This window comes from Neorhizobium fuzhouense (genome assembly GCF_042611105.1).
Lineage (GTDB): Bacteria > Pseudomonadota > Alphaproteobacteria > Rhizobiales > Rhizobiaceae > Neorhizobium > Neorhizobium galegae_A.
Genome location: NZ_JBHFFP010000004.1, coordinates 189,112 through 246,020 on the forward strand (window position 1 = coordinate 189,112; position 56,909 = coordinate 246,020).

51 protein-coding genes and 2 pseudogenes (1 of these 53 running past the window's edge) are annotated in these 56,909 nt (G+C 61.7%); 14 read left to right on the forward strand and 39 right to left on the reverse strand.

Translation table 11 applies throughout. The features are described from left to right. On the forward strand, positions 1-221 hold a 221-nt coding region (locus ACEXP3_RS09595; RefSeq protein WP_377297053.1), incomplete at its 5' end, for a hypothetical protein. Between the two features lie 206 nt (positions 222-427). Here the strand turns inward: ACEXP3_RS09595 and ACEXP3_RS09600 are convergent. From ACEXP3_RS09600 to ACEXP3_RS09610, 3 genes are read right to left on the reverse strand one after another with little or no spacing between them, the layout of a single operon-like run. Further along, positions 428-3,514 (reverse strand): efflux RND transporter permease subunit, encoded by a 3,087-nt coding sequence (locus ACEXP3_RS09600; protein ID WP_377297054.1) that lies wholly within the window; start codon positions 3,512-3,514, stop codon positions 428-430. Between the two features lie 10 nt (positions 3,515-3,524). Further along, complete coding sequence (locus ACEXP3_RS09605; protein ID WP_377297055.1) at positions 3,525-4,649, reverse strand: efflux RND transporter periplasmic adaptor subunit; 1,125 nt, start codon at positions 4,647-4,649, stop codon at positions 3,525-3,527. Positions 4,650-4,688: 39 nt separating this feature from the next. After that, the gene (locus tag ACEXP3_RS09610; RefSeq protein ID WP_377297056.1) at positions 4,689-6,242 is read right to left on the reverse strand and encodes an efflux transporter outer membrane subunit; all 1,554 of its coding nucleotides are present in this window, start codon (positions 6,240-6,242) and stop codon (positions 4,689-4,691) included. Positions 6,243-6,356: 114 nt separating this feature from the next. On the opposite strand from ACEXP3_RS09610, the gene ACEXP3_RS09615 reads away from it, so the two are divergent. Both ACEXP3_RS09615 and ACEXP3_RS09620 read left to right on the forward strand, forming a co-directional pair. Continuing rightward, positions 6,357-7,046 (forward strand): TetR/AcrR family transcriptional regulator, encoded by a 690-nt coding sequence (locus ACEXP3_RS09615; protein ID WP_377297057.1) that lies wholly within the window; start codon positions 6,357-6,359, stop codon positions 7,044-7,046. 146 nt (positions 7,047-7,192) lie between these two features. Beyond that, positions 7,193-7,459: a WGR domain-containing protein gene (locus tag ACEXP3_RS09620; protein WP_377297058.1), complete on the forward strand. Its 267-nt coding sequence runs from the start codon at positions 7,193-7,195 to the stop codon at positions 7,457-7,459. A gap of 14 nt (positions 7,460-7,473) precedes the next feature. Here the strand turns inward: ACEXP3_RS09620 and ACEXP3_RS09625 are convergent, their stop codons facing one another. From ACEXP3_RS09625 to ACEXP3_RS09695, 15 genes are all read right to left on the reverse strand, one after another. Next, entirely contained in the window at positions 7,474-8,451 is a 978-nt protein-coding gene (locus ACEXP3_RS09625) for a sugar kinase (RefSeq protein WP_377297059.1), read from the reverse strand. 2 nt (positions 8,452-8,453) lie between these two features. Next, complete coding sequence (locus tag ACEXP3_RS09630) at positions 8,454-9,515, reverse strand: ABC transporter ATP-binding protein (RefSeq protein WP_377297060.1); 1,062 nt, start codon at positions 9,513-9,515, stop codon at positions 8,454-8,456. Positions 9,516-9,552: 37 nt separating this feature from the next. After that, positions 9,553-10,374 carry a carbohydrate ABC transporter permease gene (locus tag ACEXP3_RS09635; protein WP_377297061.1) on the reverse strand — a complete coding sequence of 274 codons (822 nt, stop codon included), beginning with the start codon at positions 10,372-10,374 and terminating at the stop codon, positions 9,553-9,555. Continuing rightward, positions 10,374-11,312: a carbohydrate ABC transporter permease gene (locus ACEXP3_RS09640; RefSeq protein WP_377297062.1), complete on the reverse strand. Its 939-nt coding sequence runs from the start codon at positions 11,310-11,312 to the stop codon at positions 10,374-10,376. Before ACEXP3_RS09640 ends, ACEXP3_RS09635 begins: the two co-directional genes overlap by 1 nt. Beyond that, a complete protein-coding gene (locus ACEXP3_RS09645) occupies positions 11,312-12,643 on the reverse strand; it encodes an ABC transporter substrate-binding protein (protein WP_377297063.1) in 1,332 nt (443 codons plus the stop codon). Before ACEXP3_RS09645 ends, ACEXP3_RS09640 begins: the two co-directional genes overlap by 1 nt. Before the next feature lie 47 nt (positions 12,644-12,690). Then, positions 12,691-13,350 (reverse strand): GntR family transcriptional regulator, encoded by a 660-nt coding sequence (locus tag ACEXP3_RS09650; RefSeq protein WP_210106583.1) that lies wholly within the window; start codon positions 13,348-13,350, stop codon positions 12,691-12,693. A 22-nt stretch (positions 13,351-13,372) separates the two neighbouring features. Continuing rightward, on the reverse strand, positions 13,373-14,257 hold the full coding sequence (locus ACEXP3_RS09655) for a dihydrodipicolinate synthase family protein (protein WP_377297065.1): 885 nt from the start codon (positions 14,255-14,257) through the stop codon (positions 13,373-13,375). Positions 14,258-14,437: 180 nt separating this feature from the next. After that, complete coding sequence (locus tag ACEXP3_RS09660; RefSeq protein ID WP_245366821.1) at positions 14,438-15,220, reverse strand: ABC transporter permease; 783 nt, start codon at positions 15,218-15,220, stop codon at positions 14,438-14,440. Next, positions 15,220-16,077: an ABC transporter permease gene (locus ACEXP3_RS09665; RefSeq protein WP_210106586.1), complete on the reverse strand. Its 858-nt coding sequence runs from the start codon at positions 16,075-16,077 to the stop codon at positions 15,220-15,222. The genes ACEXP3_RS09660 and ACEXP3_RS09665 overlap by 1 nt, the downstream gene beginning before the upstream one ends. Beyond that, positions 16,074-17,132 (reverse strand): ABC transporter ATP-binding protein, encoded by a 1,059-nt coding sequence (locus ACEXP3_RS09670; protein WP_377297066.1) that lies wholly within the window; start codon positions 17,130-17,132, stop codon positions 16,074-16,076. The genes ACEXP3_RS09665 and ACEXP3_RS09670 overlap by 4 nt, the downstream gene beginning before the upstream one ends. A gap of 107 nt (positions 17,133-17,239) precedes the next feature. Continuing rightward, complete coding sequence (locus tag ACEXP3_RS09675; RefSeq protein WP_377297067.1) at positions 17,240-18,277, reverse strand: ABC transporter substrate-binding protein; 1,038 nt, start codon at positions 18,275-18,277, stop codon at positions 17,240-17,242. Positions 18,278-18,348: 71 nt separating this feature from the next. After that, the gene (locus ACEXP3_RS09680; RefSeq protein WP_377297068.1) at positions 18,349-19,311 is read right to left on the reverse strand and encodes an isopenicillin N synthase family dioxygenase; all 963 of its coding nucleotides are present in this window, start codon (positions 19,309-19,311) and stop codon (positions 18,349-18,351) included. A 47-nt stretch (positions 19,312-19,358) separates the two neighbouring features. Continuing rightward, entirely contained in the window at positions 19,359-20,180 is an 822-nt protein-coding gene (locus ACEXP3_RS09685; RefSeq protein ID WP_377297069.1) for an enoyl-CoA hydratase/isomerase family protein, read from the reverse strand. After that, positions 20,177-23,689 (reverse strand): indolepyruvate ferredoxin oxidoreductase family protein, encoded by a 3,513-nt coding sequence (locus ACEXP3_RS09690; protein WP_377297070.1) that lies wholly within the window; start codon positions 23,687-23,689, stop codon positions 20,177-20,179. Before ACEXP3_RS09690 ends, ACEXP3_RS09685 begins: the two co-directional genes overlap by 4 nt. Next, positions 23,689-25,104: an FAD-binding oxidoreductase gene (locus ACEXP3_RS09695; RefSeq protein WP_377297072.1), complete on the reverse strand. Its 1,416-nt coding sequence runs from the start codon at positions 25,102-25,104 to the stop codon at positions 23,689-23,691. The genes ACEXP3_RS09690 and ACEXP3_RS09695 overlap by 1 nt, the downstream gene beginning before the upstream one ends. A gap of 199 nt (positions 25,105-25,303) precedes the next feature. On the opposite strand from ACEXP3_RS09695, the gene ACEXP3_RS09700 reads away from it, so the two are divergent. From ACEXP3_RS09700 to ACEXP3_RS09710, 3 genes are all read left to right on the forward strand, one after another. Continuing rightward, a complete protein-coding gene (locus ACEXP3_RS09700; RefSeq protein ID WP_210106593.1) occupies positions 25,304-26,047 on the forward strand; it encodes a FadR/GntR family transcriptional regulator in 744 nt (247 codons plus the stop codon). Between the two features lie 56 nt (positions 26,048-26,103). Continuing rightward, positions 26,104-27,099, forward strand: a complete 996-nt coding sequence (locus ACEXP3_RS09705) for an MDR family oxidoreductase (RefSeq protein ID WP_377297073.1) — start codon at positions 26,104-26,106, stop codon at positions 27,097-27,099. A gap of 864 nt (positions 27,100-27,963) precedes the next feature. Then, a complete protein-coding gene (locus ACEXP3_RS09710) occupies positions 27,964-28,731 on the forward strand; it encodes a GntR family transcriptional regulator (protein ID WP_377297074.1) in 768 nt (255 codons plus the stop codon). A gap of 101 nt (positions 28,732-28,832) precedes the next feature. Here the strand turns inward: ACEXP3_RS09710 and ACEXP3_RS09715 are convergent, their stop codons facing one another. The 15 genes and pseudogenes from ACEXP3_RS09715 to ACEXP3_RS09780 form a co-directional block, all read right to left on the reverse strand. Then, entirely contained in the window at positions 28,833-29,609 is a 777-nt protein-coding gene (locus ACEXP3_RS09715; protein ID WP_377297075.1) for an aspartate/glutamate racemase family protein, read from the reverse strand. Further along, positions 29,606-30,379 carry an aspartate/glutamate racemase family protein gene (locus tag ACEXP3_RS09720; protein WP_377297076.1) on the reverse strand — a complete coding sequence of 258 codons (774 nt, stop codon included), beginning with the start codon at positions 30,377-30,379 and terminating at the stop codon, positions 29,606-29,608. Before ACEXP3_RS09720 ends, ACEXP3_RS09715 begins: the two co-directional genes overlap by 4 nt. A gap of 47 nt (positions 30,380-30,426) precedes the next feature. Continuing rightward, entirely contained in the window at positions 30,427-31,830 is a 1,404-nt protein-coding gene (locus ACEXP3_RS09725; protein WP_377297077.1) for an FAD-dependent oxidoreductase, read from the reverse strand. A 46-nt stretch (positions 31,831-31,876) separates the two neighbouring features. Continuing rightward, positions 31,877-32,770, reverse strand: coding sequence for an isocitrate lyase/PEP mutase family protein (locus tag ACEXP3_RS09730; protein WP_281067751.1), 894 nt, complete (start codon positions 32,768-32,770; stop codon positions 31,877-31,879). Between the two features lie 61 nt (positions 32,771-32,831). Beyond that, on the reverse strand, positions 32,832-33,533 hold the full coding sequence (locus tag ACEXP3_RS09735) for an ABC transporter ATP-binding protein (RefSeq protein ID WP_377297079.1): 702 nt from the start codon (positions 33,531-33,533) through the stop codon (positions 32,832-32,834). Continuing rightward, positions 33,526-33,699, reverse strand: a pseudogene (locus ACEXP3_RS24710) (ABC transporter ATP-binding protein C-terminal domain-containing protein); the annotation flags it as partial. The gene ACEXP3_RS09735 and the pseudogene ACEXP3_RS24710, both read right to left, overlap by 8 nt. A 93-nt stretch (positions 33,700-33,792) precedes the next feature. Next, positions 33,793-34,365, reverse strand: a pseudogene (locus ACEXP3_RS24715) (ABC transporter ATP-binding protein); the annotation flags it as partial. Further along, the gene (locus tag ACEXP3_RS09745; protein WP_377297081.1) at positions 34,259-35,239 is read right to left on the reverse strand and encodes a branched-chain amino acid ABC transporter permease; all 981 of its coding nucleotides are present in this window, start codon (positions 35,237-35,239) and stop codon (positions 34,259-34,261) included. The pseudogene ACEXP3_RS24715 and the gene ACEXP3_RS09745, both read right to left, overlap by 107 nt. Then, on the reverse strand, positions 35,239-36,105 hold the full coding sequence (locus tag ACEXP3_RS09750; RefSeq protein WP_210106603.1) for a branched-chain amino acid ABC transporter permease: 867 nt from the start codon (positions 36,103-36,105) through the stop codon (positions 35,239-35,241). Before ACEXP3_RS09750 ends, ACEXP3_RS09745 begins: the two co-directional genes overlap by 1 nt. A gap of 65 nt (positions 36,106-36,170) precedes the next feature. Then, the gene (locus ACEXP3_RS09755; protein ID WP_377297082.1) at positions 36,171-37,388 is read right to left on the reverse strand and encodes an ABC transporter substrate-binding protein; all 1,218 of its coding nucleotides are present in this window, start codon (positions 37,386-37,388) and stop codon (positions 36,171-36,173) included. 56 nt (positions 37,389-37,444) lie between these two features. Next, the gene (gene leuD, locus ACEXP3_RS09760; protein WP_377297083.1) at positions 37,445-38,059 is read right to left on the reverse strand and encodes a 3-isopropylmalate dehydratase small subunit; all 615 of its coding nucleotides are present in this window, start codon (positions 38,057-38,059) and stop codon (positions 37,445-37,447) included. An 11-nt stretch (positions 38,060-38,070) separates the two neighbouring features. Next, positions 38,071-39,477: a 3-isopropylmalate dehydratase large subunit gene (gene leuC, locus ACEXP3_RS09765; RefSeq protein ID WP_377297084.1), complete on the reverse strand. Its 1,407-nt coding sequence runs from the start codon at positions 39,475-39,477 to the stop codon at positions 38,071-38,073. A 62-nt stretch (positions 39,478-39,539) separates the two neighbouring features. Continuing rightward, positions 39,540-40,472, reverse strand: coding sequence for a polysaccharide deacetylase family protein (locus tag ACEXP3_RS09770; protein ID WP_377297085.1), 933 nt, complete (start codon positions 40,470-40,472; stop codon positions 39,540-39,542). Beyond that, on the reverse strand, positions 40,472-41,413 hold the full coding sequence (locus ACEXP3_RS09775) for a polysaccharide deacetylase family protein (RefSeq protein WP_377297086.1): 942 nt from the start codon (positions 41,411-41,413) through the stop codon (positions 40,472-40,474). Before ACEXP3_RS09775 ends, ACEXP3_RS09770 begins: the two co-directional genes overlap by 1 nt. Before the next feature lies 1 nt (position 41,414). Beyond that, positions 41,415-42,092, reverse strand: coding sequence for an isochorismatase family protein (locus ACEXP3_RS09780; RefSeq protein WP_377297087.1), 678 nt, complete (start codon positions 42,090-42,092; stop codon positions 41,415-41,417). Between the two features lie 432 nt (positions 42,093-42,524). Here ACEXP3_RS09780 and ACEXP3_RS09785 point away from each other — a divergent pair, with 432 nt between their 5' ends. Next, positions 42,525-43,424 carry a LysR family transcriptional regulator gene (locus ACEXP3_RS09785; RefSeq protein ID WP_377297088.1) on the forward strand — a complete coding sequence of 300 codons (900 nt, stop codon included), beginning with the start codon at positions 42,525-42,527 and terminating at the stop codon, positions 43,422-43,424. 24 nt (positions 43,425-43,448) lie between these two features. Here ACEXP3_RS09785 and ACEXP3_RS09790 read toward each other — a convergent pair whose 3' ends face one another. The 4 genes from ACEXP3_RS09790 to ACEXP3_RS09805 all read right to left on the reverse strand — a co-directional run bounded on the left by ACEXP3_RS09790 (position 43,449) and on the right by ACEXP3_RS09805 (position 48,537). Then, complete coding sequence (locus ACEXP3_RS09790) at positions 43,449-44,786, reverse strand: amidase (protein ID WP_377297089.1); 1,338 nt, start codon at positions 44,784-44,786, stop codon at positions 43,449-43,451. Next, positions 44,783-46,330: an amidase gene (locus tag ACEXP3_RS09795; RefSeq protein WP_377297090.1), complete on the reverse strand. Its 1,548-nt coding sequence runs from the start codon at positions 46,328-46,330 to the stop codon at positions 44,783-44,785. Before ACEXP3_RS09795 ends, ACEXP3_RS09790 begins: the two co-directional genes overlap by 4 nt. Positions 46,331-46,340: 10 nt before the next feature. Next, entirely contained in the window at positions 46,341-47,423 is a 1,083-nt protein-coding gene (rutA, locus tag ACEXP3_RS09800) for a pyrimidine utilization protein A (RefSeq protein ID WP_377297091.1), read from the reverse strand. A gap of 349 nt (positions 47,424-47,772) precedes the next feature. After that, entirely contained in the window at positions 47,773-48,537 is a 765-nt protein-coding gene (locus tag ACEXP3_RS09805; protein ID WP_377297092.1) for a GntR family transcriptional regulator, read from the reverse strand. A gap of 180 nt (positions 48,538-48,717) precedes the next feature. Between ACEXP3_RS09805 and ACEXP3_RS09810 the strand changes: the two genes are divergently transcribed. The 7 genes from ACEXP3_RS09810 to ACEXP3_RS09840 all read left to right on the forward strand — a co-directional run bounded on the left by ACEXP3_RS09810 (position 48,718) and on the right by ACEXP3_RS09840 (position 54,872). Continuing rightward, positions 48,718-49,938, forward strand: coding sequence for an MFS transporter (locus ACEXP3_RS09810; RefSeq protein ID WP_377297093.1), 1,221 nt, complete (start codon positions 48,718-48,720; stop codon positions 49,936-49,938). 102 nt (positions 49,939-50,040) lie between these two features. Next, the gene (locus ACEXP3_RS09815; RefSeq protein ID WP_377297094.1) at positions 50,041-50,793 is read left to right on the forward strand and encodes a FadR/GntR family transcriptional regulator; all 753 of its coding nucleotides are present in this window, start codon (positions 50,041-50,043) and stop codon (positions 50,791-50,793) included. A gap of 69 nt (positions 50,794-50,862) precedes the next feature. Then, a complete protein-coding gene (locus ACEXP3_RS09820) occupies positions 50,863-51,207 on the forward strand; it encodes a cupin domain-containing protein (RefSeq protein WP_377297095.1) in 345 nt (114 codons plus the stop codon). 156 nt (positions 51,208-51,363) lie between these two features. Then, a complete protein-coding gene (locus ACEXP3_RS09825; protein WP_377297096.1) occupies positions 51,364-52,386 on the forward strand; it encodes an ABC transporter permease in 1,023 nt (340 codons plus the stop codon). Further along, entirely contained in the window at positions 52,386-53,270 is an 885-nt protein-coding gene (locus ACEXP3_RS09830) for an ABC transporter permease (protein WP_377297097.1), read from the forward strand. The genes ACEXP3_RS09825 and ACEXP3_RS09830 overlap by 1 nt, the downstream gene beginning before the upstream one ends. Positions 53,271-53,274: 4 nt before the next feature. Beyond that, the gene (locus tag ACEXP3_RS09835; RefSeq protein WP_377297098.1) at positions 53,275-54,111 is read left to right on the forward strand and encodes an ABC transporter ATP-binding protein; all 837 of its coding nucleotides are present in this window, start codon (positions 53,275-53,277) and stop codon (positions 54,109-54,111) included. Next, positions 54,111-54,872, forward strand: coding sequence for an ABC transporter ATP-binding protein (locus tag ACEXP3_RS09840; protein WP_377297099.1), 762 nt, complete (start codon positions 54,111-54,113; stop codon positions 54,870-54,872). The genes ACEXP3_RS09835 and ACEXP3_RS09840 overlap by 1 nt, the downstream gene beginning before the upstream one ends. A 27-nt stretch (positions 54,873-54,899) precedes the next feature. Here ACEXP3_RS09840 and ACEXP3_RS09845 read toward each other — a convergent pair whose 3' ends face one another. Beyond that, complete coding sequence (locus ACEXP3_RS09845) at positions 54,900-55,430, reverse strand: carboxymuconolactone decarboxylase family protein (protein ID WP_377297100.1); 531 nt, start codon at positions 55,428-55,430, stop codon at positions 54,900-54,902. 161 nt (positions 55,431-55,591) lie between these two features. After that, positions 55,592-56,909, reverse strand: the 3' portion of a protein-coding gene (locus ACEXP3_RS09850) for an ABC transporter substrate-binding protein (RefSeq protein ID WP_377297101.1). The gene runs 281 nt beyond the window's last position; only the last 1,318 of its 1,599 coding nucleotides appear in the window; its start codon lies beyond the right edge, outside the window — the gene reads right to left on this strand; it ends in the stop codon at positions 55,592-55,594.

Consider the following 56,909-nt stretch of genomic DNA (forward strand, 5'->3'; position numbering starts at 1 on the left):
CTCTCCTTTGGCAGGAAGCCTATATTAGCGTTCATGGACCCGATGCCCTGGATATAACGGTTTTGAGGCCTTTGTTGCCTCTTAAGCGTTATTATCTGCGATTCGGCAATTGGAACAAGGCGCTTACCGGCGATGGGGTGTTGATAGCGCCACAAGTTTTGCGCCGGCCCTCGGTGAATCAGCGTTTAAACGAACCTTACCAATGTGTTGACGGGATTTAGAAAATCGCGCCCTGGCGCGCTCTATCCACTGCCTGATTGAAGCAAGGGCGGCAAAATCGGCTGCGTCGAGGGAAATGAGGCTCCCAAATGCCCTCGTTTCCCCCGACTCACCCGTTGCCGATTCTGCGAAGAGCGGCATAGGCGCAACCTTAAGCGGTCGACGCGAATGGCCCCCGAACATTACTGTCCGGAGGCCATTGGCATCCTCAGGAATGCTCGGGCACGGCCGCGGGCATAGTCTCCGGTTCGGTGCTGGCGACACCGCCCTTGGCAATCAGCACATAGGCCGCCGGCACGACAAAGAGCGTAAATAGCGTGCCGATGGACAGGCCCGAAGCGATGACGAGGCCCATGTTGAAGCGCGACGCAGCACCGGCGCCGGACGCGGTGATCAGTGGAATGACACCAAGCACCATGGCAGCGGTGGTCATCAGGATCGGACGCAGGCGGATTTCAGCCGCTTCGACAATGGCCTGCCGCTTCGACTTGCCGGCGTTGCGATGCTCGTTGGCCACTTCCACCATCAGGATGCCGTGCTTGCTGACGAGCCCCATCAATGTGACCAGCCCCACCTGCGTGTAGATATTGATGCTGGCGCCACCGAGGCCAAGGCTGATGAAGATCAGCGCACCGGCAAGCGACATCGGCACTGAGACGAGGATCACGATCGGATCGCGGAAGCTGTTGAACAGGGCAGCCAGCGACAGGAAGATAATGATCAGCGCGAAGGCAAAGGTCGTGACGAAGCCGCCGCCTTCCTGCTCCAGCTGGCGCGACTGGCCGCCGTAATCCACCGAATAGCCGGGCGGCAGAGTGTCGGCCGCCAGCTGCTTCAGCGTCTGCAGCGCATCGCCCATGGCCACACCCGGCATGGCCACGCCGGAAATGGTGGCGGAGTTGACCTGCTGGAAGTGATTGTAGGACTGCGGCGAGACCTTGGTCTCGATATGGGCGATGGTGGAGAGCGGGATGCTGCTGCCGTCGCTTGCCTTGATGTAATAGTTCAGCACATCCTTGGCGTTGAGGCGGGACATCTGCTGAACCTGCGGGATCACCTTGTAGGACCGGCCGTCGAGGCTGAAATAACCCGTGTAGCCGCCGCCCAGCATGGTGGCGAGCGAGCTGCCGACATCCGACATGCTCAAACCAAGCTCGGATGCCTTCTCGCGGTCGAACACGACACGCGATTCCGGCTGGTCGAACTTCAGGTCATTGTCGAGGAAGATGAACTTGCCGGTCTTCAACGCTGCCGCGATGAAGGCGCCGGAGACATCATTCAGCTGCGGGAAATCGTTGGTGGTGGTCAGCACGAACTGGATCGGCAGACCGTTGCTGCCGGGAAGCGGCGAGGTCTGGAAGGCGACGGTGCGCACGCCGCTGATCTGGTTGAACTCCTGCTGCACCTGTGGCTGCAGCATCTTGGTGGTCTTTTCCCGCTGATCCCACGGCTTCAGCACCCAGCCGAGAATGGACTGGCCGGGGGCGTCGATCTGGAAGACCAGATTTGTTTCCGGTTTCGGCTTCAGCACGTCATAAACCTGCTGCGAGTAGAACTGCCTCTGCTTCAGCGTCGAGGTCGGGGATGCCGTGGTCAGGCCCAGAATAACGCCCTGGTCTTCTTCCGGCGCAAGCTCGCTGGTGGAGGAGGCATAGAGCCAATAGATGCTGCCGAGCACGATGAGCGCAAAGACGACCACCACCGACAGCGTGTTCAACGTGCCCTCCAGCGCCCGGCGATAACCGCGGCTCAACCTCTCCATGAAATGGTCGATGGCATGAACGATGCGCGCTTCCATCGTCGTGCCGTGCTTGGGAATAGGCTTCAGCAGGTTTGCGCAGGTCATCGGTGACAGCGTCAGCGCAATGACGGCCGAGACGGTGACGGCACCGGCGAGCGTAAAGGCAAATTCCGTAAAGAGAGCGCCGGTGAGCCCACCCTGGAAGCCGACCGGGACGTAAACAGCAATCAGCACCACCGTCATGGCGATGATCGGGCTTGCCAGATCCCGGGCCGCCTGGAGCGCCGCATTAAAGGGCGACATCCCTTCTTCCATATGCCGGTTGACCCCTTCGACGACGATGATCGCGTCATCGACCACCAGGCCGATGGCCAGAACCAGTGCCAGCAGCGTCAGAAGATTGATCGAAAAGCCCATCAGCAGCATCAGGCCGAACGTCCCGATGAGCGACAGCGGAATGGCAACGATGGGGATGAGAACCGACCGCCAGGATCCGAGGAAGGCAAAGACCACGATGGTGACGATCACGCCCGCTTCGAGAAGCGTGTGGATCACCTCGTCGATCGAGCTGTTGACGAAGGCGGTGGAGTCGTAAATCACCGTGCCCGTCAGGCCGGCCGGCAGCTGCGCCTGAATATCGGGCAGCACCGCTTTCACGCCATTGATCACATCGAGAAGGTTGGCGGTTGGTGCGACCTGGATGCCCACATAGATGGCCGACTGGCCGTTGAAACTCGTGACGCTGTCGTAATCGTCGCTTCCGAGAGTAACATTGGCAACATCCTTCAGGCGGATGATGGCACTGTTGGTCTGCTTGACGACGAGGTTCTTGTACTCGTCGAGCGAATGCAGGTTGGTCGAGGAGGAAAGATTGACCTGAACGAGCTCCCCCTTGGTCGTGCCAAGACCGGAGATGTAATCGTTGCTGGTCAGTGCCGTGGAGACTTCGGAAGCACTGAGCCCATAGGCGGCGAGTTTCACCGGATCGATCCAGGCCCGCAGCGCAAACTTCTTGGCACCGAGCAGTTCGGCCGTCTGGACGCCCTTCACCGATTGCAGCTTCGGCTGCACCACACGGGTCAGGTAGTCGGTCACCTGGTTGGGCGCCAGCACATCGCTCTTGAACCCGATATACATGGAATCGATGGTCTGCCCGACCGACAGCGTCAGCACCGGCTGCTGCGCATTGCTCGGCAGCTGGTTGATCACCGAATTGACCTTGGTGTTGATTTCCGTCAGCGCCTTGCCGGAATCATAGTTGAGGCGAAGGTTGACGGTAATCGTGCTCGTGCCGGTCTTGCTGGTCGACGTCATGTAGTCGATGCCGTTGGCCTGCGCGATGGCATTTTCCAGCGGTGTCGTGATGAAGCCAGCAATGATGTCGGCGTCGGCGCCCGAATAGGTGGTGGTCACCGTCACCGTGGCGTTCTGGGTGCGGGGATATTGCAGGATGGAAAGCGACGTCATCGACTTCAGGCCGAGGACGAGAATAAGCGCGCTCACCACCAGCGCCAGAACGGGCCGGCGCACGAAGATATCCGTGAAGCTTTTCATGGGAGCTGTCCTATTGATCCGTGATCGCAGGCGCGTCTTGGGCTGGCGGTACGTGGCTGTTGTCGACCTTGACGGGCGTTCCGTTTCGAAGCTTGATCTGCCCCGCGATGACCACGCTATCGCCCGGCTGCACGCCATCGACGACCGCGACATTGTCACCGCGCACACTGCCGGTTTTCACAAAAACCTGGCGGACGACATCCTGCGGCTGATCGCTCTTGCTCTTGTCGCCGACGATGAAGACACTGTCGCCATAAGGATTGTAGACGATGGAGGTTTGCGGCAGCGTGACAAGCTGCTGCACCGAGCCCACGGCAATAACAACACGGCTGAACATGCCGGGCAGAAGCGCGCCATCGGAATTCTGGATGGTGGCGCGAACAAGCACGTTGCGCGTCGTGGTGTCCACCTTCGGATTGATCGCCGAGATCTCGCCCTTGAAGACGCGGCCCGGATAGACGTCGACCGAGGTATTGACCTCCTGGCCCACCTTCAGCTGGCTAAGCGCCTGCTGCGGCAGGTAGACGTCGACATAGAGCGGGTCGAGCGACTGGAGGGTGACGACCGTGGTGCCGGCCGTCAGATACTGGCCAAGATCGACCGAGCGGATGCCGAGACGGCCGCCGAAGGGAGCGGTCAGCGTCTTCTGCGCCACCACGGCCTTCTGCTGGTCGACCAGCGCCTGGGCATTGCGCACATTGGCCGTATCGCTGTCGACGGTGGCCTGGCTGACAGCCTTGATCAGCTGCTGCGCCTTGTCGCGCTGCAGGGTGATGACATAGTTATCCAGCGTTGCCTGAAGCGAGGCAAGCTTTGCAACGTCTTCCTCTGCCGCCAGTTGCAGAAGCGTCTGCCCCGCGGTCACGGTATCGCCGGACTTGAAGCTGATATTCTTGACGATACCGGACACTTCCAGTGCCAGATCGGCACCATTGGCAGCCTTCAGCGTGCCGACGGCATCGAGTTCGTACTGCCAGTCGGTGCGGGCGGCAATCGCGGTCGAGACGGTCTGCGGCGGATTGCTCATGCTCGCCATGACCTGCTTGATGATGCCGGACTTGAAGTTCTGGAACCAGTAGAGCCCGCCAAAGACAGCGCCGGTGGCAAGCAGCATGATCACCATTCGCTTGATCATCGCGTTTGGACCTTCTTCTTCTAAAATACTGTTGAACGATTATCGGGAGGAGATCTGGTCCGGCCCGGCAAACCGGCCCGGCTTGACACGGGGCTGCGACTGCTCGGTCTCGTCCTGCCGGTTCCACCAGCCTCCACCCAGCGACTGGTAGAGCGCGACGGTATCGGTGTAGCGGGTGGCCTGGGCCTTCACGCGAGAGATCACCGCGTTCTGATAGGTCTGCTGCGCGCTGGAGACGGTCGGATAGTCGACGGCACCAGTCTTGTACTGTTCCTCGGCCATGGTCAGGCTTGCCTTGGCTGCCTTTTCCGCCTCCGTCTGGGCCTGCAGCGCCTTTGCATCGTACTGGATCGCCCGCAGGCTGTTGGCGACATCCTGGAAGGCGGTGATGACCGTGCTCTTGTACTTGGCAAGATCCTGCTCGAAGGTCGCGACGCTCGCTTCCTTCGTGTGAAACAACGATCCACCGTCAAGCAGCTTTTGTGTCACCGAGCCTGCGACACTCCAGGCGATGGAATTGGCCGAGAAGAGATCGGACGGCGTCCCGGCGGTTGAGGAATAGCTGCCGCTGAGGCTGATCTGCGGCAGCATGTTGGCAATCGAAACGCCGACGCTTGCGGTCGCTTCATGTAATGTGGCTTCAGCCGCCCGGATATCGGGCCGCTGGCGCACGAGCGCCGACGGCAGGCTGACCGGAAGCGCCTGCGGCAGATGCAGATCGGCAAGCTTGATGCTTTCGCCGCGATCCTGGCTTGGCAGGCGGCCGAGATAGGCCATCAGTTCGTTGCGGGTCTGGGCACGCTGCTTCTGCAGCGAGGGCAGCGTCGCCTCCGTCTGGGCAAGCGTCGATTGCTGCGACAGAACGTCGGAGGCGGGCACGGCGCCGAGGTTGAACTGTTGCTGGATACGCTCCAGCTGTTCCCGCTGCAGCCGGACGATATCCTGGGTGGCTTCAATCTGAGAACTGAGCGAGGCATCGGTGAGCGCGGACGTCACGACATTGGCGGTAAGCGCCAGATAGGTCGCCTCCAGTTCAAAGCGCTGGTATTCCGCAGCCGCCCATTTGGCCTCGATCTGCCGGCGCGTGCCGCCAAAGACATCCAGCGCATAGGACACATCGACCGACGCATTGTGCAGGGTATAGAGGGAGGCAGAGGCGTTGCCGCTGGCGGCCGTGCGTTCTCGCGTCGAAGACGCGCTGGCACTCACCTGGGGAAACAGCCCGCCTTGTTCAGCAAGTGCTGTTTCACGCGCCGCCCTTAGCGCGTATTGTGCTGCCGCGACATCTGGATGGTTGCGGACGGCCTCTTCCACAAAAGCGTTCAGCTGCTTTGACTTGAACAGTGTCCACCAGGCAGGGTTCACATCGGTCCCCACCGCGAAACGCTGCGACTGCCCGCCGGCGGCGGACGCCTGGCTGGTTTTGCCGAGACTGTCACGGGTATAGCCGGTAACGTCAGGCGCATAGGGCACGTGAAAATGGGGTCCGACTGTGCAACCGGAAAGGATGAGAAGGGTTGAAACGGCAATGATGCGATGCGGAACCCACGCAAAGTGTGGGCTTGGCAGGGAAAGGACCGGGGGCTTGACCATGTGCTGCAACCAAATTGAACCGAACCGTTCAGTTCATTTGCGTCAGATTGCAGGCCCATATATCAAAGTCAAGAGTGAACCGAACCGTTCAGTTCGAACGGAGACAAAGCAAGCATGAAAGCTGTCGCGGACAAGCAGGCCCAAGAGGCCGAAATCTCGCCGAAAATCGGGAAAAAAAAGAATGCGAAAGTGCGCCTCATTCTGCAGGCCGCGCGATCAAGTTTTCTCGATCAAGGCTATGATCTGACCAGCATGGACATGATTGCCCAGACGGCCGGCGTCTCGAAGGCGACCGTCTATGCCCATTTCGAGAGCAAGGAAGCCCTGCTTTACGGCCTCATGGAGGAGGAGTTCGAGACCCACAGGCCACCGCCCCTTTGGGACAGGGACCAGCCGGTGACGGATATCGAGGCCGCTTTGCGCGCCATCGCGCGCCGGTTCACCGCGATCTTTCTCAGCGACAAGAAACTCGCCTTCCATCGCCTCATCATGACCAATGCCTCGCGCTTTCCAGCCATTACCGAGATCTTCATGAATGGCGGGCCAAGGCGGGAACAGGCGGAATTGCGCGCCTTCTTCGAAAAGGCCATTTCGGATGGATATTTCCGCATCGACAATATCGATCTTGCGGTGAAGCAGTTTTCGAGCCTCGTGAAGGCCGACCTGCCATTGAACTGGGCATTGTCGATAAAGCCGCCATCGCAGGCCGAGTATGATGCCTTGATCGAAGCCGGCGTTGCCGTCTTTCTGGCCGCCTATGGCACCGGCCTTCGGCATCGCAAGGAAGAACCGACGCGGTCGTGAAACCGGGAATGGCATCGTGGCTTCGGCAGGCTCAGCCCTCAAAGCGTCGTCCGTCTGCAGAATACGTCACCATTATGAATCGGTGAGGCGCAATCGATTCATAAGTCTCGTTGGACGTTACCGGCAGGATGTCCGACTCTTTCGGCATGAGCACACAAACCTACAGTCTTTACGTCGAACGACGGGACGGTGCCCGAAACATGGCACGCTACTACGCGCTGGATATCACCACGACCCTGTTTGGCGACATCTGTCTGATCCGGACCTGGGGGCGCATCGGAAAGAGGGGGCAGTCCAGGCACCACCATTTCGCGAGGCAAGAGGACGCCGTGGACCTGTTTCTCGAGCTCGCCCGCCGAAAAGGCGCGCGGGGCTATCACCTGCCCGCTGACGCAGAAGCGGCACCCGGTTGAGCCGCTGCATGCCGTCAGGCCTGAGCTCCCGCCTCGGCCCGCTCCTGCGCCTGCAGAAGCGCATTTGTCTCCAGCCGGCTTGGCGCGCCCAGGCGTCCGCCGAAAACGGTACATTTGAGGGCGGCAGCGGCGGAAGAGAGGCGAATGGCTTTGCGGGAGGCCATGCCCTCGGCAATAGCAAGCGCAAACGTACCGTGGAAAATGTCGCCCGCCGCCAGCGTATCGACAGCCGTGATCGGAAGTGCCGGTTCAAAGGCGATACCGGACACACCGGGTTCTGCCCAGTAACAGCCGGCCGGCCCCGCCGTCACGGCGATGAAGGTTTGTGGGTACCGCGCGTGCAGGAGAGAGACCATCGCGGCGACATCTTCGGCACCGGTCAGACTTCTGGCGGCCGGCTCCGAAAAGACAATGTGCGTTGCAGCCGGCGCCAGCTTTTCCAGCGTTTCCACCGGTGCAACGTCGCCGTCCAGAATGGCGGGTTTACCCAGGTGGCGTGCCACCGTCAGCACATCGAGCGCCATGGCCGGCCAGCGCACGTCCACAAGCACCGCGTCGAAGGCGGCAAGGTCCTCTGCTGTGCAGGAGCGTTTTGTTGCGTGCAGCTTCTGATCGTAAAAGGGCACGATCAGCCGTTCACCCGCCGCATCGACAAGGATGGTCGACAAGGCCGAGCGGGCGCCATCGACAATCGTCATGCCATCGGTGTCGATGCCGCTCTCGGCAAGCTCCCGCACAATGCGGTAACCTGTCTCGTCATTGCCGACCGCACCCCAGAGGCTCGCGCGACCGCCCATGCAGACCACGGCATAAGCGGCACTCGCCGCCATGCCTTCGGCAATCTGCTCCATGGCATAGGGCAGAACCTTGCCCTCGCCGCGCGGCATCTCGTGCACTCGAAACAGCGTATCGAGCACGGCCGCGCCGACGCACAGCACGCGACCGGGCGGATGGACCGCCCGGATGACGACCGGCTCCACACCCTTCGTCATGATCAGAGACGCCTGCCGGTTTCTGCATCGAACAGATGCATGCTGTTCGGATCGATGGCGATCTGGATGGTATCGCCAAACCGCACGTCGAGCCTTTCGCGAAACAGGCAGGCGATCTCATCGCCGCGGCAGGCAAGCTTGGCATAGATTTCCGAGCCGGTGCCTTCGACCAGTTCCACCCGCCCCTCGATGCCGCCGGACGTCACCGCCCGGATATGTTCCGGCCGGATCCCGCAGACGAGCTTGCGACCGCCTAGCGTTGCAGGGTTTGCCGCAGCCGGCAGCGGCAATGTCAGACCGTTCAGCGTGCGGAACACGCCCTCCTCCACCCGGCCATGGATGAAATTCATCGCAGGCGAGCCGATGAAGCCGGCGACGAAGAGATTGGCCGGGCGATCGTAAAGGTCAAGCGGTGCGCCCACCTGCTCGATAACCCCGTCATGCAGCACCACGATCTTGTCGGCCATGGTCATGGCTTCCACCTGGTCATGGGTGACATAGATGGTGGTGGTGCCGATCCGCTGGTGCAGCGCCTTGATCTCGCCGCGCATCTGCACGCGAAGCTTGGCGTCAAGGTTGGACAGTGGCTCATCGAACAGGAAAACCTGCGGATCGCGCACCAGCGCGCGGCCCATGGCCACACGCTGGCGCTGACCGCCCGAAAGCTGGCGCGGATAGCGGTCCATCAGGCTTTCAAGGCCGAGAATGGAGGCGGCGCGATCCACCTTGACCTTGGTTTCCTCGGCGCTCACCTTCTTCAACTTCAGCGCAAAGCCCATATTGTCCTTGACGGTCATGTGCGGATAAAGCGCGTAGTTCTGAAAAACCATGGCGATATCGCGGTCACGCGCCGGCAGGTTGCTGACCTCCCGCGCACCGATGCGGATTTCGCCGTCGGTCAGTTCCTCAAGCCCCGCAATCATGCGCAACAGGGTGGATTTACCGCAGCCCGACGGACCCACCAGGGCGACGAACTCGCCATCCTTGATGTCGATGTCGATGCCATGAATGACGTTGACTGCGCCAAAGCGCTTCTGGACGTTTGAAATATTGACTGGTGCCATTGTGATGATCCCGTAATGAGCCCTATCGGGCTATGTGTCAGCCGCCCTTGACGGCGCCGGCGGTCAGACCCGCAACAATCTGTTTCTGCGCAAACATGGTGAGCAAGAGCACCGGCAGCGTGACGATCAGGGCTGCCGCCGCAAGCGGTCCCCAGCTGACCTGTTCGAAGGACAGCATGTTGTAGACGGCAACCGGAAGCGTGCGCGTTTCGCGGCTGGCCAGCACGATGCCGAAGACAAAGTTGTTCCAGGAGAAGATCACCGCCAGGATGAAGGATACGACGATGCCGGGCTTGGCAATCGGCAGCGCCACGAGGCGAAACACCTGCCAGGACGAGGCGCCATCGATGCTGGCGGCTTCCTCCAGTTCCTTCGGCGTCGTCTCGAAATAGCCGATCATGATCCACACCACGATCGGAACCGTGACGACGAGATGGATGATGATCTGCGGCCAGAGCGTGCCGAGCAGGTCCAGCCATTGGAACAGCAGGAACAGCGGAATGAGGAAGGAAAGGCCGGGCGTCATGCGGGCGATCATGATGATCACCGCCGATTTTTCAGCCTTCAGCCGGGCAATGCCATAGCCGGCCGGCACCCCGATTACCAGCGCCAGAAGCGTGGCAGCTCCGGTCACCAGGATCGAATTCCAGAAATAGAGGAAGAAATTGTTCTCCTCGAAAACCTTCACATAGTTCGACCAGGCAAACCGTTCCGGAATAAAGATCGGCGGATAGGCACCGTTGTCGATCTCGTATTTGAGCGACAGCGAGATCATCCAGAGGAAGAACAGGATGACCGGCGAAATCATCACGAGCGACACGAAGAACAGGCCGATCCGGTTAAGGGTCTTGCGCTTCATCAGCGTTCCTCCATCTCGGACCAGTTGGCCCTCTGGCGCACCATCAACAGCACGAAGGAAAGCACGATGATGGCGATGAAGAAGACGACGGCCATGGCCGAGCCGTAACCGATGTCGTAATAGGCAAAGGACGTGTTGTAGAGGTAGATATTGATCGTCTCGGAAGCCGTCCCCGGCCCGCCTTGTGTCATCGCATAGATGATGTCGAAGCTTTTCACCGCATCGATGGAGCGGATGATCACCGCAATCATCAGGAAGGGCGCGATCATCGGCATGGTGAGATAACGGAACTTCTGCCAGGCATTGGCGCCGTCGATCTCGGCACTTTCATACGGCTCGCGTGGCACGGCGGCGAGCCCCCCGAGAACGATCAGCATGACGAGCGGCGTCCACTGCCAGGTTTCCACCAGCACCAGCGAGGGGATCACGGTCGACTGGTTGTAGATCCATTCGAGCGGGCCGATGCCGATGAAGGAAAGCAGGTAGTTGAGGACGCCGAGCTGCGGATGAAACATCATCGTCCAGACAAGGGCGATGGCAACCGGGGTTGCCATCATCGGCATGACGAACACGCCGCGCAGGAAGCCGCGCATGGGAAACTCGGCATCGAACACCAGGGCTGCAAGCGTTCCCAGAAACAGCGGCGCCACCACGGACAACACGGTGTAGATCAGCGTGTGCCAGAGAGATTCCCAGAAGCGCCCATCGCCTGCCAGCCGGATATAGTTTTCCAGCCCGATGAAGCTCTGCTCCTGGCCGAGCGTCCAGCGATGCGCGCTCATCCACAGGGTAAATACCCAGGGGAAGACGATCACGGCCGAAATGACGACCAGGGCCGGAATGACGAAGGGCCAGTAGTTGGGAGCAAGCCGCGCGGGCTTGCTCCTCTTGGCGCCGCGCGTGCCGGCCGATGTGTTTTCCATGCTCACGGAGACCATTATCCCTCGCTTCGCGCCAGAACAGGTGCGAACTGTTCCGTCGCCTTCTTCAGTTCTGCCGCCGGATCGGCACCGCCGATCATGTTGGTGAGACCAACGCCGTAGGTGTCGCGGAATTCCGTCACCGGAATGATCACCGGCAGCGCCAGCTGCGACACCTTGCCGGAGCCCACGACCGCATCGAGCCAGGCCGCCGGCATTTTCACGCCTTCGCGCACCTTCTGGTCTTCCAGGATCGACTGGCGGAAGGGAACGCCGGCACCGGCCTGCAGCAGGCGGGCGCCCATGTCATGCGAGATCGCCCACTGGCAGAACAGGTAGGCAGCTTCCTTCTTGGTGCTGGCTTCCACAACGCCGAGGCCATCGCCGAACGTGCCTGCGGCCTGGACGGCCGGACCCTTCGGCATCACGCCATAGCCGACCTTGCCGACGACGCGGGATTTTTCCGGATTCTCGATCGGTGGCGCGAAACCGACGCCATCAAACCACATGCCGATCTTACCCTGCAGGAAGGCCGATTGCGCTTCTGCCCAGTTGAAGCCGGAGACGCCGGGAGGGGCCGCCTTCGTCATCAGGCGCTGGTAGAGCTTGGCGGCCTCCACGGCCTCCTTGCTGTCCGTTGAAAGCTTCCCGTCGGCGCCGATCGGCTTTGCGCCGTATCCGAGCATCAACGAAGTCCAGACCGGCGTATTGGCATTTTTCAGGCCGCGGGCGACGAAACCATAGGTATTGGTCGACGGGTCGGTGATCTTTTCCGCCGCCGTGACCATCTCCTCGAAAGTCTGCGGGTATTTGAGGCCCTTGGCGTCAAACAGTTCCTTGTTCCAGTAGACGATCCAGTAATCCACCGAGAAGGGAAGCGAGCGCAGCACACCGGCTTGATCCTTGGCAAACTGCATCCCGGCTTCGGCAAAATCACTTTCGACGAGCGACGGATCGGTCAGCGAGGGATCCTTGAGGAAGCCACTGATATCGGCCAGCCACTTACCCTTTTCGAACTGGCGCTTCTGCACGTGGTAGCTCAGATGCACGACATCGAAGCTCGGCTTGCCCGAAGACAGCTCGATCACCACCTTCTGGCGCTGCTGCTGCTCGGGCGTTGCCTCCGCGTTGACCTTGATGCCGGTCAGCGCCTCGAATTCGGGCAGATACTTGATCAGCGTCTCGCTGCGCGGGCTCTTGACCAGATTGACTTCCAGCGTGGTGCCGGCGTGCTTCTTCCAGTTGACGGCAGCCGATGCCGGGCGAATGCCCAGAAGGGCACTGCCGCCGATGGCCGTGGTGCCGGCCAGGAACCCACGGCGCGTGGGGTTGAGCCATGAATGCGTCATTCGTTTCTCCTCCTTTGAACCGGGATCTCCTCCCCCGGCTTTGTTTCCTATACGGCCAGCGCCCTGTCCCTCGCATTGCGGATATGGGCCGACAGCCGTTCCACGGCCTCTTCCACCGAGCGTCGCTCGACGGCTTCGAGAATGGCCAGGTGCTCCTTCATCACCGAGGCCACGTGGCCGGCAATGCGGAAACGCTCCTGGTTGATGAGGCGCATCTTGATCGAATTGACCCGGTAGGCGTTCGAGATGATCGAATTGCCGAGCCGGTCGATAAAGGCGTCATGCATGCCCCAGTCGACCGCCTGGGCATGTTCGTCGAGTTCCGGTGACACCTTGCCGCTGGCAGCCGCTTCGGCGATATCGCGGTGATCCTTCAGCAGTTTGGCAATTTCCTCGTCCGACACCGAGAGGGTAAACAGCGCCAGCGCTTCCTTTTCCAGGAACATGCGGAACTGAAAGGCCTCGCGGATGAGATTGAGGTCGATATGGGCAACCTGAAGGCCTCTCTGCGGCACGGTCTTGATCAGCCCGTCCGCCTCGAGCCGCGGGATTGCCTCGCGGATTGCGCCGAGTGGCAGGCCCGTCAACTCGACGAGGCGGCGTTGGGAGATGAACTGGCCGGGGCGAACATCGCGCAACAGAAGATGCTGCGTAAAGCTTTCATACGCACGCTCCCGAAGGCTTGTCTGCTCGCCCGTCTCGTCCATGCTCCCTCTCTCCCGGGCGACCTCAGGCCGCCTTCTGGTGAAACAGCCTGTCGAAGGCCCCTTCGATCCGGCTTTGATCTTCCGCGGAAAGTGAAACCAACGGCGCGCGCACGTCACGCCACACGGCTTCTCCCGTCGTATGGGATAGCAGCACCTTGACGGCAGGCGTTACCGGAAATTTCAAAAGCTCCACAACAAGATCCTCGATCCGCTTGTCGTCGCGTCCTTCGACGGCCATGGCGCGCACATCCTGCGTGAGGAAATTGGCCACGCCGGAGATCGCCCCCTGCCCGCCAAGCCGCACGCCGCGGGCGAGATCGCGCTCGTCACCGATGAGGATGACGAGGTCGCCATGCTCGTTCAGCAGGCGCTCGGTATAGGTCCAGGTCCCACCGGAATCCTTGACGCCGGTCACGATGCCCGGGAAGGCCTTTCGCAGGCGCCCGACGAGCGCCACCGACAGCGCCACCATGGTGACGGACGGGATGTTATAGACGAGGATATCGCGCGCGCCGGCACCGATCTTGGCAAAGACCGCCGAGAACCAGGCAAACAGCCCGTCATCGCTGACATTCTTGAAGTAGGACGGCGGGGCGAGCAGAATGTTGCGCACGCCGGCGGACAGCGCCTGCGCCGCCTGGTCTGCAGCATCCTCGACGGAATCCACCAGCACGCCAACAACGATATTGGAGGGTGCAATTCCGGCCGCGATAAACGCTGCAAGAATGTCCTGGCGTTCACGGCTGCCGACCGAGCAGCCTTCGCCCGTGGTGCCGAACAGGGTGACGCTGTTGCAGCCGTTCGAAAGGCAGCGGCGGGCGTGCGGGATCAGGGCATCGACATCAACCGTACCGTCCGGCGTGAATGGGGTGGTCAGGGCGGCCGAAAGGCCAAATTTCTGTGTCACGTGTGCGGCTCCTCCAACATGGTTGATTGTTGATAGCGCACTGACATGTTAGCTGTAAATAGCTGGTTTTCGATTTTTTACAAAGACGGGCCGGTCGCAGCAAGCGGCCGGCCCGTCAGGAGATGATGGGGGCTGTCCACCCGCTCATGCCGGCCGGACAGCGGTGACGATTTCAGCCGATCAGAACCTGTGGATTCTCAGGCCCAAAACCTTTTCCGAGATGATCACAACGGCAAGCGTCAGAACGATCGACACCGTCGAGACGGCTGCCGCCTCCGGCGTGAAGTTGGTGCGCAGATAATCGTAAAGCTGGATGGGCAGGGTGGCGGTACCGATATTCTTCAGCATGAAGGAGATCGTGAAGATATCGAAGGAGATGATGAAGGCGAACAGGCAGCCGCCGATGACACCGGGCTTGATCAGCGGCAGCATGATCCGGCGAAAGCGCGTGAATGGACCCGCCCCAAGGCTTCTCGCCGCAAGGCTCCAGGAGGGGTCATAAGATTCCATCGCCGCCGAGACATTGATGAACACGAAGGGCAGCGTGATCAGCACATGGCCAATGATCATCGCGGCAATCGTTTTGGTGCCGATGCCGATCGAATAGACGAAGAACAGCAGCGATATGGCGGTCAAAACTTCCGGCAGAAGCAGTGGCAGGAGCATGGCAAGCCGGACGCTTTCCTTCCAGCGACCGGAATGCTGGATATAGAACATCGCCGCCATGGTGCCGATGACGCCCGAAATGATCGTCGAAACGGCAGCCACCCACAGCGATGTCCGGATGGCCCGCATGAAGACGTCATTGTTGAAGAACACGACATACCACCGGAAGGACAGGCCCTGCGGCGGGAATGTCAGGAATGCGCCGGCATTGAACGACGCGCCGACGACCACGAGGATCGGCAGCAGGAGAAAGGCGTAAATGATCAGGCAGTAGCCCGTCAGCAGGGGTTTCGACATCAGTTCGCCTTCCATTTCATGCGCGTGAGGCGGGCAAAGATCAGCACGACCAGTGCGCCCGTCAGCGACAGCAGCAATGCCATGGCCGAACCAAACGGCCACTGGAACGTGTCGATGAGGGCATCGACGACGCTGACGGCCATCGTCTTCACCCTGAGGCCGCCGATCAGCGAGGGTGTCACATAGGCGCTGAGCGACAGGACGAAGACCAGGATGCAGCCGGCCTGGATGCCCGGCATGGCGAGCGGCAGCACGATGCGCCGGAACGCCGTGACCCGGCCGGCGCCGAGCGAACGGGCCGCCGCCTCGATGGAGGGATCGATGCCCTGAATGGCGCTCATCAGCGGCAGGATCATGAACGGCAGGAAGACATGGACGAGCGCAATCACGATGCCGAGCGAATTATACATGAGAGCGAGCGGCCGATCGATCAGCCCCATGTTGATCAGCGTGCGGTTGATCATGCCATTGTTGCCGAGAAGGATCGTCCAGCCATAGCTGCGGATCACGATGCCGACGAGAAGCGGCGACAACACGAGCCCGTAGGCGAGGCCGCGAAACCGCATCTGGCTTCTGGCAAGCTGCCAGGCCACGGGAAAACCGAGAACGAGGCAGGCAAGCGTCGTGATGGCGCCGATCATCAGCGTATTGCCGACCTGCACCAGATAGAAACTGTCGGAAAACAGCCGCAGATAATTTCCGGTGGTAAAGCCCGGAGCATAAGGGGAGCCGTTGCCCGGATTGCGGAAACTCATGATGCCGATATTGATATAGGGCAACACCAGAAAGACGCCGAGCAGCACGGCGGCCGGTGCAATCAGCAGGAACGGTTTTGCGGAGCGGGCGCTGATCGTCATGCGGACGCCCCAAGTGGCCAGAAGCGGTCACCATCGACCTTGATCGTGACGCGGTCTCCGGCGCTCCAGCGATTGCGGGGAAAGGTCTGCACATTGATCGTCTGGCCATTGTCCAGCGTCAGGCGATAATCAACCAGGCTTCCCGAATAATAGCTGGCAGAGACGGTGGCCTGCGTGCCGTCAGTGCCCGGGCCGGCAAGCTCGACGGCTTCGGGACGCAGGGCAAGCGTGACGGTTCCGCTCGCAGCCGCCGGGATGCCGCGAACCGCAAACTGACCGAGAACCGTTTCGACTGCCATGCGATCGTCGGCAGCGGCGGAGACGACCCGGCCTTCCAGAATATTGACCTGGCCAACGAACTGCGCCACCTCGCGGGTGACGGGACGTTCATAGATATCCGCCGGCGCGCCGTGCTGGGCAATGCGCCCGCCGAACATCACGACCACGCGGTCGGACATGGTCATCGCCTCGGCCTGATCATGCGTCACATAGACGGTTGTGATGCCGACGCGCTTTTGCAGGTCGCGGATAAACACGCGCATTTCCTCGCGCAGCTTGGCATCGAGATTGGCAAGCGGCTCGTCGAGAAGCAGGATCCGCGGCTCGATCACCAGCGCGCGGGCAAGCGCCACGCGCTGCTGCTGACCACCGGAAAGCTGGCGCGGGTAGCGGTCCGCGTAACCCGACAGCTGCACCATATCGAGGACGCGGGCCGTGCGCGTGGCAATGTCGGATCGGGAGACGCGTCGCATTTCCAGGCCGAAGGCCAGGTTTTGCGCCACCGTCAGATGGGGAAACAGCGCATAGTTCTGGAACACCATGCCGATGTCGCGCTTTTCGGCGGGCACGTTGACCACATCCTGACCGTCGAAGCGGATGGCTCCGGCCGTTGCCTCCTCGAAGCCGGCAATCATCTTCAGCGTCGTCGTCTTGCCGCAACCGGAGGGGCCCAGCAGGGAGATGAACTCGCCATCGGCAATTTTGACGGAAATTCCGTTGACCGCCAGAGAGCTTCCATAGTCCTTGGTCAGCCCTTCAATGCTCACCTCTGTCATGATCGATCTTCCAAATTCTGCCCGCGATGGTGTTGCGCGTGCCTATGCCGGGATGTCGGGCCGCTGCTGCGCGGCCCGACCAGGGTGGTTCCGGTTAACGCCGGCGATCAGCGCATGACCTTTGCCCAGGTCTCGGCAAAGGCGGCCTGCTTCTCGTTCATGAAGTTCCAGTCCCAGGTCAGGACCTTGTCCATCATGGCGCCGGAAATCGGCACGTCCTTTTTCAGCTCCTCGGGGACGATCACCTTGGAATTGGTCGGCGAGACGAAGAATTGCTTCATCAGTGGCAGCTGGCCTTCGGGAGACAGCAGGAAGTTGGCATATTCATAGGCCAGTTCCTTTTCCGGCCCGTTGGCCAGGATGTTCAGCGTCTGGTCGAACATGATCAGACCTTCTTCCGGCACCACGACATCGATCGGCAGGCCCTGCGCGCGAAGGCGTGCGACTTCGCCGAAATCGAAAGGAGCCACGACAAATTCGCCGGACGCAATGCCGGTCGACAGGTTGAAATCGGCCTGGATGACGGGACCGAGCTTTTCGAGTGCCTTGAAGCCGGCATCGATATCATACTGGTCCTTGCCAAAAATCTTGGAGGCCAGCATCAGTTCCATTTTGCCGGCCGTGTTGGCAAAGTTGTAAAGACCGATGCGTCCCTTGAATTCCGGATTGTCCCAAAGATCCTTCCAGCTTTTCGGCGGCGTCTTCACCATGTCGGTGCGGTAGGCGAGCCCGATGGGCGACACCATGGCGACCGCGCCCCAGCCATCGGTCTTCTTGGCGAGCGGATAGAGATCATTGTAGTTCGACAGCTTGGTCAGATCGAGCTTCTCGAAAAAACCTTCCTTGCGAAGGCTCGAGGCGAAGGCTTCGTTGGTCATCAGGATGGAATAAGGCGGGTTCTTCACGCCTGCGGCCCGCAGATTGGCGCTCCACACCCGGCCGTTGCCGGCGTCAAGCGTTACGGCTGCACCGCTCTTGGCGGTAAAGGCCGGCGCCAGCGTCGTGCGCCAGAACTGTTCCCACGCGCCGCCAAGCGTCGGCACAACGAGTGTCTTACCCTCGGCGCGGACGGGCATGCCGATCATTCCGGCAGCTGCAAAGCCGCCCATTCCGGCAAGAAGGTGCCGTCTGTTCATGGTCATCATTTCAGTTCCCCTTATCGTTGCGGTGTCATGGGTCGGTGCAATGGGCGACGGGCGATCTTTCGCTTCCGTCGTCAGGATGGCTTGCTGAAGGCCTGGCTGGTCTTCAGCGCGATGTAATCTCCGTAGGTGATGGGCTCGTAGCGCGGTGCGGCCTTGGCTGCGAACGGCGGCAGGCATTCGATCACGGTGTCGCGCGAGGGATTGAGAAAGAACGGGATCGACTGGCGGCGCGTCGTGCCCTTGAAGGCACCAGGCGGATTGGCGACCCGGTGCGGTGTCGACACCCACTCGTCATTCGACCAGCGCATGAAGGCATCGGCAATATTGACGACATAGGCGCCTTCGATGTTGGGCGCGTCCAACCATTCGCCGGCGCGGTTGCGAACCTGAAGCCCGCCGGGAGAGGCTTCCGAGCGCAGAATGGTCATGAAGCCATAATCGGTATGCACGCCGGCGCGCAGCTGGCCGGGAAGCGGGCTCTCGCTTTGTTCGGGATAGTTGATCACCCGCAAGGCCGAGAGATGGTTTTCAAACGCCGGCTCGAAATAATCCGGCGCAAGCCCGATTGCCTGGCAGAACGCCCGGCGCAGGTGCCGTGACAGCGCTTCCATCTCGGCGAAATAGGCATGAAAGGCGGCCTGCAGTCCGGGCGGTGTGGAAGGCCATGTGTCGCCGCCGAGCCGGTGACCGAAATTCAGGCTTTCCTTGTAGTCGCCCGGCGTCTTGATGCCGAGTGTGGCGCTCAGCGCCTCGTCGGCGATCGGCGAAAACGACACGCCCCCTTCAAGCGCCGTGCCGCGACCCTGCTGCTTTTTCCATTCCTCCGGCTCATCGAAGAAGGCACGGGCGAGGTCATAAAGCTTAGCCGTCACCTCTTTGGACACGCCATGACCGGTGACGAGAAAAAAGCCGGTTTCGCGGCATGCCGCCTCGATCGCCTTCACGACGGAATCGCTGCCCTCGGCGCCTGCGATGAAAGGCGCAATATCGATCACGGGGATCGCCTCTGCGGTGGTCGTTGACGCTATCTGCATGGGTCTGCCCTTTTCGTTCTGTTCTGCCCGTCGCTTCGAGGGTGGGATCAATCGAGCCCCTGGAAGGGCGCATCGCGGAATTCGAGATATTCCTTGAGCGACATCTTCTGCAGATTGCGCATCCATTCCTGGCCCTTGGTGCTGACATGCAGGGCGGCAATGGCGTGGACGTTGTAGTCGAAGGAGGTGTAAAGGCCGGCGGCAACCTGCTGGTTGTTGATGGAGGCCTTGGCGAACTTGATGGCGGGGACCGGCATGCGTGCCAGCTTGCGCGCCAGGTTCTCGGTCTTTTCCTTCAGCTGGTCTACCGGCACGATCTTGTTGATCAGATGCATGCGCAGCGCTTCTTCGGCGTCCACCAGATCGCCCGTATACATCAGCCAGCGCGTGTCGCGCGTCGAAAGCAGCCACGGCATGAACAGCGCCGGCGGACCGGAGTTATGCCGCACTTCCGGTTCGCCGAACTTCGCATTATCGGCCGCGATCGCCAGATCGCAGGACATCATCAGTTCCAGCGCACCGGCCAGCGCATAGCCGTTGATGGAGGCGATGACCGGGATCGGCGCCTTCCAGATATTGAGAAGCGCCTGGGCGTTCTCCGTCATATCCTCCTGCCAGGATTCGATATCGACATCGTAGTCGGCGCCTTGGAGATCGTAGCCGGAAGAGAAGGCCCGCCCGGCGCCGGTGATGACCAGGGCATTGACGTCCGGATCGGCAACCGCCATGGCGACCGCCCGGTCGATCTCGCGCACCGTCGTCTTGTTCATCGCATTCAGTTTGTCGGGGCGATTGAGGGTGATCGTCGCAAACTTGTCCGTACCGTCCTTCTCGTAGAGGATGGTTTCGAAGGGGGCGGTCGTGCTCATACGGTCTTCCTTTTTGCGGTCATGTCTTGCGGAGTGGCGGCTGCGGCGTGGGCCGGTTTCGCCAGAAGGTCAGCCTTGCTTTTCTCAAAGCGTGCAATCGCTGCCATCTTGACCGGGCCGAAACCACGGATCTGATCGGGCAGACGGGCAAGTGCGGTGGCATGCTCGATCGTGCCCTGCGACAGCGATGCCGAAAGCTCCTCGATCAGCCGAAAATAATCGGCCACCAGCCGGCGCTCGGTGCGGCGCTCTTGCGTATAGCCAAAGACGTCGAGGGGCGTTCCGCGAAGCACCTTCATCTTTTCGAGCGCTGCAAAGGCCGGCAGGATCAGCTTGCCTGGAATGGCGATCTTCGCCGGATTGCCGGTGCGCTTGTCGATCCTGCGGGAAAACAGGGGTGGCGCCAGATGGTGCTTCACCGAATAATCTCCCTCGAACTGCGCGGCGATCTTGTCCTGGAAGCTCCGGTCGCGGTGCAGGCGGGCAACCTCATACTCGTCCTTGTAGGCCATGAGCTTGAAGGCATTGCGCGCCACCGCCTCTGCAAAGGCCTCTCCCCCGTCCAGCCCGGAGGCTGCGGAGCGAGCGGTCTCCACCAGAAGGCGGTAACGGCGCGCATAGGCGGCGCTCTGATAAGCCGTGAGGAATTCGACCCGCCGTCCGACGATGTCCTCGAGCGTTTCCGCCGGCTTTTCCTCCACCGCTCCGATACCGGCCGCCGCGTTGACGGCGTCCGGATCGATCGCGGAGCGGCGGCCCCAGCCGAAGGCCGCTCGGTTCATGGCAACCCCGGTGCCATTGAGATCAATGGCAGTGAGGATCGCCTCAAGCGAGATCGGCACCAGGCCGCGCTGAAAGGCGTGGCCAAGCAGGAACATGTTGGCGGCAATGGCATCGCCCATCAGTGCCAGTCCGAGCTTGGTGGCGGCGACCAGATTGACCGCATCGGGACCGGCGGCCTTGCGCAAGGCGTTGAGAGTCGCTTCCTGGCGAAAATCGAGCGCGGTGTTCTGCACGAAGGAGGCTGTCGGGGCAAAGTGGTTGTCGAGAACGGCCTGCGTGCGGCCCGCCTTGAAGGTCTGAAGCGCGCTTTTTGCCGCCGAAACCACGATATCGAAGCCCAGCACCAGATCGCTTTCGCCCGAGCCGATGCGGATCGAGGAAATCTGCTGCGGATTTTTGGCGACACGAAGATGGGACACCACCGCGCCGTTCTTCTGCGCCAGCCCCGTCTGGTCCAGCGTCTGAACCGCAAGGCCATCGATATGCGCGGCCATCGACAGGATGGCGCTGACGGTGATGACGCCGGTGCCGCCGATGCCGGCCAGCAGCATGTTATAGGGGCGCTCCGAAAGCGTGCGCATCTGCGGCAGCGGCAGGTCATCGAACGAGACCTTTGCCGCCTTTGCCGCCGGTTTCCGGATCGCCCCGCCTTCGATGGTCACGAAGCTCGGGCAGAACCCCTTGATGCAGGAAAGATCCGTATTGCAGCTTGACTGGTTGATGCGGCGTTTGCGGCCGAACTCGGTTTCCTGCGGCTCGACAGATATGCAGTTCGACACGGCGGAACAATCGCCGCAGCCTTCGCACACCAGTTCGTTGATGAAGGCCCGCTTGTCGGAGACGGCAAGGGCGCCGCGCTTGCGACGGCGGCGCTTTTCCGCGGCACAGACTTGGTCGTAGATGAGGACGGTGACGCCCTCGATCTCGCGCAGCTGCCGCTGCACGTCGTCCAGTTCGTCGCGGTGATTGACGCTCACCCCCTTGGGCAGGTTGCCCTGCCAGACTTCCGGGCGTTCGGCGACGACGGCGACACGGGCGGCGCCTTCCGCCAGCATCTGGCCGACAATGCCCGGAACCGTGACTTCGCCATCGTGTTTCTGGCCACCGGTCATCGCCACGGCGTCGTTGTAGAGGATCTTGTAGGTGGCGTTGACCTTGGCCGCGATTGCCGCGCGGATGGCAAGAACGCCGGAATGGAAATAGGTGCCGTCACCCATGTTGACGAAAATATGCTTTTCGTCGGTAAATTGCGACAGGCCGATCCAGGCGCCGCCTTCACCGCCCATCTGGGTGAATGTCGAGGTATTACGCTCCTCGAGCCCGACCACCATCATGTGACAGCCGATGCCGGTGGAAGCGCGGCTTCCTTCCGGCAGGCGGGTCGAGACACTGTGCGGACACCCGGAACAGAAATAGGGATCGCGCTTCAGCGCCGGGGTCTCGATGGCGCTTGACGCAAGAGCCGCTTCGATGTCGCTGGCCCGGGCGGCCAATCCTGCATCGCGATCCTCAAGAAGCGACAGGATCGCACCGGCCACGGAGATGGCATCGATCTCGCCGGCCGCCGGCAGCAGAGGCCGGCCGTTGACGCCGGTCTTGCCGAACACGCGCGGTCGCTGGTCGGCTGCCATGTTGAACAGCAGGGATTTGATCTGGTCTTCGATGATCGGCCGCTTTTCCTCGACCACCAGCAATTGCTCCACGCCCGACGCAAACCGCGACAGCCCTTCCGGTTCGAGGGGCCAGACAAGGCCTACCTTGTAAAGCCGGATACCGAGCGAGAGCGCCCGCTGCTCATCGATGCCAAGGCTCAAGAGCGCGCCCTTCAGATCAAGCCAGGACTTGCCGGTGGAGACGATGCCGAGCCGGGCCTTGCCCGACGGGATCGTCCAGGGCGAGCGATCGATGGCATTGGCGCGTGCAAAAGCATGCACGCCTTCCATCTTGTTTTCTAGCCGTCGCTCCATGGCATGCGGACCATCCGGCCAGCGCAGGGAAAAACCGCCCGCTTCCGTTGGATACACAATGGTCGACGCTTCCGGATCAAGGGTGACGGTGGCCGTGCATTCCACCACTTCCGTCTGGCACTTGAAGCCGATCCAGGCGCCGGAATAGCGGCTCATGGCCCAGCCCAGCAGGCCGTAATCGATATATTCGCCGACGCCGGCGGGCGACAGAAGCGGCACCATGGCCGAGATCAGGTTGTGCTCGCTCTGGTGCGGCAGGGTGGAGGAGACTGCGCCGTGGTCATCGCCCACCAGGAGCAGCACGCCGCCCTTGGCATTGGTGCCGACCGCATTGGCGTGGCGGATGACATCCATCGTGCGATCGACGCCCGGCCCCTTGCCATACCACATGGAAAACACGCCATCGTAACGCGCGCCGGGAAACAGCGAGGTCTGCTGTGTCCCCCAGACGGCGGTGGCGGCCATGTCCTCGTTGAGGCCCGGCTGGAAGCGAATGTGGTGTTCGGCAAGATAGCGCTTGGCGCGGGCCATTTCCCGGTCGAAGCTTGCCAGCGGCGAACCGCGATAGCCCGATACGTAGCCGGCCGTGTTCAATCCGCGCGCCAGATCGCGCTGGCGCTGCACCATCGGCAGGCGCACAAGCGCCTGCGTGCCGGAAACGAGAATGGCGCCACGCTCGAGCGTGTAGCGGTCATCAAGCCCGGGGGCCCGTTCGGACGGCGTGGGATCGGATGCGGGGGCGGCGCGCGTGGCAGACATTATACGTACTCTGCTGCCGCAGGCTTCATATCGAAGACGCGGCCGGGATTGAGAATGTTGTGCGGGTCGAAGGCTGATTTGAGACGACGCATGGCCGCCATTTCCCCAGGCGTTCTGACCCAGGGGAGCCAACGCTTCTTGTCGAGGCCGATGCCGTGTTCGGCGGAAACGGCTCCGCCATAACGGGCAACGGCGGCAAAGGCTGCGTCCGCCACGCGCGCGTGCTCGCGGGTGCGGATGAGGTAATGCAGGTTTCCATCGCCGAGATGGCCGAAGATATAGAACCGAGCATCCGGATCGGCGCTCAGCACGTCTTGCGAAGCCGCATCGAGGAAAGCCTGCATGACCGGGATCGGCAGCCCGATGTCGAAGCCGATCATGTGATCCATGCTGAAGATGAACTGGCTTGCCCCCTCGCGCAAAGCCCAGATCGCCGCATAGTCGCGCGCGGAGGTGGAGACGGCCACATCGCTTAAAAGGCCATCGTCATAGGCAGCCATCAGGGCCTCGGCAAATCGGGCCTCGTCATCGGCTTCCGACTGTCCCTGGATCTCGACCAGCACATACATGCCGGCATCGAGGGGCACCGGTGGCGTAGCGCCCAAATGCGCGATCACGCCGGCATAGACATCCGGGAAAATCACTTCGAACGCCGAGAGAAGCGGACCAAGCTGGCTGCGAAGACGCTCCAACAGGAGGATGGCCGCCTGAAGCGATGGCAGAGCACAAAAGGCATTGGCTTGCGCGCGCGGCTTCGGGTGGAGCTTGAGGCAGGCCCGCGTCACCACGCCCAGCGTCCCTTCCGTGCCGATGAAACAGTGGCCGAGATCATAGCCGGAATTGTCTTTCGGCAAGCCCTTCAGATTGGAAAGGATCGTTCCATCGGCCAGCACCGCTTCAAGCCCCAGCACCTGGGCGCGGGACATGCCATAGCGCAGGACACGAATGCCACCGGCATTGGTGGCGATATTGCCACCGATGGTGGCCGTTCCGCGCGCGCCGATATCGACGCCGAACATCAGATCATGGTCGGACGCCTTCTCCTGCACGGACTGGAGCGTGGCGCCCGCTTCGGCAAGGAGAGTTCCGGCCGCCGTATCGACGGCAGAAAGAGATGTCATGCGCTCAAGAGACAGCGAGACTTCGCCCGCCTGGGGCCGCGCGCCGCCGGACAGGCCGGTGCGCCCACCCTGAACCACCACGGGTTGGCCGGCCGCATTGCAGGCCGAGAGAATAGCGGCAACCTCTGCCGTGTTGCGCGGACGAAACACCATGGCCGGCGTCGCACCGCGTTCGTCGGTGGCATCCCCGCAATAGGCATCACCCACCGCCGCGCCGGCAAGAATAGCATTTCTATCCAGGACCCGCGCAAGATCTGCGGCAAGCGCGTCAAGTCTGCCGACTGAAGCCGTCATGAACGGCTGCCGGTGCAATGGATGGTTCTCGGGCACAAAATGCCCCGGTGCAGCGATCCCACCATTTTTGTTCCCCTGGTTATCTGGATCTGCGGGCAGGTTATCGCCAATCCAATATTTGTCAAACCTATATTTAAATGGTAATGGCTTTCTTGCTCGAGCCATGCAATCACTGCGTTCAAGCGAAGGAAGAGGCGCCATGAATCTGAGATATGATGAGGTCGTGCGATCGGGGATTGCCAAGCAGGTGGCGGAGAACATCCGCTCGGCCATCATGGACGGGCGCCTGAAGATTGACGAGCGCCTGCCGACCGAGGATGATCTGGCAAGAAGTTTCGGCATCTCGCGCCCGACCGTGCGCGAAGCCCTAAAGAGACTGGCGGCGCAAAACCTCATCCATTCGAGGCGCGGCCCGCAGGGCGGCAATTTCGTCAAGCGACCGGATCCCGAGGGCCTGTCCAAGGCCATAACCGGGGCTGCAACGCTGCTGGTGGGCGTCGGCGCCTTCGATATCGACGAGATCGTGACGGCGCGGCTGGAAACGGAAACCATCTGCTGCCGGCTGGCCTGCGAGAATCGCCAGGAAGAGGGCTTGCAGGCGATGGCCGCAGAGATCCTCGTGCAGCAGGATGCGTCGATCAGCGACGAGGAATTCTGCGCCTCGGACGTGCGTTTTCACCGGGCGCTGATCGATTCCAGCGGCAACGGCCCGCTGAAGCTGATGATGTACACCGTCATCGAAGCCTTTATTCCGATCACCAACATGATCGTTTTCCGGGTGCGCGAGCGCCGTCAGGTCGTGGCATACCACACGCAGATCATCGATGCCGTAAGAGCCCGGGATGCAGGCGCTGCAACCGCCGCACTTTCAGAGTTGTTGTCTTACGTGCGCACCAGCTACTCGGCAGCGCTGGACGCCCGCGGCAAGCGCGAAAAGACCTGAGGCAATCAGGGCTTCATCCAAAGAAATCACACAATAAAATGATACAAGGGGACAGCATGACCGGTTCATTCACAGCGATGGTTATCGACACCGTGGACGGCAAGCCGAAGAGCGCTTTCAGGCAATTGTCAGTGTCGGATCTGCCGGATCACGATGTTCTGGTCGAAGTTGCCTTCTCGACGCTCAACTACAAGGATGGCCTGGCGATTTCCGGCAAGGGCCGTATTGCTCGCCGAACGCCTCTGGTCGCCGGCATCGATCTCGCCGGTACGGTGGTTGAATCGCGCTCGCCCGCCTGGAAGGCCGGCGACAAGGTCATCGTCAACGGCTACGGCCTGTCGGAAACCGAATGGGGTGGCTATAGCCGTTTCCAGCGCCTGAAGTCCGAATGGCTGATCGCGCTGCCGGAAGCTTTCTCCCTGGAACAGGCCATGGCGATCGGCACGGCCGGTTATACCGCCGCACTCTGCGTCAACGCGCTTGAGGACTGGGGCATGATCGCAAGTTCCGACCTGCCGGTTCTGGTGACCGGTGCAGCGGGCGGCGTCGGCTCCGTCGCCATCAGCCTTCTGGCTGCAAAAGGCTATGCGGTGACGGCCTCGACGGGTCGAGCCGAAACCCATGACTATCTCGCCTCGCTTGGCGCCACGAATTTCATCGACCGATCGAGCCTTGCCGAAAAGGCAGGCCCGCTGCAGAAGGAAGTCTGGTCCGGAGCTGTCGATTCCGTCGGTTCCACCACGCTTGCCAATGTGTTGGCACAGACCGTTTACGGCGGCGGCGTTGCCGCCTGCGGCCTCGCCGGCGGGGCGGATCTGCCAGCCACGGTACTGCCGCATATCCTCAGAAGCGTCGCACTTCTGGGCGTCGATTCCGTCATGGCGCCGATCGCCAAGCGCAAGCGAGCCTGGCAGACACTCGCAGACACCCTCGATCACGGCAAGCTTGCGCAGATGACCCGGGTCGAACCCATGTCGGCGCTGCCGCAGCTGGCGCAGGATATCATCGACGGCAAGGTGCGCGGCCGCGTGGTAATCGACGTGACGGCATAGCCCGCACGTCGCAGCCGCCCATAATTTGTAACGTAGAACCTGCGGGGATGTTCGAAGCGCTCCCGCGGGCCTTGCACGGTCGCAAATGTGCGTCATGAGACTGGTCCTCCCCTTCCCGCTTCGCAGGAGGGCAGGATCGAGAGGGCATGGCATTGTCGAGACGCGGCGGGGCCGAGCCCCGCGGGCGCAGAATTTCCGGGGGCTATCGAGCGGGAACCTCAATATTCTCGAACATCGCTCGTCCGGCCGCATGCCCAGCGAGACGATCCGATCACGAAGACGCCCCGCCAGTTCGTCGCCTGCGGAGGTGCGGCGCAGCGTGCCCTGCTGCATCGGGTGTCCGGATGGTCCGACCTGTTCAGTCCTTCAAAGACTCCATGAACTGCTTCACCCTGGCGCACGCGTTGACCGCTGTCCCCGACGCGGTGCTTGCCTTGTCGTCTACATAGGCAGCAGGCGGACCTTTGATGTCGACGGAACGCATGGATCCCAATGGTATAAAAGACATAACCTTATGATCTTTGGATTGACCGCCTGTACCGGGCTGTGAGATTGTAGCCACTGCAAGTTGGGCAGACGGCGGCGGGCCATGTGGGCAGTATCTGGAGCGAATGGGAGGACAGTCGCAGTGGCGCGCAGCCGCGGCATCTCCTGCCCGGTGCCGCCCTGCACGGACATTAGGCATCAGTGGCACGATGACCGTCCGCACGGGTTCAGCATGGTGCGGGCAAAACCGATCCGTGGTGATGCCTCGATGGTGCCGGGGCAACCGCATCAGGGACGGAAACCGTGATCCTCTTCTGCGCAGGCGGCAGTTCCGCTATCCGATCATCCACTCTCTTCTCGCCCGGGGCCACAGTCTAAATGGCAGGAACCTTTTCACCAACGCCGCTCTATCATCGCGTCTATGCCGTCATGCGGGAACGCATCACCAAGGGCTACTATCCGAGCGATGTGCCGGTGCCGAGCGAGGCGGAGCTTTCCGAGAGCTTTTCGGTGAGCCGCATTACCGTGCGGCGCGCCATGGAAATGCTGACGGCGGAAGGCCTTGTGACGCGCACGCGCGGACGCGGCACTTTCGTCAACGACCGCAACAGGGGAAACCAGTTCAACCGCGCGGTGGTCTCCAATATCAACGGTCTTTTCAGCTATCTGAATGCCGTCGGACAAAGCACGCGGCTGAAGGTCATCAGCCTCGATCTCGGCGAAGCGCCGCCACGGATCTGCGCGCAGATGGGCGTTCCCCCGACGACTCCGCTCGTGCGTGCAGTCCGGGTCCGCTCGCTGGACAAGCGCCCCTATTCGCTCTCCATCGCCTACCTTCTCCCGGAGATCGGTGAGACGCTGAAGCGCCAGGATCTGGCGACGACCAACATGATCGATCTCGTGCAGCAGGCGGGCGCAAGCGTCGAGCAGGTGGAGCAGACGCTGACGGCAACCCTTGCCGACGACTATGCAGCCAAGCACCTGGAAATCCCGGTGGGAGCACCGCTGATGCTGGTCAACCGGGTCTTCTTCAATGCGGATCTTAAGCCGTTTTACGTGGCGGAAATTTTTTACTGCGCAGACCGCTACGAATACCGCGTCTCGCTGAAGCGGGAAGACGGCAAGGATTTTTCGCTCGGAAGCTAGTGGCCGACCAGGAACCCCACGCCAGCCCGCCGCCGAGACCACCGGATGGCGAGATAAAGCTGCGCCGACGGTAAGCCGGCGCAGATCCGTAAACGTGCCGCTCAACCTTTGCTGGCGCGTTCTGCTGCAGCTCCGGCCATCATCATGGCATTTAGCATGTCGAGACGCGGCTCCACAGGGGCGGGATAGACCTCGCGGCCGTGGGTGAGGCCGAGCGCCAGGAAGGTTTCCACCAGCTTGTAGGTGAGCGGACCCGGGTTGACGACCGGAACCGGCAGGTTTGCCGCCAGATACTCACCTGCCTGGTGCATGGTGGTGGAGCCGAGGCAGATGACGTCTGCGCCGTCTTCCTCGATGCAGCGCATGGCAACGTCGCGCATGCGCGGGAAGACACTGTCTTCCTTGCCGTCGAGAAGATTGGAAAAATCCGGTGGCTGATCGAAACTGCGCACCGAGGCGCATTGGCGGTCAAAGCCGTATTCGCGGATGGCCTTGCGGTAGCGGGCAAGCGCCGGCTGCCATTGCGCCAGAACGGAAAAACGGGCGCCCAGCGTCAGCGCATAGAGCATCGATGCCTTGCCGGCGCCGATGACGGGAATGGAGAGCACGGACCGCAGCATGACCATGCCGCTGTCGGACATGGTGTCGATGCAGACCGCATCGAAGCCTTCGGCCTCTGCCTTGCAGCCGGCTTCGAAGATGGCGAGATCCATCAACCCCCAGTCATGCGGCGACATGAAGGAGGTCGGCCCGCAGGTGACCGGGCGATAGGTCAGTTGCCAGCCGGCCGGCAGCGGCACATGGCGTGACTGCGCCTCGCGATTGCGCACGCCTTCCTCATCCAGCGCGAAGGGAACGATTACCAGAATGCGCGTCATCGGCTTGCCTCCAGATAGTCTTGTCCCGCAGCGCCAATGGCGCGGATCATCTCGTGTTTGGGAGACAGCGGCGCCGGCCACGTCGTCTTGCTGTGCGTGAGGCCAAGGTCCAGCGCGATGGAGGCCAGCTTGTATGTCAGCGGGCCGGGGTTGATGACCGGAACGCCAATACGCTCGGACAGCCAGGCATGGGCCTCATGCATGGTGGTGGAGCCGAGGATCAGAACCTGCGCTCCGTCCTCTTCCACACACCGGCGCGCGGCTTCAAGAAGCAGCGGGAAAACCTCGTCCTCCTTGCCGGAAAGCAGGCTCTTGTTATCCGGCGTCACGCCGATCGAGCGCATCGAGGCGCATTTGTGCTCCATGCCCAGTTCGCCGAGCGTCTTGGTATAAAGCATCTTCCATCGGTCCCACATCATCAGGATGGAGAACTTCTCGCCCAGCATCTGCGCCACCAGCATGGAATGCCGGCCAGGCGCGATAACGGGGATATTCAGCACGGATCGCAGCATGGCCATGCCGCTATCCGACATGGTGTCGATGCAGACCGCATCGAACCCCTGTATTTCCGCATCGAGACCGGCGTCGAGAATGGAGAAATCCGCCAGCGCCATATCGTGCTGGCTGGAGTAGTTTTTCGGGCCGACCCGCACCGGGCGGTAGTGAAATTCAATGCCGGGACCGAGATCGACGGCCTGCATCTGGGCCTGCCTGCGGGCGAGATCATCCTCTCCCATCGGAAATGGCACGATGACCAGAACCTTCTTCATCTGTTGCTCCTCCTGTTTCGTCGGGCACTTGTGCTGTGGTGGACCCGTCAGTCGGCCGTCGCGGCAATACGAGCCGCGCTGATGCCGGCAAGCCTGCCGAAGGCCGTGGCGCTCAAAAGGCCATTGCCGGACAGGTAGCCATAGTTGGAGTGGCCGGAGAGACCGCGCGCGGCACCGCCACCGGCCATCAGGTTCGGCAAGGGCGTTCCGTCTTCGCGCAAGACCCGCGCCTCGGCGTCAATCACCAGTCCGCCCTGGGTGTGAAACAGGGCGCCGTTCACCTTCACCGCCCGGTAAGGCGGCGTCAGCATGTCCTCGGTGGTGAAATACCGGCCGAAGCGGTCGGGTTCACCGGTCTTTGCAGCCTGCTCGATGGCCGACAGTTCCTGCCCGATGACCTCGAGGGGAAGCCCGGTGACGGCCGCTAGTTCTTCGATGCTGTCTGCAGACTTCACCACGCCGAGCTTTCTAAGTTCGCGGTAGTCGTGGAAGCCCATGGCTGCGTCTTCGCCGGCCAGACCGAAAACATCCCAGGCGATATGGGCGGGCTGTGCCGCCACTTCCGCCGCATGCTCCGAATAGCCGCGCATCTCGTTGGAGAAGCGCTTACCTTCCATGTTGAACAGCACGCCACCCTTGGTGATGACGGCCCAGGTCAGCGGAAGACCGTGCGGATGGGCAACCGACCCGTGGCCCTGATAGGCGCCCATGTCGGCAAGCCCCGCCCCAAGCGCCGCACCCCATTTCATCGCGTCACCGGTGTTGGAAAGATGCCCGCAGCATTCCGCCTCGGCAATTTCGGGGATATGCTGGCGCACCATGTCGGCATCACCCGCAAAGCCGCAGCAGGCAAGAACCAGCGCCTTGCAGCCCAGCATTTCCTCTGCGCCATCCGGTCTCCTGAACCGGACACCCGTAACGCGGCCCGTGCCATCCACGTAGAGATCCTCGACGGAGGCGCCGGTGATGAGATCGATGCCGGCATTGGAAACCGCCGACAGCAGGTTTTGCTCCAGATCTGCCCCGGTGCGGCTCTTTGGCCCGTGCATGCGAAGGCGAGAATGACCCGGGTAGAGAAACCCCGTCACCAGTTCAAACTCGATCTGATGCTTTTCCATCAGCCAGTCGATCATCGGGCCCGCCGCCGTCGCGGCCGCAAGCGCCTGATCGTAGGGCGTGTGATCATGGGTCTTGGCGACCAGATCCCGGGCAAACAGTTCCGGGCTGTCGTCGATGCCCGCCTCCTTCTGCAACCGCGTGCAGGGAGCGGGAATAAGGCCCGCCGAAAGCGAGGTGGAGCCGCTCGGGTTTTCGTCCCGCTCCAGCACAAGCACCTCCTGGCCCTCATCATGGGCGGCAAGGGCTGCCACCAGACCGCAGGCCCCTGCCCCCACCACGACCACCGGCACCACGAAATCGAACTCGACGCCGTCAGCGGAAAGTACTGCCATGTTCATTCTCCTCCAGACAGAAAGAGGCGCGCCGTTTGAGGCGCGCTCAGTACGTCGTGCGATTTTCTTCCGGTGTGCCGTAGCGTGCTTCCAGTTCCTGGATTTCCGGCATGCGAGCCATGTCGAAGAACTGCTTGAAATTCATCACGTTGGGTGCGATCGAGGCGATCGTCTCCTCGGTCTTCAGCACGTCCAGCGTCTTGCGCGCCGCCTCGCAGGCCGACAGCAGCAACCAGTTGGGATAGATGATGAGCTTGAAGCCCAGCGCCTCGATTTCCGTGCGGGTGAGGAAGGGCGTCTTGCCGGATGTCGCCATGTTGTAGAGCAACGGGATCCCCGGAAAGCGCGGTGCAATATGCGGCAGGTCGTCGGGGCCGGGGCTTTCGATGAAAATCACGTCCGCGCCGGCTTCGCGGTACATTTCGGCGCGGTCGAAGGCGGCGTTGCGTCCCTGCAGGGCCAGCGCATCCGTGCGGGCAATGACGACGAAATTCTCGTCGATGCGGGCATCCACCGCCGCCTTTACCTTGGCAACCATGTCCTGCGCCGAGATGAGCTGCTTGCCGGCCAGATGGCCGCAGCGCTTCGGCAGAACCTGATCTTCCAGATGCACGGCTGCCACGCCGCCGCGTTCATAAAGCTGGATCGCACGACGCACGTTCAAGGGGCCACCAAAGCCGTTGTCGGCATCGGCGATCAGCGGCACGTCGGAGGCATCGGCGATGCGCGTGGCATTGTCGACCATTTCGGTCATCGTCAACAGGCCGACATCGGGATAGCCAAGGCGGGTTGCTGACGTGCCGGCACCGGTCATGTACATGGCCTGGAAACCGGCTTCCGCGACGAGGCGCGCATACATGGCGTCCACCACGCCTGGAGCCATGAGGGCTCGTTCACCTGCGAGAGCCTGTCGCAGGCGTTGGGTCCGGGTAAGAGACATCGTATTCTCCGTTTCTGCGTAAATTCGGGCGCTTCCGGCCGGAAGACGGCCGGAGCGCTGTTCACATTCCGAGATAGGCCTGACGCAACTGCGGATCGGCGAGCAGTTCTGCCGCCTCCCCCTGCATCACGAACCGTCCTTGCTCGATGACATAGGCGCGCTTGGCAACCGTGAGCGACTGCATGACGTTCTGCTCGACCAAAAGCACCGCCACACCTTCGCCATTGATCCTGGTAATCAGGCTGAACATTTCCTCGACCATCAGCGGCGAAAGCCCAAGCGACGGCTCGTCGAGGATGATCAGGTCCGGCTCCGACATCATGCCGCGGCCAATCGCCAGCATCTGCTGCTCGCCGCCGGAGAGCGTCCCGGCCAACTGGGCCAGCCTCTCCTTCAGCCGCGGAAAGATCGTGCAGATATGGTCGAAATTGCGCGCCCTGTTGGCCGATGCCCGGCGAAAGGCGCCAAGCTTCAGGTTTTCGGCCACCGAGAGGTTCGGGAAAATCTTGCGGCCTTCCGGGACATGCGCGATACCGAGCGCCACGATATCGCGCGGCTTCTTGCCGGAAAGCGGCACGCCCTTGAAGGATATGCTGCCCGCACTTGGCCGGATGAAGCCGGAGATGACATTGTTGAGCGTCGTCTTGCCGACACCATTGGAGCCGAGGAGCGCCACGATCTCGCCGGCCTCGACGCGCATGTCGAGCCCTTGCAGCACGGCCATCGAGCCATAGCCTGCCTTGATGCCGGAAATCTCAAGCATGGTGTGCCTCCTGCAGGCGGGTGGCCGCGCCGTGACCGAGATAGGCTTCCACGACGGAGGGATCCCGTACCAGCTCTCGCGGCGGTCCGTGGGCAATCATCTTGCCCTGGTTCAAAACATAAGCCGTCTCTGCAAGGCTCATCACGGCCTGCATCACGTGCTCGATCATCAGGAAGGTGTGGCCCTCGTCGCGGATCTGGCGAATGATGCCGACGATCTCGGAAATCTCCGAGGGGATGAGCCCTGCCATGACCTCGTCGAGCAGCAGAAGCTTGGCCCCTGTCGCAAGTGCCCGGGCAAGCTCTAGCCGCTTTCGACCGGCAATCGTCAGCGACGAGGCGGGCCGGTCGAGCATGCCGCCCATGCCCAGCCGCTTGCCGACATCGCGCGCCACAGACATCGCCTCATGACGGTTGTGATGATGCAGGTAGGCGCCGACCGCGATGTTTTCCTGCACCGTCAAACCGGCAAAGGGCTGGACGATCTGGAAGGTGCGGATCATGCCGAGCGCGCAGATGCGATGCGGCGCAAGGCCGGTGATATCCTGCCCTTTGAAGCGAACGGAGCCTTCGTCCGGCCTGGTAAAGCCGGCAATCATCGTGAAGCAGGTCGTCTTGCCGGCACCGTTTGGTCCGAGAAGCCCGACGATCGAGCCTTCCGCCACATCGAGCGTGGCATCCGTCACCGCCTTCAGGCCTCCGAAGCTTTTCGAGAGATTGCGAACCTCAAGCATCCCCGCTCTCCTTCTTCTTCTTGGAGGCACCGATTTTGCCGGCAAGTCCCACCAGCCCCTGCGGCAGGAAGCGCAGCGCGCAGATGAGCACGACCGCATACAGCACGAAGTTAAGACCCGGCGCGTTGGGAAGCAGATGCTTGGCGCCCTCGCCCAAGAGGTGCAGGCCGAGCGTGCCGAGCAGTGGCCCCCAGACCGTGCCGGCGCCGCCGATGATCGGACCGATCAGGGCCTCGATGGAAATCCCGCTGCCGTAGACGACGGTGCTGTCGATGAAGAGCCAGAGCTGCAGGTAGAGCACGCCGGCCAGACCGCCGAACGCCCCGGAAATCGCCATGGCCTGCACCTTGATGCGATAGGTGTCGATGCCGAGCGCACGCGCCGCATCCTCGTTTTCGCGCACGGCAATCAGATAGGCGCCGAAGCGGGAATACTTGATGAGGGCCGTCAGCGCCATCACGGCGGCCACGACCACCAGAAGGGCGGTATAGACGACCGTCCGGTCGGCAAACTGCAGGTTGGCAAGGCCGGGTGCGAGCTTCAATTGCAGGCCGCTGCCGCCACCGGTAAAGGCAAAGGAGGAGGCGCAGATGCGCAGCACCTCGGCGAAGGCAAGCGTCACGAGGGCAAAGTAGGAGCCGCGTAGACCGTAGCGAAAGGCAAGCGCGCCGATAAAGGCGCCCATGGCGGCACCGGCGAGAATTCCGGCCGCAAAGCCGATCCAGGCATTCACCCCGTAATTGACCTGAAGAACGGCAGAGGCATAGGCGCCCGTGCCAAAAAGCGCGGCGTGACCGAAGGACGACAGCCCGCCAAAGCCGCCGGTAATGTTCCAGGACATGGCAATGACGGCGATGACCAGGGCATTGATGGTAAAGCCCATCCAGACGGGCGAGGAGGCAAAGTAGACGCCGATGAGATAGGCGACAGCTGCTGCGGCAAGCGCAAGCTGGCCGATGGATTGGGATTTCATCAGCGCGCTCTCCCCAGAAGTCCTGACGGTTTAAACAGAAGGATGAGGATGAAGGCGAGGAAGATGCCGATCTGCCCGAGGCTTTCGCCCAGGAAGAGACCGCACAGTGACTCGATCACCCCCAGAAGCAGGCCGGCAATCAGCGCGCCCGGCAGGCTGCCCATGCCGCCGAGAACCACGGTGGTAAAGGCAACGAGCACGAAGGTATAGCCAACCTGCGGCGTGATGTAGAAGGTCGGCAGAAGCAGGCAGGCGGCAAGCGCCACGCAGGCCGTGCCGATACCAAAACACACGGCATAGGTATGGTTGACATCGATCCCCACCAGTTCGGCACCGCGCTTTTCGATGGCGACGGCGCGGATGGCGGAGCCGGTGCGCGTATAGGCCATGAAGCACCAGAGCAGCGGTGCAACGGCAAGTGCCGCGCAAAAGGCGATGACCCGGCCAAGCGGCAGGAAGGCGCCCAGCACTTCCACGGTATCATAGGCATAGGCGATATCGGCCGTGCGGGTGTTTGACGTCCAGAAATAGAGCGCAAGATTGTCGACGATCATCGAGACCGCAAGCGTGATGAGCAGAACATTCTGCTCCGAGCCGCTGCTCATCGGAGCAATCAGCCCGCGCTGCAGGGCATAGCCCAATGCAAAAAAGACCGGCAGCACGATCGGAATGGCGAGATAGGGGTCGATACCGAGATGATACCAAAGGAAGTATGCGGCATAGAGCGCCAGCATCAGCAGGCTTCCATGCGCAAAATTGATGATGTGGAGCACGCCGTAAATCAGGGTCAGGCCAAGCGCGACCAGCGCATAGACTGCTCCCATCATCAGGCCGCTCAACACAGCGGGAATGATCAGACTCGACATCAGGGCTTGCCTCTCCGTCTCAGGAAGAACGCCTCCGGGATGATCGTCCCGGAGGCGGGATCACATCACTTCTTCGCCGGGATCGGGAAGACGGCTTCGGCGCTCGCATACTGCTTCGGGAACACCAGTTCGATCTTGTCGCCGCGGATCTGCGTGTTGACCGGCTGCGAGTTGACGTTGTCGCCGTTGACGAACTTGGTCGCACCATAGGGCATGATCGACTTGTCGAAAGTCGAGGCGGCCAGCGCTTCGATCATCTTCTGGCGATCGTCGGAAGCGCCGCGTTCCAGAGCATCGGCGATGACCTGAATGGTCGCATAGGAAACCATCACGTCATAGGTCATGTCGAGCTTGGCTTCGGCGACCTTGGCGGCGAGCGCCTTCGATTCGTCCTTGGTGGGGTCGTACCAGTGATTGCAGTCCATCACGTACTGGGCGACTTCGTTGTTTTCGCGCACGAACTTGATGTTGGAGGCAGCACCGCCCAGGATGGAATAGATCGCCTTCAGTTCCACGCGCTGCTGGTTCAGAGCCCGCGCCATCAGCGTGTATTCGTTGAGGTAGTTGGACGGGATCAGGATATCGGCCTTGGACGCCTTCACGCGCAGGGCGATGTTGGAGAAGTCACGCTGCGGGGTCGGGTGCGAGATGGTTTCCACCACTTCAATGCCCTGCTTCGGCAGCTGTTCGGCAAGGATCTTTGCCATGTTGGAGCCGAAGGGACCGTCTTCATGGACGATGGCCGCCGTCTTTACGACCTTTCCGGCACCCTCATTCAAAAGCTTGAGGTTTTCCAGCGCAACGCTCGTGCACTTGTTGACGCCCGGCGTGAAGCGGAACACGTTCGGCAAGCCGCGCGACACGACCGTTTCGGCCGTGCCGATGGAGAAGACCTGGGCCAGATTGTACTTGGCCGCGGCCTGCGAGGAGGCAAGACCAAGCGCCGACGCGGTCGCACCCGTAAACGCGCAGGCCCCGGCTTGGATCAGCGTATCGACGCCAGAAGCGGCTGCTTCCGGACGGCTCTGCGCATCGACGATCACCAGTTCGATCTTGCGACCGCCCATGCTCTTGATGCCGCCGGCGGCATTGATGGCTTCCGCTGCAAATTTCGCACCGGCCGCACTCTGCGTGCCGTTATAGGCGAGGTTGCCGGTCAAAGGCTCGATGACACCAACCTTGATGGTGGATGTCTGCGCCCGAAGGATGGTCGGCGCGGCAAGACCGGCCACCATAGCGCCGGACACCTTCAACAGGTCGCGGCGATCAATCTTGTAGGTCATCTTTTTTATGCTCCCAGTTTTTTTGTGACGGCGATGGTTCCCTGCTGATCCGCCCGTCAACGGCCCAGCCAGGCATGCGAAGCCATTCGATCGCTCTCGAAAGCCTTGATTTTGTCCATGTAGGTGAATGTCATCTCGATCTCGTCGAGACCCTGCAGAATGCACTCGCGAGCGAAAGCGTCGATGATGATGGGATGCCGGCCAAGATTGCCGGGCAGGATCAGCTCGGAAGCGGCGAGATCGACCGTGACCTCGGCATCCGGAAAGCGGTTGAGATGCTCTGCGAGACTTTGGCACTGGTCCGCTGCCAGCCGAACCGGCACGAGACCGTTCTTCAGCGCATTGTTGAAGAAGATGTCGCCAAAACTCGGCCCGATCAGTGCCCGGATGCCATGATCGACAAGGGCGTAAACGGCACCTTCGCGCGACGATCCGCAGCCGAAATTGTCTTCGACCAGAAGAACGGTCGAGTGCTCGGCGCCCGGCCGGTTGAGCGGGAATGCCGGGTCCAGTTCGTGGGCATCCGTGCGGCGGATATCGTGAAACAGGAATTGTCCGTAGCCCTGCGCCCTGTCGGCCTTCAGAAAGCGGCCGGGAATGATCTGGTCGGTATCGCAATTGACACCGGGGATGACGGCGACGGTGGATGTTTCGCGGGTAAAGGCTTTCATCATCGCGTCCTTCAAATCCTGCGCACGTCGGTGAGACAGCCATGGATGGCCGCTGCCGCCGCCATGGCGGGGCTCACCAGATGGGTGCGCGCGCCAGGCCCCTGGCGGCCGACGAAATTCCGGTTGGAGGTCGAGGCACAGCGTTCGCCCGGCCCTACGACGTCGCCGTTCATCGCCGCGCACATCGAACAGCCCGAATCGCGCCATTCGAAACCCGCATCGCGGAAGATGGCCGCCAGACCTTCGCGTTCCGCCTGTTCCTTCACCTGGGTGGAGCCCGGCACGACAATGGCTGGAATGGTCGCCTTGCGGCCCTTCAAGATGGTGGCGGCTGCGCGCAGATCCTCGATACGGCTATTGGTGCAGGAGCCGATGAACACCTTGTCGAGCTTCAGCCCGGACAGCGCCGTGCCGGGAGCAAGCTCCATATAGTCCAGCGATTTTTCGACCGCCTTGCGCTTGTCGGCACTCTCGAAGCTTGCCGGATCCGGCACGCGGTCCTCGATCGAAAGGGCATCTTCGGGGCTTGTGCCCCAGGTGACCATCGGCGCGATATCGGAACCATCCATGACGATCTCGTGATCGAACTCGGCATCTGCGTCGCTCACCAGACTGCGCCAATGCCTGATCGCACCCTCCCATTCGCCATCGTTCGGTGCATAATTGCGACCGCGGACATAAGCGAATGTCGTCTCGTCTGGCGCGACCATGCCGAACCGTGCTGCCGCCTCGATCGACATGTTGCAGAGCGTCAGCCGCCCCTCGATCGACATGTCCCGCACGACCTGACCGGCAAATTCGATGGCATGGCCGCCGGCACCGGCAGCGCCGATGCGTGCAATCAGCGCCAGCATGACGTCCTTGGCGGTGACCCCGTGGCCCAGTCTGCCATTGATCGTCACCCGCATGGTCTTCGGGCGCAGCTGCCAGAGGGTCTGCGTGGCAAGCACATGGGCATTTTCGGATTGGCCGATGCCGAAGGCGATGGCCCCGAGCGCCCCTTGCGTCGAGGTATGGCTGTCGGAACAGACGATGGTGAGGCCCGGCAGCGTGATCCCCTGCTCGGGGGCCACGACATGCACGATGCCCTGCGATCGGCTGGAGAGGCCGAAATGGCGCACGCCACCCCATTCCATGTTTTCGTCGAACGTGTCGATCATATGGGCAATGGCCGGGCTTGCCGCCGCGCTCGATGTACGCCCGAGCGTCGGCACATAATGATCGGCCACGCCAAAGATCTGCTTCGGGCGGCGCGGCTTCATGCCGCGACGCTTCAGATCCGCAAAGGCATGGAAACTGCCTTCGTGGATCATGTCCCGGTCGATGTAGAGCAAGGATGGGCCGGAGGGATGGCGCAATATCTCATGCTCATCCCAGATCTTGCCCAGCATTGTTCGCGGTGCATCAACATGCGCCATGGTGTTTCGGTCTTTCCATTCGATGTCGTTGCGAAGGGCGGGCAAACGCCCCGCCCACGCGCTCAGGCCTGTTGGCCAGCCTCACGGAATGCGGCACAGATTTCGCCGGTGGGCGCAGTCCACACGCCCTCATGCGACAGAATGTACTCAAGCACCTCACGCAGATGTTCGATGCGGTAGGGCATGCCGGAAACCCAGCTGTGGATCGGCAGGCTCATGACACGGCCGCCATACTCGGCGCTTTCCCGGTAGAGCACGTCGAAGCGGTCCTTGACCTGCTGCGCCCAGTCCGCCTCCGACTGGAAATATTCGTCCGCCACCACCCGGTCGTCGGTTTCATAGGCCATGGGCATGGCGATCAGCGGGCCGTTGTCCGTGCGCATTTCATAGGGCAGATCGTCGTTTGCCCAGTCCAGACTGTAGGTCACACCGTTTCGGGCAAGCAGGTCCGGCGTGTGGAAGCCCTGCGCGCGACCGGGTGACAGCCAACCCGTGACGGCCTGCCCGGTCTTTTCCCGAAGCAGGGACAGAGCCTCGGCGATAATGGCGTTTTCTTCGTCCCGCGACAGGCCGGAATGGTGAACCTTGCCCATATCGAGCCCATGGGCGACCACCTCATGCCCGCCCTCTGTCACCGCATCCACCAGCGCCGGATAGCGGCTGGCAATAATGCCGTTGATGGCAAAGCTCGCCTTTAGGCCCTTTTCGCCAAGCAGCCTGAGGATCCGGAAGATGCCGACGCGGTTGCCGTAATCGCGGTTCGTGTAATAGCGGAAGTCGGGATAGGGCATCGAGAGCGCACCCGGAGCCTTGAAGGGCTTGGACGGCATGTCGAGCGGGAAATGCTGCACATGGGTGACGATGGACAGAGCGATCCGGGCGCCATTCGGCCAGGCAATCGGCGCACGCTGGAACAGATCGCTCCAGGCGTAACGATCCTGGTCCATGCCGTAATGACGTTCGGGATATTTGAGGTAATCATCGGGCATGGACATCAGCGCGCCTCCTTGCCGGCATGATGGGCAGCCATCGCCGCAGTCATGGCGTCATAGGCGCCGCTTGCATGATAGGCCGCAGCGATTTCGCGACCGGTGGTCTGCCAGACACCGTCATGGCCTGCGATATATTCGATGGCTTCGGCAAAGGCGTCGATCCGGTGCGGCTGGCCCACCAGATAGGGGTGCAGCGGAATGCACATCACCGTGCCGCTCTCATCGCCTTCCTTGTAGAGCTGATCGAACTGCCGCTTGATCATTTCGCCATAGTGGCGCGGCGTCACCTTCTGCGTGTTGTAGACGATGACGTCGTTCATCTCGAGCGAGTAGGGCATCGAGATCAACTTGCCGGACTTGACCTTGACCGGCATCGGCTGGTCGTCATGGAACATGTCGCAGGTATACTGGATGCCCGCCTCCGACAGGATGTCCATGGTCCAGAAATTGTTGGACAGCGCAGGAGACAGCCAGCCGGCAAGCTCCTGCCCGGTGTGCTTGCGCACCGTCTGGAAGGCGTCGCGAATGATTTCGCGTTCCTGTTCGATGTCGAGATTATAGACATAGCGGGTGTTGTAGATGCCGTGGGAGAAGAATTCCCAGCCGCGATCGGCGCAGGCCTTGATGATCTCCGGATGGTGATCGCAAAGGGCGACGTTCAGCGAAACCGAACCGCGAAAGCCGGCGCGATCCATCGCCGCCATCATCCGCTGCCAGCCCGCCCGGTTGCCGTAATCGCGGTGCGAATATTGCAGCACATCCGGGTTCGGCCGCGCCCAGGGCGTGCGCGTCGGATTGTTGGGCGGATTATACTCGTAGAACTCGATATTGGGCGCGATCCAGACCGCGATCTTCTTGTTGCCCGGCCAGACGATTTTCGGACGGTTCGGCCAGGGCAGATAATCGTAAAGCCCCAGATCCGACTTCATGGGTTCGCCGGCCATCTCAGCGAACCTCCGGCTGATAGGCCTCGTACCAGGCAATCGCGTCGGCGACCGGAATGACGTCGCCATACTTGATTGCGATGTCATAGAGGTTGGCGAAATGCGGGCTCTCATGCTTGTCGGCCACGCATTCTTCCGGAACGATGACGCGGTAGCCACGTGAGATGGAATCCACGACACAGGCCCTGACGCAGCCGGACGTCGATCCGCCGGTGATCACCACCGTGTCGCACTGGTGCCAGACCATCAGCGACTGCAGATTGGTTTCATGGAAGGGCGAGGCCATCCGCTTGTTGATGACAACGTCCTTGACGTGATCGATCTTGAGGCGCGGATCGAACTCGGCGCGGCGCGAGCCAACCTTGATGTTCTGCAGCGAGTCCGGCGTATTGGTTCGCGTGCCCCAGACGCCGCAATCCTCGCCCGATTCCATATAGGCCACATAGGTCCAGGTGACCGGCAGGCTCTTGTCCCGCGCCAGCTGAGAAAGCGTGTTGACGTAATCGAGCTGCTTCGGATCCGTCTCGTAGGCCGTGACGAACTCGCCGAGCGATGTATAGGCACACTGCAGATCGATATTGATCAACATCGGCTTGCGGCCGAAGCCGAAGCGCTTGCGCGTGGGGTTGGCCTTGGCCTGCTCATACAGCTGACGAGCGGTAAGCGACGACATTTCCATTTGGGCCTCCAGTATCTCATCCGCCGTCCGCTACATTGTCCATTCGGACTTATCCCCAGCGGCAACGGGCTTCTTCATTGCCTATTGTTATCACTTTATATCATTTGTAAAGGCCATTGACGGGGGCTGTCCGCACCTTTTTTCACCACTGCGCTAAGCAGGGCATTTGCCGAAAAATGCGCCGGAACCTGCCGCCGACTTAGTCAGATTCGCGGGGCCTGCGCGCGCCGCGTGGACAGATCTCCCCGCTCTTATCGTCAAGCGGATCGTCGCCTCCGCCTCCCAGTCCTCTTTGCCACGCCGGACCATCCGTCTCGCATGCCTCCGTCTAACAACTGCGCACCCATGCGGACGCATCCCGCAACCGCGCTTGCGGCGATAGCGAAACTGCAATAAAATTTCACGATAAATTATCGCAGATGAAACAATGCCATGAACGATTACAAGGCGCTGAAGACCTTCCTTCTGGCTGCTGAAAAGCGCAGCTTCGCCCAGGTAGCGCGTGAGCTGGATATGACGCCGGCTGCGGTGACAAGGGCGATTGCCGCCCTCGAAGCGGATCTGGGGGTTCAGCTTTTTGTGCGCACCACGCGGCAGGTATCGCTGACCACCGATGGCGCGGTGTTTGCCGCCCAGATCCAGCCCGCCATTGCCGCCCTCGACAGCGCGCGAAAGGATGTGCGCAATGCCCACAAGGCCGATCAGGGCCGCCTGAGGATCAGCGCGCCGACCTGGTTCGGCAAAGCGGTTCTGCCGCCGATCCTGTCCGGCTTTCGCCAACTCCATCCGTTGATCAGTTTCGAGGTCTCCCTGTCGGATGCGCTGGTCGATATCGTCGACGACGATTTCGATCTGGCCATCCGCATCTCCTCCCAACCCTCGGACAAGTTCACGATCTGGCGAAAGATCCGCATCGTGCCGCGGATCCTGGTGGCAGCCCCAAGAAGTCGCTTCGTCGATATGCAGCACCCCGGCGAACTGGCACCGGACGACTGCCTGGCCTATAGCGGCGAAAGCCGCCGCGAAAACTGGATCCTGTCGGACGGCGCCTCGACCCACACCATATCGGCAGGCCGTGCCTTCAGCGCCAATAGCGGCGAAGTGCTGGCCGACATGGCGGCGGATGGCGCGGGCGTCGCCCTGTTGCCGGGCTTCCATATTGCCGAACATCTGAAGACGGGGCGGCTGGTGCATGTCCTTCAGAACTGGTCGCCCCCGGATCTTTGGCTGACCCTCTATTATCCGCCCTACCAGACATTGCCGCCCCGCATCGCGTCGTTTTCGACATATTTCGAGCAGCAGATCCCGGCGCTGATGACGACGGGCCTGTAACTCCGGCGACCCAAGTGCAGCTGGCTACGTCGCCGAGGCCTGCCCATCGTCCGCAGGCTGTGTCTGAAGAACGGGGGCAAGGCGGGTGGCGTTTGCCAGCAGGTGGCTGTCTGAAAAACGGGGACCGATCAATGTCACACCCACTGGCAGCGAGGGCTCGCAGAGAGGCAGCGGCACATTCAGGCACGGCACGCCGAGCAGTGTCCAGGAGGCGTTGAAGACCGGATCTCCGGGGATCCGTCCGACCGGCGCAAAGCCCGGTGCGCTTGGCGCAATCAGTAGATCGTAAGGGGCCACCAGCCGGTCAAAATCGATCCGCGCGAGCGCCATGGCGTCATAGGCTTGCCTCAGATCGGACAGCGTCGACCCATCGCGATTGTCCACCCGGTGATGGAAATCATCGTGAAGCGCCGCGCCATGGCGAAGGGCAAGATTGCGAAACGCAGCCTGCCCTTCCCGGTGCAGGATCACCCGGTGATGGTGGTCAAGCATCGCGAAATCTGCAGGCAGATCCAAAAGATCGACCTGATGGCCGGCATCTCGCAGGCGTCTCGCCGCAAGATCCAAAGCCTCCAGGCTCTCCCGCTGCAGGCGATCGCGATAGGGGCCGGCGGTAAGGGCGATGCGCAGAAATGTTTTGTCCTGCACCACGTCAAGCGGCTCGTCGAGCCCTAAAACAGAAGCAAGGATCGCCAGATCCGCCACGCTGCGCGCGTACCAGCCCACCGTATCGAAACTGATCGCGTAGAGCTTGACGCCTTCGCGACTGACGCGGCCGAAACTCGGCTTGAAGGCAAACACGCCGCAGAAGGAACCGGGACGGATGGTCGAACCGCCCGTCTGCGTGGCAAGCGCCAGGGGCACGTGGCAATCGGCAACGGCGGCCGCCGATCCGGCCGAAGACCCGCCGGAGGTCCGCGTCAGGTCATGCGGATTGCCGGTCAGCGCGTTGCGCCCGGCGGCTGCGAATTCCGTCGTGTCGGTCTTGCCCAGAAGGATGGCGCCCTCGGAACGCAGAAGATCGACAACGGCTGCATCGGCAGCCGGCTGGAAGCAGTCATAGAGCGGCGAATTATAGGTCGTCGCCAGATCGCGGGTATCAAACACATCCTTCACCGCAATCGGCAGCCCATGCAGGCGCCCGCGCTTTTCTGCAGGCAGACGATCGAGACGGTCAGCCTCCGAGAGGGCGTGGGGGTTGATGGCGAGCCAGGCCTTCACGTCGCCATCGCGTTCGCGGATGCGGCGCAGACACGCTTCCACAAGCTCACGGGCCGTCAGGCGATCTTCGCGCATAAGGGCGAGCGCATCGGACGCACTGAGTTCATTGAAACCAACGGATGGAGGGAACGGTCGGTTCATGACAGGAACCCCGGTGGCAGCTGCCTGTGGAAATCCGTGACCTCCTGGAAAGCGGAGCCGAGCCGCAGGCACAGAGCATCGGCATGAGGCCGGCCGACGATCTGGATGCCGGTCGGCAGGCCGCACCGGCCAAAGCCCGAGGGCAGCATGAGCGCCGGCAGCCCGGTCACGTCAAAAATCATGGTATTGCGCGAAATCACCTCCTGGAACGATTTCGCCATGCCATTCACATCAACCGTCAGGCTGTCGAGCCGGCCGGCCTCGCCGCCGATGCCGGGCGTCACAACCAGGTCCACATCGGCCATGGCTTTCAGGAAACCGGCCTGCGCCTCAGCGCGCACCTGCAGCGCCCTGATATAGTCAAGCGCCAAGACCTGAAGGCCATTGTTCAGCCGGTGCAGCAGGCCCTTGTCGAACAGGTCGGATCGATCGAGCCGAGGCGAATGCAGGGCGGCCAGTTCGCATTGCAGGATCACCCAGCCAGCCTCGTGGCCCGCACGGATATCAAGGGCCCGGAGCGGCACCAGGGTGCATCCCAGCCCTTCCAGGGTCTTGAGCGCGCTTTGCCAGTTGGCAAGAACGGCATCATCGACCTCTTCGATGAACCAGTTGACCGGCACACCGAGACGAAGCCCATCCACGGACGCATTGGCGAGAACATCCCGACACTGGTCCGCAAGTACCTGATCCGGCTCAGCCGTCATGAAAGGCAGGACGCGGGCGATATCGCGCGCCGAACGCGCCATCGGGCCGATATGATCCAGCGTCCAGGAGAGCGGCGCGACGCCCCGGCGCGAGACGCTTTCGCGGCTGGGCTTCAACCCCGTCGTTCCGCACCAGCAGGAAGGAACGCGGATCGAGCCACCGGTATCGGAGCCAAGCGCAAGCGGCATCAACCGGGCCGCCAAACCGGAACCTGATCCGGTGGACGAACCACCTGTCCAGCGCGTTTCGTCCCAGGGATTGGTCACGGTGCCGAAACGCGGATTGTGCGGCGAGCCCGTGGCAAATTCCGTGGTTGCCGTCATGCAGAAGGGAATGGCGCCGACCGCGCGCAGCTCTGCAACCGCTGCGGCATCGGCAGGCGCAATACGGTTGCCGGTAAAATGCGAACCGGAGGTCACCGTCGCATCCGCGACGTCGATGATGTCCTTCACGCCGAAGGGAATGCCCTCCAGGGGGCGCGCCGTGCCGCGGCGGAAGCGACGGTCACTGTCGCGCGCAGCATCCAGCGCGCCGGGCACGAGACGCAGTACCGCCTCATGCCCTGCTCTCGTCGCCGAAATGGCGTTCGACAATTCGCCGAGAACGTCGGACGGCGTCAGATGTCCGCCCGCATAGGCCGAGAGGAGTTCATCGACACCCGCCTGCCGTGGCGACACGGCAGACGCGGCGGCTTCAATCGGCGCCGCCTCCAGCGTGCAGGATACGACGGCGGCATCATCAAAGCGACGATCCGCCGCTCCCGGATCGATCAGGGTCAGTGGATCCAGTGCCTCGCCCGCTGCGAGATGCGATTGAAGGGACGCCTCGGCAGCGGGCATGCTCATATCCTTACTCGGCTGCGATCTGGCCCATGGTACGTGATGCCATCAGAGGCTGGATGCGCTCGCCGAACTGATCGAGGCCGACCAGGAAATCGTCGAAAGTCAGCATGATGCCCTTCGTGCCGGGAACGCTGCCGGCTTCATCGAGCATGCGGGCAACGGAGGCATAGGAGCCGACAAGGGTGCCCATGTTGAAGTTGACCGCACCCTCGGGCAGGTTGATATGCTTGGCGGTGGACGTGCTGTCAGCTGCGGCGTCCTTGCTGCCCTGATCGGCCATCCAGGCTAGAGCGTCGACATCAGCGCCGGCACGGTAGCTTTCCCACTTGGCCTTGGCCAGTTCGTCCGTCTCGTCGGCAATCACCATGAAGAGCACGTAGGCACCGACATCGCGGCCGGTCTTGGCAGCGGCATCCAGCAGCTTGGCATTGTTGGGGGCATAAGCTGTCGGCGTGTTGATGCCCGAGCCCATGACGAAATTATAATCGGCATATTCGGCGGCAAATTCCATGCCGCGCGGGCTCTGGCCCGCCGCCACGATCTCGATCTTGTTGGCTGGCGTCGGCTTCATCATGCAATCCTTCATGGTGAAGTATTTGCCGTCGAAACTGCAGGCGCCGTTGGCCCAGAGTTCCTTCATGATGTGGACGTATTCGGTCGAATAATCATAGCGATAGCCGAAATAGTCATTGCCCGGCCACATGCCCATCTGGTCGTATTCCGCCATCTGCCAGCCGGAGACGATGTTGACGCCAAAACGACCCGGCGCCACGCTGTCGATCGTCGTGGCCATGCGCGCGACAATGGCCGGAGGCAAGGTCAGAACCGCGGTGGAGGCAAACAGCTTGATCCGCTCGGTCACGCTGGCAAGGCTCGCCATCAGGGTAAAACTCTCGAGATTGTAGTCCCAGAATTCCGCCTTGCCGCCGAAGCCGCGCAGCTTGATCATCGAAAGCGCGAATTCCAGCCCGTACTTTTCCGCCTTCTGGACGATCTGCTTGTTCAGTTCAAAACTCGGCATGTATTGCGGCGATGCGGTCGAGATCAGCCAGCCATTGTTTCCGATGGGAATGAAGACGCCGATATCCATTGTGAGTTCCCCTTTTTAGACCCGTAATCCGCATAGTATGTACGAACTAATGCAAAATTTTCCGGGCCTGTCCAGCCAAAAATGGCGCGTGTTTGCGCATGCACAAATTCGGTGCAATTGACGGAAACACATGCAGGGGAAATGTGCCGAAGCGCGGTTCAAACGCTGAAAACGCAGGCAAAGGCCGCCGCAGCAGAGGCATAGCAAACCAGCCGCGATAAGGGCCGCGACAGGATGGCAGAACAGGCTACGCAGCAGCACCAAAGGTCTGGCCAAGCTGAAACCAGGCGCGACCACCCAGCGAGCTTCGGCGAGAGACACCCTGAAGTTGCCCGATCAGGACCGAACCTTAATCCTCGGCGCGCAATGTCGTGGTAAAGGTAAATCGCTCGGCCGGCAGGACCTGAAACGCATATTCGAGCAGCCGCCTGCCGGATCCGTAGTAACGCCGGCTGACCATCAGGGCCAGATCGCCGGCCTTCACCTCAAGCTTTGCCGCCACATCGGCCTCGAGGATCATGGGGCGAATTTCCTGCTGGATTTCCTGGATCTTTTCGCCGGTATACTGCTCGATATAGTGGAAGATAGCGCTTCTTGCGACCGTGAGATCCTTGACGGCCGCCGACAGCTTGGCATCGACATAGACCTCGTTCCAGGAAAACGGACGGCTGCGGTTTCCGGGGTAGCGAATGCCGGCCATATGCAGGAACTTTCGCCCCGGCCGGCAGCCGAGATCCACCGCCAGCTTGCCCTGCGCCGATATCTCCTCTTTCGTGTCGATCACCAGCTCGGTTTCGGCGGCAATCTCGAACAGTTCGGAGCGGGAATGCGCGATGAAACGTTTGCGCTCCGGGTCAAAGCCCGCCTCCACCCGCGTGCCCACGCCCTTGCGGGCAGAGAGCCGGCCTTTGTTTCGCAAGGTGCCGATCGCCTGGCGCACCGTCTGCCGGCTGACGCCAAGAGCCGCCGCGATCTCGTTTTCCGTCGGCAGAAGTGAACCGACCGGATAATCGCCATTGCCGATCCGCGCCTCCAGGTGATGGGCAACCTGGAGATAAAGCGGCGCCGTATCCACTTCCGGCTTCCAATTCGTGCGCTTGCTCTCCAAATCCATCAACGCCTCTGGCGGCACAGCGGCCGCGTTCATCCCATCGCATGTGTTTCCCCTTCTTTATCGGGAAAGGCAAACAAAAACCTCCAAATCAGCGCAAGCCGACCGGATGCTTGCGGTCGGCGGACAAATCAATTAGTACGTACATATCCTTCTTATGAGTCTCCCAGGATCGAATGAAGCATGTCTGATCTGACCGCGGCGTCGCAACCGCCAGCGCGCCACGCCTCCTCGCTTGCCCAGACGCTTGCCGCAGCAACCCTCATCCAGATCGTAGCCACGGCGAGCGTGCTGGCGCTGACGGCCATTGCCCCCACGGTCGCCACCGATCTCGGCATCGGCGCCTACTGGATCGGATACCAGATCAGCCTGATCTACACCGCGGGAATGTTTTCCTCGGCGATTGCCGGAACCCTGGTGCAGCGCTTCGGGCCGATCCGCATCGAGCAGGCGGCACTTGTCTGCTTCGTGATCGGCTTTGCCGGCATCGCGACCGCCAGCATCCCGCTCATTGTTCTTGCCTCGCTGTTCATCGGCATCGGCTACGGGCTGAACAACCCTGCCGCCTCGGAAATGCTGTCGCGCGTGACACCGCACACCAAACGCAATCTGGTTTTCTCCCTAAAGCAATCGGGCGTTCCGCTCGGCGGCATATTGGCAAGCTTTGCCTTTCCCTTCCTGTCGCGTTTCATCGACTGGCATCTTGCGCTTATGATCGGGGCCTTTGCACCACTTCTGACCATGGGCCTCCTCTCCCTGACCCATGCCGCCGAGCCGGTGACGGCTTCCGCCTCGCGCTCCCTGCTGCGCGGGCTGATCGAGGAGCAATCGGCAATCTGGCGCCACACGCGGCTTCGGGCGCTCTCGGCGCTCGGCTTCGCCTATTCGGCCATGCAGCTGTCGGTCTCAGCCTTTGCCGTGGTCGCACTGGTCCATGATGCCGGATGGTCGCTGCTTTCGGCAGGCACGGTTGCGGCCGCCATGCAGCTTGCCGGTGCGATGGGGCGCATTTTCTGGGGCGTCGTCGCAGACCGCATCGGCGGCGGCTTCCTCACTCTCTCCCTGCTCGGCCTGCTGGGCGGGCTCGGCTATGCGCTCCTCTTCTGGCTTAGCGATCTGCCAAACGCCGTGCAGGTCATCGTGTTTGTCGCCATGGGTGCCGTCACGATCGGATGGAATGGCGTGCTTCTGGCCGAAGTCGCCCACAATGCGCCCGAGGGCCGGGTTGGCGCCATCACCGGCGGGGTGCTGGTCTATACCTTCATCGGCGTCATCGTCGGTCCCTCCTCCTTCGCCGCCCTCTACGCGCTCACCGGTCATTATGGCGCAAGCTTCCTCATCTTCTCCCTATTCGGCTTTGGCGGCATGATCGTCGCGTGGCAGGCCCATCGCTCCGGCGGGTAGATCGTCGGCAGTTTTCCTGCAAGTTCATGCCCGCCACCCTCTTGGCAGACTTTCGCGAACTCGCTAACCTTGCCTGACAAGTATCGACGTTGCGGGGTATGAATGGTGAACGAGGCCCAGGCAGAGGTCCAGCAGGGGCAATCCCTGGCATCCAGGATCAGCGCTGCGCTGCGGCAGGACCTCGTTTCGGGCGCCTTTCGTCCCGGAGACCGCCTGCCAAGCGAAAGCGCCTTGACGCGGGAATATTCCGTCAGCCGAACCGTGGTGCGCGAAGCGATTGCCATTCTGCGCGCCGACGGGCTGGTCGAGGCCCGCAAGGGTGCAGGCGTCTTTGCCCTGGAAATCCGTCCAGAGGCGGAGCGGCCATTCAACGATCTCGCCACGCAGCGCATCTCGTCTGTCATCGAACTGCTGGAGCTTCGCACGGTTTTCGAGGTCGAATCGGCAGCGCTTGCAGCCCTTCGGCGGTCGGCCACCCAGATCGAAGAGATTCTTGAGGCTCATCGCCGTGTCGGGCAATGTCTGGCGGATGGCGCCCCCACACGCGATGCCGACTTCAATCTGCATTTGGCACTCGCGGAAGCGACCCAGAACCGGCGGTTTCCGGAATTCCTGCAATTGATCCGCACCGGCATCATCCCGCGCGGCGACCTGCAGGGAGAGGCGCCGGGCTCGCGCCCGAAGGATTACAATCTTCATCTCCAGGAAGAACACGGCCTGATCGTTGACGCCATCATCGAGGGCGATGCCGATGCAGCGCGTCTCCATATGAAGGCCCATTTGCGCGGCAGCCTTGAGCGCTACAAGGCACTTCTGCGGTCTCAACGGGCGGAACGCGCGCAGCAACCGGCATGACGGCCGATCTTGTCAGGCAGATTTAATGTCATGTATGATATGATTGTCGAACATCATCAGGAGTCAGTCATGTCGCTACCGATCTTTCCCGCCGCCCACCCGGATCCGGGCGTCACGCGCCGCGTGCTGTCCGACAGTCCGGAGCTGATGGTCGTGTCGTTTCGCTTTGAAGCCGGCGCCGAAGGAAAGCTTCACAGTCATCCGCATGTTCAATCGACCTATGTGGCGGCCGGACGCTTCGAGTTCTTTCGGGACGGCATCACCTATCAACTGAAAACTGGGGATAGTCTCGTCATCCCGGGCGGGATCGAGCACGGCTGCCGGTGTCTTGAGGCCGGCGAACTGATCGACAATTTCACGCCCCGCCGCGACGATTTTCTGGTTGCGCAGCCGACAACCCCGGCGACAGCCTGAAATAGGCCTAGCCGAAGTGGGTGGGCCCGAATGTATGGAGAGGTCACGCCCCGACATATCCTCGGACAGACTTGACACACCCGAAAGCCTGTGACAGGTTTCGATTAGTTGTCTGACAGGATGGGAGCCTGTGTGCAGTCGATGTCTGGAGGAACCATGATATTCCGCCGCCTGCGTCTGGCCGGCTTTGCCGGCCAGCTCGGCAGTATCGCGATCACCCTTCTTGGTCTGTTGATGCTGACATTTTTCATCGGGCGCCTGATGCCGGCCGATCCGGTGCGCGCCATGGTGGGCGAAGATGCAACGCGCGAGACCTATGAACAGGTTTATGCGTCGCTCGGCCTTGATCGACCCCTCTACGAGCAATTCGTCTACTACCTCGGCGATGTGCTGACGGGGGATTTCGGAACCTCGATCCGCACCGGCCAGCCGGTCATCCAGGATATCCTGCATGTCATGCCGGCCACCATCGAGCTTGCCACATTTGCCATCATCATCGGCGCGCTGCTGGGCGTATCGATGGGCGTCCTGGCGGCCGTCAACAAGGATCGCTGGCCCGATCACCTCGTGCGCGTCTTCAGCCTGTTCGGCCATTCGATGCCGATCTTCTGGACCGGCATGATCGCGCTCATCGTCTTTTATGCGCATCTCGGCCTGGTCGGCGGCAGCGGGCGCATGGACCAGTTCTACATCGGCCTTGTCGAGGACCGCACCGGTTTCCTTCTGATCGACAGCCTGATGGCGGGCGAAATGGATGTCTTCTGGTCTGCCCTCAATCACCTGATCCTGCCGGCCGCCCTGCTCGGCTATTCGTCCTCCGCCTATATAACCCGCATGACCCGCAGCTTCATGCTCGACCAGCTGGGGCAGGAATATGTGACGACGGCACGCGTGAAGGGGCTGTCGCAGCGACAGACCATCTGGCTGCATGCCTTCGGCAATATCCGCGTCCAGCTGGTCACCATTATCGCGCTTGCCTATGGCTCTCTTTTGGAAGGCGCCGTGCTGATCGAGACGGTGTTCGCCTGGCCGGGCTTTGGCCAGTATCTGACCAGCAACCTGATCATCGGCGACATGAACGCGGTGATGACCTGCGTGCTGATCGTCGGCGTCATCTTCATCGGGCTCAATCTGCTGTCCGACATTCTTTATCGCATCTTTGACCCCAGGACCCGCTGATGACTGCCGACACGCACACCCGTAGCCTGCCCGGCTGGCTGATCGCGCTGAAGAATATCGTTGTCTTTCTGATGCGCAGCCCGACCTCCCTGTTCGGCCTTGCCGTTCTGGCAATCCTCGTCCTCACAGCGGTCTTTGCACCACTGATTGCCACCCACGATCCCTATGTGCAGGCCCTCGGCAATGTGCTGCAGCCGCCGGGCAACGGCCATCTGTTCGGCACCGACGAGCTGGGTCGCGATATCTTCAGCCGCCTTGTCTATGGCGCCCGCATCACGCTCACCATCATCTTCCTGGTGTCGATCGTCGTCGGACCGATCGGTCTTGTGATCGGCACCTCTGCCGGCTATCTGGGCGGAAAGTTCGATACGGTGATGATGCGCATCACCGACATCTTTCTGTCCTTCCCGAGCCTCATCCTGTCGCTGGCCTTCGTGGCGGCCCTCGGCCCCAGCCTCAACAATGCGATCATCGCGATTGCGCTCACCTCCTGGCCACCGATTGCGCGGCTTGCCCGCGCCGAGGCGATGACCTTCCGCAAGGCCGACTACATTGCAGCCGCCCGCCTGCAGGGCGCCTCCACCGGCCGCATCATCGTCAAATCGATCATGCCCATGTGCCTGCCGTCGGTCCTCATCCGCCTGACGCTCAACATGGCAACCGTCATCCTGACGGCAGCGGGCCTCGGTTTCCTGGGTCTTGGCGCCCAGCCGCCCATGCCGGAATGGGGTGCCATGATTGCGACCGGCCGCCGCTACATGCTGGACAGCTGGTGGCTCGTCACCTTCCCCGGCGTCTCGATCCTGTCTGTCAGCCTTGCCTTCAACCTCTTGGGCGATGGCCTGCGTGATGCACTCGATCCCAAGCAGATGAACCGGAGATAAGGCGATGGAAAAGACCATACTGGACGTCCGGAACCTGCGCATCCGCTATGGCGGCTCAACCACCGAGGCGGTGCGGGGCGTGTCCTTCACGCTCGGGCGCGAACGGCTCGGCATTGTGGGCGAATCCGGCTCCGGCAAATCCACCGTCGGGCGCGCCCTGCTGCGGCTCCTGCCCGGTGCGACGATCACGGCAGACACGCTGCGCTTCGATGACATGAACCTTCTCTCCCTCAGCGAAAAGGAGATGCTGAAGGTGCGCGGCCGACGCATGTCGATGATCCTGCAGGACCCGAAATTCTCGTTGAACCCCATTCGCCGCGTGGGCGATCAGGTGGCAGAAACCTATCTGCGCCACTTCAAATGCAGCCGGCGTGAGGCGCATGAGAAGGCCGTTGCAATGCTGGAAGCCGTGAAGATCCGCGATGCCGAACGGGTGTTCAAACAATATCCGCATGAAATTTCCGGCGGCATGGGCCAGCGCGTAATGATTGCCATGATGCTTCTGGCCGATCCCGATCTGGTGATTGCCGACGAGCCGACCTCCGCGCTCGACGTTACCGTGCGCCTGCAGGTTCTGACCATTCTCGATGGTCTGGTGCGCGACCGGGGCATCGGCCTGATCATGATCAGCCATGACCTCAATCTGGTGCGCAACTTCTGTGACCGCGTGCTGATCATGTATGCGGGCAAGGTGGTCGAAACCTTGAAGGCAGGCGAGCTCGATCAGGCCCGGCACCCCTATACGCAAGGACTTCTCGCCGCACAGCCGCGCATCGGTGGCACGCGTCAACCGCTGGCGGTTCTCGACCGCAGACCCGAATGGCTGGAGGAGAACGCCTGATGTCCGTTTCCGTCGAGGTGCGCAATCTCTCCATCAGCTTCGGGGCGGGCGCTCACGCCGTCAAGGTTCTGCCCGGCGTGACGTTCAGCGTGGAGCGTGGCGAATGTTTCGGGCTCGTCGGCGAATCCGGCTCGGGCAAGTCCACGGTCCTGCGCTGCCTGTCGCTTCTCACCGACTTCTGGAGCGGAGAGGTCCTGATCGATGGCCGCTCCGTGCGAGACATGCCCCTGATCGAGCGCTGCCGCACGCTGCAGATGGTGTTTCAGGACCCCTACGGATCGCTGCATCCGCGCCAGTCTGTCCGGACCGTGCTCAACGAACCGCTCGTCATCCACAAGCTGGGTGATCGCGAGGAGCGGATGCGCCGGGCCATTACCGATGTCGGCCTGCCGATTTCCTTTCTCGACCGGTTTCCGCACCAGCTGTCCGGCGGCCAGCGGCAGCGCGTTGCCATCGCGCGTGCGCTCATCCTGGAGCCGTCGCTGCTTCTTCTCGATGAGCCGACCTCGGCGCTCGACGTTTCGGTGCAGGCCGAAATCCTCAACCTGCTGCAGCGCCTGCGGGACGAACGGGGTTTTACCTATATCATGGTCACCCATGATCTGGCGGTGGTCGATCACATGTGCGACCGCTTTGCCGTGATGCTGCGCGGCGAAGTGACCGAGATCCTGCCGCACGAGGCAATTGCCAGGAACGGTGCAAGCCATCCTTACGCGCGCGAACTCATCGGCGCCTCGCTGGAGTATGAAGGCATCCGCTAGGCTGCCCTCTCCCGCCAAAACGCCGGATCAGGAATCGGGAGCGGCAAAGGGTTCCAGTTCCGCATCGAAAGGAACTTCGACCACATTGTTGAAGACGGCCGTCGCCAGCATGATGCCGGCGAGCGCCACGAGGTCAACCAGGACCTTGTGGCTGTAGCGCGCCTTCAGATCCGTCCAGATATCGGGCGGGATGGCGCTGGAATTTTTCACAATCGCACGACCGATCCGATCCAGAAGCAGGTCTTGCGCGCGCAGGTCCAGCGCATCGGGGTCTGCCCCGGAGAGCGTGATGGCGCGACGAAAGAATGTGACGGCGATTTTTGATCCCGTCTCTTCGGAAATCGCCCGGCAAAACACCTGGATTGCCCGGTCGTCGACGTGAGGGATCAGCTCTGCCCGAAGCGTGAACCATTCGGCATAGATGCGATGGGCCTGCGGCGAATGGAGAAGCGTCCGCTTCATGTTGGTCATGCGCCCGCGCAGGCGCAACTCCTCGTCATGCGCCTCACGGATCTCTTGAGATGCAGTTTCGTAGTCGATCATGGGAATGTGCGGCATTGAGACGTCCGGCCCGTTTGCGTGTGCTGCGGCAAGACTTAAAGCGTCTTTGAGCGGGCGCAAGGCCGATCCATGCCCGGGACTGCGGATCCTCACGGAAAAAGGGACGCGTGTCGCCACGCATCCCTTTCGACAACCACCGAGCAGGAGGAAACGGTGGTCTATCTGTTCTTCGTGACACCCTCAAAGCGCGACAGCCAGGGGCTGACGATCATGCCGCCGACATCGCTTCGGTATGCGGCCGTGTCCACCACTTCCGAGAAGGGCTGGATCGGCATGACGATCTCTTCCATGTAAGCCTGCAGATCTTCATAAAGTTTCGTCTGCTTGGCGCCGTCGCGCTCCACCAGCGCCGCCTCGATCATCTTGTTGAGCTTTTCATCCTGAAAACTCGTGCGCCAGCTCTGGTAGTTGGTGAGCTTTGCCTCGTCCGCATTGTTCGGATTATAGGCCATGGAGCGCAGGTTGTTGTCCGGATGCGGCTGCTGTCCTCCGCCGCCGCGCCCGACCAGAAGTTCGAACTTGCGCTCGCGCATCGCACCGTAGATCTGGTCGCCGGAGCCGCTGATCAGATTGGCCTTGATGCCGGCCTGGGCAAGCGTGTTCTGGATGGCCGTCGCAGCCTTCAGGAACGGATCTTCGGAGAGGACGCGCAGGGTCGTTTCGAAACCGTTGGGATATCCCGCTTCCGCCAGCAGCGCCTTGGCTTTTGCAATGTCGAGCGTATATCCCTGGTCCGGCAGCGCCCCCATCACGCCGGTGCTCAGCGACCGCTGGTGCAGCTTGCCGTAGAACGGCATGACGGCTTCATCGAGCCCCTTGTAATCGATGAGATAGCGCAGCGCCTCGCGCACCTTCCTGTTGGCGAACCGCTCATCCTTCATCGACACGGCAAGATAGTAGAAACCCGATCCGGGAACGGACGCAATCGAGACGGCCTTGTCGGCCTCAAGCGCCTTCAGGTCCGGCGCCTGCAGCGAATAGGCAACATCGATATCGCCCTTCTCGATCATCAGGCGCTGCGATTGCGATTCCGGCAGATGCCGCATCAGCACGCGCCGCATGGCGGGCTTCTGGCCCCAGTAGCCGTCGTTTCGGGTGAGGATGATGAATTCGTTGGACTTCCACTGCGTCAGCGTAAACGGACCGGAGCCCGCCGAATTGGTGGTGAGCCAGGCGCCGCCGAGATCGCCATCCTTCTCGTTCTTCAGCGCCGTCTTGCTGTCGATGATCGAGCCGGGACCGTTCTGCGCAAGGATCATGAGGAGCAGGTTCGGATCGTCCGCGCCCGGCAGGTTAAGGACGAAGGTATGGGCGTCCTCGGCAACAAAAAGCGTGTCGGCGGCGTCCAGCTTGAAGCCGCGCGTCTTGAGGAAGGAAGACTGGGCGAGATTGCGCGTCAGCAGACGCTTCAGGCTCCAGGCGACATCCTGCGCCGTCACGGGATTGCCCGAGGCAAACTTCGCATCCGGACGCAGA

Bases quoted from the DNA above. Each gene is read 5' to 3' on its own strand.
- ACEXP3_RS09600 (WP_377297054.1), bottom strand. From the start codon at position 3,514: ATGAAAAGCTTCACGGATATCTTCGTGCGCCGGCCCGTTCTGGCGCTG.
- ACEXP3_RS09605 (WP_377297055.1), bottom strand. From the start codon at position 4,649: ATGATCAAGCGAATGGTGATCATGCTGCTTGCCACCGGCGCTGTCTTT.
- ACEXP3_RS09610 (WP_377297056.1), bottom strand. From the start codon at position 6,242: ATGGTCAAGCCCCCGGTCCTTTCCCTGCCAAGCCCACACTTTGCGTGG.
- ACEXP3_RS09615 (WP_377297057.1), top strand. From the start codon at position 6,357: ATGAAAGCTGTCGCGGACAAGCAGGCCCAAGAGGCCGAAATCTCGCCG.
- ACEXP3_RS09620 (WP_377297058.1), top strand. From the start codon at position 7,193: ATGAGCACACAAACCTACAGTCTTTACGTCGAACGACGGGACGGTGCC.
- ACEXP3_RS09625 (WP_377297059.1), bottom strand. From the start codon at position 8,451: ATGACGAAGGGTGTGGAGCCGGTCGTCATCCGGGCGGTCCATCCGCCC.
- ACEXP3_RS09630 (WP_377297060.1), bottom strand. From the start codon at position 9,515: ATGGCACCAGTCAATATTTCAAACGTCCAGAAGCGCTTTGGCGCAGTC.
- ACEXP3_RS09635 (WP_377297061.1), bottom strand. From the start codon at position 10,374: ATGAAGCGCAAGACCCTTAACCGGATCGGCCTGTTCTTCGTGTCGCTC.
- ACEXP3_RS09640 (WP_377297062.1), bottom strand. From the start codon at position 11,312: ATGGTCTCCGTGAGCATGGAAAACACATCGGCCGGCACGCGCGGCGCC.
- ACEXP3_RS09645 (WP_377297063.1), bottom strand. From the start codon at position 12,643: ATGACGCATTCATGGCTCAACCCCACGCGCCGTGGGTTCCTGGCCGGC.
- ACEXP3_RS09650 (WP_210106583.1), bottom strand. From the start codon at position 13,350: ATGGACGAGACGGGCGAGCAGACAAGCCTTCGGGAGCGTGCGTATGAA.
- ACEXP3_RS09660 (WP_245366821.1), bottom strand. From the start codon at position 15,220: ATGTCGAAACCCCTGCTGACGGGCTACTGCCTGATCATTTACGCCTTT.
- ACEXP3_RS09665 (WP_210106586.1), bottom strand. From the start codon at position 16,077: ATGACGATCAGCGCCCGCTCCGCAAAACCGTTCCTGCTGATTGCACCG.
- ACEXP3_RS09670 (WP_377297066.1), bottom strand. From the start codon at position 17,132: ATGACAGAGGTGAGCATTGAAGGGCTGACCAAGGACTATGGAAGCTCT.
- ACEXP3_RS09675 (WP_377297067.1), bottom strand. From the start codon at position 18,277: ATGATGACCATGAACAGACGGCACCTTCTTGCCGGAATGGGCGGCTTT.
- ACEXP3_RS09680 (WP_377297068.1), bottom strand. From the start codon at position 19,311: ATGCAGATAGCGTCAACGACCACCGCAGAGGCGATCCCCGTGATCGAT.
- ACEXP3_RS09685 (WP_377297069.1), bottom strand. From the start codon at position 20,180: ATGAGCACGACCGCCCCCTTCGAAACCATCCTCTACGAGAAGGACGGT.
- ACEXP3_RS09690 (WP_377297070.1), bottom strand. From the start codon at position 23,689: ATGTCTGCCACGCGCGCCGCCCCCGCATCCGATCCCACGCCGTCCGAA.
- ACEXP3_RS09695 (WP_377297072.1), bottom strand. From the start codon at position 25,104: ATGACGGCTTCAGTCGGCAGACTTGACGCGCTTGCCGCAGATCTTGCG.
- ACEXP3_RS09700 (WP_210106593.1), top strand. From the start codon at position 25,304: ATGAATCTGAGATATGATGAGGTCGTGCGATCGGGGATTGCCAAGCAG.
- ACEXP3_RS09705 (WP_377297073.1), top strand. From the start codon at position 26,104: ATGACCGGTTCATTCACAGCGATGGTTATCGACACCGTGGACGGCAAG.
- ACEXP3_RS09710 (WP_377297074.1), top strand. From the start codon at position 27,964: ATGGCAGGAACCTTTTCACCAACGCCGCTCTATCATCGCGTCTATGCC.
- ACEXP3_RS09715 (WP_377297075.1), bottom strand. From the start codon at position 29,609: ATGACGCGCATTCTGGTAATCGTTCCCTTCGCGCTGGATGAGGAAGGC.
- ACEXP3_RS09720 (WP_377297076.1), bottom strand. From the start codon at position 30,379: ATGAAGAAGGTTCTGGTCATCGTGCCATTTCCGATGGGAGAGGATGAT.
- ACEXP3_RS09725 (WP_377297077.1), bottom strand. From the start codon at position 31,830: ATGGCAGTACTTTCCGCTGACGGCGTCGAGTTCGATTTCGTGGTGCCG.
- ACEXP3_RS09730 (WP_281067751.1), bottom strand. From the start codon at position 32,770: ATGTCTCTTACCCGGACCCAACGCCTGCGACAGGCTCTCGCAGGTGAA.
- ACEXP3_RS09735 (WP_377297079.1), bottom strand. From the start codon at position 33,533: ATGCTTGAGATTTCCGGCATCAAGGCAGGCTATGGCTCGATGGCCGTG.
- ACEXP3_RS09745 (WP_377297081.1), bottom strand. From the start codon at position 35,239: ATGAAATCCCAATCCATCGGCCAGCTTGCGCTTGCCGCAGCAGCTGTC.
- ACEXP3_RS09750 (WP_210106603.1), bottom strand. From the start codon at position 36,105: ATGTCGAGTCTGATCATTCCCGCTGTGTTGAGCGGCCTGATGATGGGA.
- ACEXP3_RS09755 (WP_377297082.1), bottom strand. From the start codon at position 37,388: ATGACCTACAAGATTGATCGCCGCGACCTGTTGAAGGTGTCCGGCGCT.
- leuD (WP_377297083.1), bottom strand. From the start codon at position 38,059: ATGAAAGCCTTTACCCGCGAAACATCCACCGTCGCCGTCATCCCCGGT.
- leuC (WP_377297084.1), bottom strand. From the start codon at position 39,477: ATGGCGCATGTTGATGCACCGCGAACAATGCTGGGCAAGATCTGGGAT.
- ACEXP3_RS09770 (WP_377297085.1), bottom strand. From the start codon at position 40,472: ATGTCCATGCCCGATGATTACCTCAAATATCCCGAACGTCATTACGGC.
- ACEXP3_RS09775 (WP_377297086.1), bottom strand. From the start codon at position 41,413: ATGGCCGGCGAACCCATGAAGTCGGATCTGGGGCTTTACGATTATCTG.
- ACEXP3_RS09780 (WP_377297087.1), bottom strand. From the start codon at position 42,092: ATGGAAATGTCGTCGCTTACCGCTCGTCAGCTGTATGAGCAGGCCAAG.
- ACEXP3_RS09785 (WP_377297088.1), top strand. From the start codon at position 42,525: ATGAACGATTACAAGGCGCTGAAGACCTTCCTTCTGGCTGCTGAAAAG.
- ACEXP3_RS09790 (WP_377297089.1), bottom strand. From the start codon at position 44,786: ATGAACCGACCGTTCCCTCCATCCGTTGGTTTCAATGAACTCAGTGCG.
- ACEXP3_RS09795 (WP_377297090.1), bottom strand. From the start codon at position 46,330: ATGCCCGCTGCCGAGGCGTCCCTTCAATCGCATCTCGCAGCGGGCGAG.
- rutA (WP_377297091.1), bottom strand. From the start codon at position 47,423: ATGGATATCGGCGTCTTCATTCCCATCGGAAACAATGGCTGGCTGATC.
- ACEXP3_RS09805 (WP_377297092.1), bottom strand. From the start codon at position 48,537: ATGGATTTGGAGAGCAAGCGCACGAATTGGAAGCCGGAAGTGGATACG.
- ACEXP3_RS09810 (WP_377297093.1), top strand. From the start codon at position 48,718: ATGTCTGATCTGACCGCGGCGTCGCAACCGCCAGCGCGCCACGCCTCC.
- ACEXP3_RS09815 (WP_377297094.1), top strand. From the start codon at position 50,041: ATGGTGAACGAGGCCCAGGCAGAGGTCCAGCAGGGGCAATCCCTGGCA.
- ACEXP3_RS09820 (WP_377297095.1), top strand. From the start codon at position 50,863: ATGTCGCTACCGATCTTTCCCGCCGCCCACCCGGATCCGGGCGTCACG.
- ACEXP3_RS09825 (WP_377297096.1), top strand. From the start codon at position 51,364: ATGATATTCCGCCGCCTGCGTCTGGCCGGCTTTGCCGGCCAGCTCGGC.
- ACEXP3_RS09830 (WP_377297097.1), top strand. From the start codon at position 52,386: ATGACTGCCGACACGCACACCCGTAGCCTGCCCGGCTGGCTGATCGCG.
- ACEXP3_RS09835 (WP_377297098.1), top strand. From the start codon at position 53,275: ATGGAAAAGACCATACTGGACGTCCGGAACCTGCGCATCCGCTATGGC.
- ACEXP3_RS09840 (WP_377297099.1), top strand. From the start codon at position 54,111: ATGTCCGTTTCCGTCGAGGTGCGCAATCTCTCCATCAGCTTCGGGGCG.
- ACEXP3_RS09845 (WP_377297100.1), bottom strand. From the start codon at position 55,430: ATGCCGCACATTCCCATGATCGACTACGAAACTGCATCTCAAGAGATC.